This window comes from Anaerocolumna sp. MB42-C2 (genome assembly GCF_030913705.1).
Taxonomy (GTDB): domain Bacteria; phylum Bacillota; class Clostridia; order Lachnospirales; family Lachnospiraceae; genus Anaerocolumna.
The window spans coordinates 5,213,258-5,270,928 of record NZ_CP133190.1; the positions used below are offsets into that span (position 1 = coordinate 5,213,258).

43 protein-coding genes (2 of these 43 running past the window's edge) are annotated in these 57,671 nt (G+C 38.4%); 35 read left to right on the forward strand and 8 right to left on the reverse strand.

Features of this window, described 5'->3' with window-relative positions:
* The 6 genes from RBU59_RS23065 to RBU59_RS23085 form a co-directional block, all read left to right on the forward strand.
* Positions 1-547 carry the 3' portion of a carbohydrate ABC transporter permease gene (locus RBU59_RS23065; protein WP_308144819.1) on the forward strand. The gene continues 338 nt to the left of window position 1, outside the view, so the window shows 547 of its 885 coding nt (coding positions 339-885); its start codon lies off the left edge, out of view; it ends in the stop codon at positions 545-547.
* 75 nt (positions 548-622) lie between these two features.
* Positions 623-2,374, forward strand: coding sequence for an extracellular solute-binding protein (locus RBU59_RS23070; protein WP_308144820.1), 1,752 nt, complete (start codon positions 623-625; stop codon positions 2,372-2,374).
* Positions 2,375-2,475: 101 nt separating this feature from the next.
* A complete protein-coding gene (locus RBU59_RS23075; RefSeq protein WP_308144821.1) occupies positions 2,476-4,371 on the forward strand; it encodes a hypothetical protein in 1,896 nt (631 codons plus the stop codon).
* Between the two features lie 45 nt (positions 4,372-4,416).
* The gene (locus tag RBU59_RS28890) at positions 4,417-4,563 is read left to right on the forward strand and encodes a glutaminase domain-containing protein (RefSeq protein ID WP_442871695.1); all 147 of its coding nucleotides are present in this window, start codon (positions 4,417-4,419) and stop codon (positions 4,561-4,563) included.
* Positions 4,564-4,715: 152 nt separating this feature from the next.
* Complete coding sequence (locus tag RBU59_RS23080; protein WP_308144822.1) at positions 4,716-6,398, forward strand: glycoside hydrolase family 13 protein; 1,683 nt, start codon at positions 4,716-4,718, stop codon at positions 6,396-6,398.
* A gap of 313 nt (positions 6,399-6,711) precedes the next feature.
* Positions 6,712-7,728 carry an AraC family transcriptional regulator gene (locus RBU59_RS23085; protein ID WP_308144823.1) on the forward strand — a complete coding sequence of 339 codons (1,017 nt, stop codon included), beginning with the start codon at positions 6,712-6,714 and terminating at the stop codon, positions 7,726-7,728.
* Here RBU59_RS23085 and RBU59_RS23090 read toward each other — a convergent pair whose 3' ends face one another.
* Together RBU59_RS23090 and RBU59_RS23095 are read right to left on the reverse strand one after the other, a co-directional pair.
* Positions 7,729-8,607, reverse strand: a complete 879-nt coding sequence (locus RBU59_RS23090; RefSeq protein WP_308144824.1) for a LysR family transcriptional regulator — start codon at positions 8,605-8,607, stop codon at positions 7,729-7,731.
* Positions 8,608-8,612: 5 nt separating this feature from the next.
* Positions 8,613-9,368: a 2-oxo acid dehydrogenase subunit E2 gene (locus RBU59_RS23095; RefSeq protein WP_308144825.1), complete on the reverse strand. Its 756-nt coding sequence runs from the start codon at positions 9,366-9,368 to the stop codon at positions 8,613-8,615.
* A 372-nt stretch (positions 9,369-9,740) separates the two neighbouring features.
* Between RBU59_RS23095 and RBU59_RS23100 the strand changes: the two genes are divergently transcribed.
* The 7 genes from RBU59_RS23100 (at position 9,741) to RBU59_RS23130 (ending at position 18,413) form a co-directional block, all read left to right on the forward strand.
* Entirely contained in the window at positions 9,741-10,046 is a 306-nt protein-coding gene (locus RBU59_RS23100; RefSeq protein ID WP_308144826.1) for a PadR family transcriptional regulator, read from the forward strand.
* A gap of 10 nt (positions 10,047-10,056) precedes the next feature.
* Positions 10,057-11,853 carry a DUF4097 family beta strand repeat-containing protein gene (locus tag RBU59_RS23105; protein ID WP_308144827.1) on the forward strand — a complete coding sequence of 599 codons (1,797 nt, stop codon included), beginning with the start codon at positions 10,057-10,059 and terminating at the stop codon, positions 11,851-11,853.
* A 449-nt stretch (positions 11,854-12,302) separates the two neighbouring features.
* Positions 12,303-13,292 (forward strand): DUF4349 domain-containing protein, encoded by a 990-nt coding sequence (locus RBU59_RS23110; RefSeq protein ID WP_308144828.1) that lies wholly within the window; start codon positions 12,303-12,305, stop codon positions 13,290-13,292.
* A 159-nt stretch (positions 13,293-13,451) separates the two neighbouring features.
* Complete coding sequence (gene ku / locus RBU59_RS23115; protein ID WP_308144829.1) at positions 13,452-14,225, forward strand: non-homologous end joining protein Ku; 774 nt, start codon at positions 13,452-13,454, stop codon at positions 14,223-14,225.
* A 2-nt stretch (positions 14,226-14,227) separates the two neighbouring features.
* Positions 14,228-16,669 (forward strand): DNA ligase D, encoded by a 2,442-nt coding sequence (gene ligD / locus RBU59_RS23120; protein ID WP_308144830.1) that lies wholly within the window; start codon positions 14,228-14,230, stop codon positions 16,667-16,669.
* A 315-nt stretch (positions 16,670-16,984) separates the two neighbouring features.
* On the forward strand, positions 16,985-17,206 hold the full coding sequence (locus tag RBU59_RS23125) for a YdbC family protein (RefSeq protein WP_308144831.1): 222 nt from the start codon (positions 16,985-16,987) through the stop codon (positions 17,204-17,206).
* 25 nt (positions 17,207-17,231) lie between these two features.
* The gene (locus tag RBU59_RS23130; protein ID WP_308144832.1) at positions 17,232-18,413 is read left to right on the forward strand and encodes a GNAT family N-acetyltransferase; all 1,182 of its coding nucleotides are present in this window, start codon (positions 17,232-17,234) and stop codon (positions 18,411-18,413) included.
* A gap of 102 nt (positions 18,414-18,515) precedes the next feature.
* On the opposite strand, the gene RBU59_RS28705 is transcribed toward RBU59_RS23130, so the two are convergent.
* The 3 genes from RBU59_RS28705 to RBU59_RS23145 all read right to left on the reverse strand — a co-directional run bounded on the left by RBU59_RS28705 (position 18,516) and on the right by RBU59_RS23145 (position 21,249).
* Entirely contained in the window at positions 18,516-18,701 is a 186-nt protein-coding gene (locus RBU59_RS28705; protein WP_308148630.1) for a small, acid-soluble spore protein, alpha/beta type, read from the reverse strand.
* Positions 18,689-20,986, reverse strand: a complete 2,298-nt coding sequence (locus RBU59_RS23140) for an AraC family transcriptional regulator (protein ID WP_308144833.1) — start codon at positions 20,984-20,986, stop codon at positions 18,689-18,691. Before RBU59_RS23140 ends, RBU59_RS28705 begins: the two co-directional genes overlap by 13 nt.
* Positions 20,987-21,120: 134 nt before the next feature.
* Positions 21,121-21,249, reverse strand: coding sequence for a hypothetical protein (locus tag RBU59_RS23145; protein WP_308144834.1), 129 nt, complete (start codon positions 21,247-21,249; stop codon positions 21,121-21,123).
* Positions 21,250-21,296: 47 nt separating this feature from the next.
* On the opposite strand from RBU59_RS23145, the gene RBU59_RS23150 reads away from it, so the two are divergent.
* The 3 genes from RBU59_RS23150 to RBU59_RS23160 are packed head-to-tail and all read left to right on the forward strand — an operon-like array spanning position 21,297 to position 24,904.
* Positions 21,297-22,958 (forward strand): extracellular solute-binding protein, encoded by a 1,662-nt coding sequence (locus RBU59_RS23150; RefSeq protein ID WP_308144835.1) that lies wholly within the window; start codon positions 21,297-21,299, stop codon positions 22,956-22,958.
* Between the two features lie 60 nt (positions 22,959-23,018).
* Positions 23,019-23,960 (forward strand): ABC transporter permease, encoded by a 942-nt coding sequence (locus tag RBU59_RS23155; RefSeq protein ID WP_308144836.1) that lies wholly within the window; start codon positions 23,019-23,021, stop codon positions 23,958-23,960.
* 14 nt (positions 23,961-23,974) lie between these two features.
* Positions 23,975-24,904 (forward strand): carbohydrate ABC transporter permease, encoded by a 930-nt coding sequence (locus RBU59_RS23160; RefSeq protein WP_308144837.1) that lies wholly within the window; start codon positions 23,975-23,977, stop codon positions 24,902-24,904.
* A gap of 110 nt (positions 24,905-25,014) precedes the next feature.
* Here RBU59_RS23160 and RBU59_RS23165 read toward each other — a convergent pair whose 3' ends face one another.
* Positions 25,015-25,731 carry a MerR family transcriptional regulator gene (locus RBU59_RS23165; RefSeq protein WP_308144838.1) on the reverse strand — a complete coding sequence of 239 codons (717 nt, stop codon included), beginning with the start codon at positions 25,729-25,731 and terminating at the stop codon, positions 25,015-25,017.
* Between the two features lie 203 nt (positions 25,732-25,934).
* Between RBU59_RS23165 and RBU59_RS23170 the strand changes: the two genes are divergently transcribed.
* The 5 genes from RBU59_RS23170 (at position 25,935) to RBU59_RS23190 (ending at position 34,316) form a co-directional block, all read left to right on the forward strand.
* Positions 25,935-28,418, forward strand: a complete 2,484-nt coding sequence (locus RBU59_RS23170; protein WP_308144839.1) for an excinuclease ABC subunit UvrA — start codon at positions 25,935-25,937, stop codon at positions 28,416-28,418.
* Positions 28,419-28,608: 190 nt separating this feature from the next.
* Entirely contained in the window at positions 28,609-29,913 is a 1,305-nt protein-coding gene (locus tag RBU59_RS23175) for an Ig-like domain-containing protein (RefSeq protein ID WP_308144840.1), read from the forward strand.
* Positions 29,914-30,434: 521 nt separating this feature from the next.
* Positions 30,435-31,577 carry an aldo/keto reductase gene (locus RBU59_RS23180; RefSeq protein WP_308144841.1) on the forward strand — a complete coding sequence of 381 codons (1,143 nt, stop codon included), beginning with the start codon at positions 30,435-30,437 and terminating at the stop codon, positions 31,575-31,577.
* A 183-nt stretch (positions 31,578-31,760) separates the two neighbouring features.
* Positions 31,761-33,011, forward strand: coding sequence for an MFS transporter (locus tag RBU59_RS23185; RefSeq protein ID WP_308144842.1), 1,251 nt, complete (start codon positions 31,761-31,763; stop codon positions 33,009-33,011).
* A gap of 9 nt (positions 33,012-33,020) precedes the next feature.
* Positions 33,021-34,316 carry an alkaline phosphatase family protein gene (locus RBU59_RS23190; protein ID WP_308144843.1) on the forward strand — a complete coding sequence of 432 codons (1,296 nt, stop codon included), beginning with the start codon at positions 33,021-33,023 and terminating at the stop codon, positions 34,314-34,316.
* A gap of 127 nt (positions 34,317-34,443) precedes the next feature.
* On the opposite strand, the gene RBU59_RS23195 is transcribed toward RBU59_RS23190, so the two are convergent.
* Positions 34,444-35,952: a response regulator transcription factor gene (locus RBU59_RS23195; RefSeq protein WP_308144844.1), complete on the reverse strand. Its 1,509-nt coding sequence runs from the start codon at positions 35,950-35,952 to the stop codon at positions 34,444-34,446.
* Positions 35,927-37,648, reverse strand: a complete 1,722-nt coding sequence (locus RBU59_RS23200) for a sensor histidine kinase (RefSeq protein WP_308144845.1) — start codon at positions 37,646-37,648, stop codon at positions 35,927-35,929. Before RBU59_RS23200 ends, RBU59_RS23195 begins: the two co-directional genes overlap by 26 nt.
* Before the next feature lie 317 nt (positions 37,649-37,965).
* Here RBU59_RS23200 and RBU59_RS23205 point away from each other — a divergent pair, with 317 nt between their 5' ends.
* The 14 genes from RBU59_RS23205 to RBU59_RS23270 all read left to right on the forward strand — a co-directional run.
* Positions 37,966-39,348 (forward strand): extracellular solute-binding protein, encoded by a 1,383-nt coding sequence (locus RBU59_RS23205; RefSeq protein WP_308144846.1) that lies wholly within the window; start codon positions 37,966-37,968, stop codon positions 39,346-39,348.
* A 64-nt stretch (positions 39,349-39,412) separates the two neighbouring features.
* Positions 39,413-40,297: a carbohydrate ABC transporter permease gene (locus RBU59_RS23210; protein ID WP_308144847.1), complete on the forward strand. Its 885-nt coding sequence runs from the start codon at positions 39,413-39,415 to the stop codon at positions 40,295-40,297.
* Positions 40,297-41,130 (forward strand): carbohydrate ABC transporter permease, encoded by an 834-nt coding sequence (locus RBU59_RS23215; protein WP_308144848.1) that lies wholly within the window; start codon positions 40,297-40,299, stop codon positions 41,128-41,130. The genes RBU59_RS23210 and RBU59_RS23215 overlap by 1 nt, the downstream gene beginning before the upstream one ends.
* Positions 41,131-41,238: 108 nt before the next feature.
* Positions 41,239-43,755 carry a glycosyl hydrolase 2 galactose-binding domain-containing protein gene (locus tag RBU59_RS23220; protein ID WP_308144849.1) on the forward strand — a complete coding sequence of 839 codons (2,517 nt, stop codon included), beginning with the start codon at positions 41,239-41,241 and terminating at the stop codon, positions 43,753-43,755.
* A gap of 28 nt (positions 43,756-43,783) precedes the next feature.
* Positions 43,784-44,332 carry a D-lyxose/D-mannose family sugar isomerase gene (locus RBU59_RS23225; protein WP_308144850.1) on the forward strand — a complete coding sequence of 183 codons (549 nt, stop codon included), beginning with the start codon at positions 43,784-43,786 and terminating at the stop codon, positions 44,330-44,332.
* 289 nt (positions 44,333-44,621) lie between these two features.
* Complete coding sequence (locus tag RBU59_RS23230) at positions 44,622-45,710, forward strand: sugar ABC transporter substrate-binding protein (protein WP_308144851.1); 1,089 nt, start codon at positions 44,622-44,624, stop codon at positions 45,708-45,710.
* Between the two features lie 223 nt (positions 45,711-45,933).
* Positions 45,934-47,427: a sugar ABC transporter ATP-binding protein gene (locus RBU59_RS23235; RefSeq protein ID WP_308144852.1), complete on the forward strand. Its 1,494-nt coding sequence runs from the start codon at positions 45,934-45,936 to the stop codon at positions 47,425-47,427.
* 128 nt (positions 47,428-47,555) lie between these two features.
* The gene (locus RBU59_RS23240; RefSeq protein WP_308144853.1) at positions 47,556-48,503 is read left to right on the forward strand and encodes an ABC transporter permease; all 948 of its coding nucleotides are present in this window, start codon (positions 47,556-47,558) and stop codon (positions 48,501-48,503) included.
* 162 nt (positions 48,504-48,665) lie between these two features.
* Positions 48,666-49,442 (forward strand): SDR family oxidoreductase, encoded by a 777-nt coding sequence (locus tag RBU59_RS23245; protein WP_308144854.1) that lies wholly within the window; start codon positions 48,666-48,668, stop codon positions 49,440-49,442.
* A 145-nt stretch (positions 49,443-49,587) separates the two neighbouring features.
* Positions 49,588-51,264, forward strand: coding sequence for a ribulokinase (locus RBU59_RS23250; RefSeq protein ID WP_308144855.1), 1,677 nt, complete (start codon positions 49,588-49,590; stop codon positions 51,262-51,264).
* A 296-nt stretch (positions 51,265-51,560) separates the two neighbouring features.
* A complete protein-coding gene (locus RBU59_RS23255) occupies positions 51,561-52,664 on the forward strand; it encodes a sugar ABC transporter substrate-binding protein (protein WP_308144856.1) in 1,104 nt (367 codons plus the stop codon).
* Positions 52,665-52,769: 105 nt separating this feature from the next.
* Positions 52,770-54,491: a sensor histidine kinase gene (locus RBU59_RS23260; RefSeq protein ID WP_308144857.1), complete on the forward strand. Its 1,722-nt coding sequence runs from the start codon at positions 52,770-52,772 to the stop codon at positions 54,489-54,491.
* A gap of 1 nt (position 54,492) precedes the next feature.
* On the forward strand, positions 54,493-56,169 hold the full coding sequence (locus RBU59_RS23265) for a sensor histidine kinase (RefSeq protein ID WP_308144858.1): 1,677 nt from the start codon (positions 54,493-54,495) through the stop codon (positions 56,167-56,169).
* A gap of 3 nt (positions 56,170-56,172) precedes the next feature.
* A protein-coding gene (locus RBU59_RS23270) for a response regulator transcription factor (protein WP_308144859.1) crosses the window boundary here: on the forward strand, positions 56,173-57,671 show its 5' portion. Its footprint extends 154 nt past the window's final position; 1,499 of the gene's 1,653 nt are visible here — the first part of the coding sequence; the start codon lies at positions 56,173-56,175; its stop codon lies off the right edge, out of view.

A 57,671-nucleotide genomic window follows, 5' to 3' on the forward strand; every position in this document is an offset into this window, starting at 1 on the left:
TGGATTGGTTACTTTATATTTTCCTACCAGCGTGGTGTACTCTTATCTGTTGTACAGCGAAATTGGGTTATTAAATAAGTTTTTAGTTTATATTTTACCTAATATATTCCAGTTCTATTATATTGTATTGTTTGTCTCGTTTATCAGTGAGCTGCCTGAAGCTTTGACGGAGTCGGCTAAAATCGATGGTGCGAATGAATTTGTAGTTCTATTTCGAATCGTTATGCCGTTATCAATGCCTATTATTGCCACATTAGCATTGTTTGCTGGGGTATGGCATTGGAATGACTGGTTCCATCCGGCATTCTTTATCACAAATGAAAAACTAATGACACTGCCCGCCGTACTGATGCGTACAATGTCCTTGACCCAGGCTCAGCAGGAATTACAGAAAGTCATTTCCGTATCGAGTTCGGCTACGGTCACCACTCCCGAATCAATCCGATATGCAATGCTTGTGATTGCGGTAGCACCCATAACTATTGTTTATCCATATATCCAGAAATATTTTGTGAAAGGAATGATGATCGGTTCTGTAAAAGGCTGAGTATAAAAGGGGAAGTTACGGAGGGGATAGTTCTTAAGGGTTTATCCCTTAAAATAAAAAAATTGGAGGATTACTATGAAAAAAAGAAAGTTAAGAATTTCAGCATTGCTTTTAACAGTGGTACTGACCATGAGTATGCTGGCAGGCTGTAAATCAAATTCCGAAACGAAAGTAAGTAATACTACGGATGAAACCGTATCCGCTGAAAGCACATCGGATAACGGAACAACAGATAACGGAGCATCCAAAACAACAGAGCAATCAAATGTTCAGCAGGATATTGACTGGGAGAAGATAGGCTGGCAGGCAGATCCGGCAGATCTCGAATGGAAGAAAGATACTTCACCTATTAAATTATCCTACTATGTAAACTTTTCATGGTTTGGTCTTAATTGGGATGATGAAACAGCACGCAGGGTAACGGAGAAGACCGGTGTTGATTTAGAGCTGACCAAACCGGTTTCGGATGACGGACAGAAACTAAACATGATGATTGCAGGGGATCAGTTACCGGATATTATGACAATTGACAGGAATGACCCGGCGCTGCAAAAGATGATTGACGCAGGACTGGTTTGGTCACTGGATGATTTGATTGATCAATATGCACCCAAAATGAGGGATGTTCTTCCAAAAGAAATTTTACAGAACTATCGTTCTAAGGACGGTAAAACATACCGCTTCACCACCTGGGTACAAGGCGAAGCATGGCAAAAGGCAGCGAGAGAATATGATCAGATGGTTGGTACCAATCAGCCTGTAATGTCAGTACGGAAAGATTACTACGAAGAAATCGGATCTCCGGAGATAAAAACACAGAAAGATTTTATTTCTGCACTGGAGAAAATGCATGCGAACCACCCGGATAAGATCGCTTTTTATCCTGCGGATAATGCAGTTTCTGCAAGCACATTAGCGCTTAATGCATCTATGGGGAACTTAGGAGTTCAGTTTGGTATGAGTAACAATATGACTGATCAGGGCGGTCAAATCCGTTGGCAGGCACGCAGTCAGGAATTCCAGAACACTATTGGATTCTTACATGAATTGCAGACAAAAGGTTTATTAAACCAGGACCCGTTTATTGATTCAAAAGATGTAAATAATGCTAAGATTACAAGAGGCGATGTTATTTCCTATACCTGGGTTATTTCCGACGGCGAAAAAGTACCGGGAGACAATCCGGATACCCAGTATACCATTGTAGGACCGTTGGATACTTACAAGCAGATTCGAACAGGTGCAGGCTGGCTTGCCACTGTAATCAGCAAAAAATGCGCAAACCCTGATCGTGCTATCCGTTTTCTGGAATATATGAGTTCAGTTGAGGGACATCAGGATGTATCCTGGGGAGTTCAGGGAGATACTTACAGCGGTGATGTTGTGAAAGGACCCCAATGGCATCTTGTAGACGGCAAACCCACTATGCTTCCTGATTATGTAAAAGATAAAAATGCAGATTGGAGCGGTGTAGCTGCTAAAAACGGTCTGGGGGAATATTGGATTGCCTGTAACGAAATGTTATGGAATCTGCCCTGGTGGGATACCAGTAATGAAAAAATGGCAAATTTCAACAAGGTCTATGGACCGAAAGTAGTATATGTACCGGAACTTGATTTCCAATCTCCTGATCCGGCCAGTGATGAGGGAATTATATTGCAAAAAGCTCATGAATTACTTCAATTGGAAGTACCGGCTATGGTATTTGCAGAGGACTGGAAAGCAGAGTATACTAAGTTCATTGCTCAGATAGATGAACTTGGTATGGATAGAGTAGAATCATTCTATAATACACAATACCAGGAAAAGCTGAAAAGCATGAAATAAAAACATTGGCCGGGAATGCAGGGATTACTCCTTTCCATTCCCGACCTGTATTTTATACTTGAGTGTTTTATGGGGAAAATTAACTGTCATGGAGGAAAGGAATGGATCAAAATAACAAAAAATCAGGAAGTTTACCTTTTGTAATCAAAGAAGGTAAATTCTATTTAGAAGAAAAGAAGGAGAAAGAAGAATATTCATTGCTATGTCAAGATCAGGAGGTCTGCCTTAGCTTTGATTTTTCCCGTGTGGTTGGTATCCGGAAAAAGGAATCGGAATTGTATCATCTATGTCTCTCAAAAAAAACATCAAAGATAAGCTATAATGGAAATTTGTGGATTTTACCTGAAAATGATTCTTTGGGAAAAACAGTGTGCATCAGCGGACAAGGAGAAAAAATTGCATATACGGTTCAATCAGGGGCAGAGGTAATACTTGAGCCCGGGAACTATACACTCACCTGTTACAGCGGATGGCCGGCCTGCGACATTTTTGGAAAACGATTGTCTCTGCAGTTTGAAGACGGTGAACTATTTGAAAAAGCCTACGCCCGGTTTTACTGGGATACCCTGCTGCCGTCTGTGATTGAACAAACAGATGCAACAGATTACCCAATCAGGGAAGGTTATGTTCTTAGTACACTGCAGCCCGGTGAGTACGCAGGGACTTATCCTGACGTGGATCATGAATTTCAATGTAAAGGGCGGATTGCAGTACATGGCAGTTGCGAATTGGCCGTTGTGGAGAGGATGATGAATCTGCAGTTTCGTATGATGAGAGAAGATCCGGTGGGACTCTGGCGAAATCCATGTGCCGTTCAGCCTAAGGGGGAACGGGAATATCATGTACGCAGAGATAGCATGGACCGTTCAGAAAATGCCGAAATGTTCCTGATTACAGGAAATGTTGAGATTCTGGATACCGCATGGATGTATTACGCAGCTACTAAAAATAACACCTGGCTAAAAGCTCATATAGGAGATCTGGAGGGAGCGGCTTCCCTGATACAGCATTTGACGGACCGTAACGGAAAACTGTGGTCGGACGTGTTTTATGAGGATCAGGTAATAAAGGACGGCATGGAATGTATGTCAGCAGCTATGGCAGCCCATGGCCTGGAACGGTTAGCACAACTGGAACAGCATTTGGGACGTACCGAAGCCAAGGACAGATTCCGTAATCTGGCTTCTAAAATAGCACAGACTCTTATTAAACCGGTACCCCATGGCTTTTGGGATGAGAAACACAGCCGTTTTGTGGATTGGATTGACCGAAACGGAAAAGTACATGATCACATCCATCTGCTGGCTAATTGTCTACCGGTATTATTCGGATATACAGACCAGGTCCAAACCGAAGCCATAAAAACCCTTATAGAAAATAATTTTGAGGAATTCCAACGCTTCCCTACCTTTTTATCCCCTTTCATTGCCGATTATACTCCGGATGAAATCGGCAGCGGAGGGCCTTACGATCTATGTGCCGCCGGACGGTACTGGTGCTGGGATGCAGCTTACTGGGCATTTCTTGGCAGGGGCGATGTACTAAAGAATCAACTTAAGCAGGTCGCCGCACAGGCGGAGACAGACGGATACCGTATGGGAGAGCGTTATGATATGAACCATGTTTATTATAAGGATGATAAAAATTGGCATGGAGCTGCTTATTATTATGAATATCCAAACGTATTCATCTGGGTGCTGACAAAGGAATTCCTGGGATTGTCACAGGGATTAGATGTGGACATTGAGTTATGCCCCACACTTGACAGCTTTGGAACTGTTATTGCGGAAAACTACGAACTTGAATACGAATACAAAGCAAATGAATTTACGGTGAAAAATACTGCTGCTTGCAGTCGGACAATACGTCTTAAGCTCCAATTCTTGTATCCTGATAAAAAATTGTATATTAAGGATACGCTGCTTTCTCAAGAGAACAGCTATACGCTGGATGCCGGAGAAAGTCTTAAAGTAGTTGTGGAAAAGAGGGGCTTATAGAGCAGGGTAATGAGATCGGAAGAAAAGGAATAGTCAGGGTATCCGTTGTGGAGAGCTTATCATGAATCGGAATCGAGAGTTCCTATGACGGACTGGTATGATACTGTTACTGCCAAGCAGATCGGATTTCAGCACCGCAGTGTACAAGGAGGGTTATTCATTAAGCTTTTACTGGAAAAACATTTCCGGTAATGCAGCATACAGTCTGTGATTTTACAAAATACTGCCGGTAATAAAAATACAGCAAATAATTACATACACTTTGGCAAGTAAACATATTTGAACAAGCTGCAAAATATGATATAATTACTTTACAAAATATGGAACTTAGGAGGGTGTATATTATGTTACCGGGAATAAAAAGAAAATGGTGGAAAGAAGCAGTTGTATATCAGATATATCCCAGAAGTTTTATGGATTCTAATGGGGATGGAATCGGGGATTTAAGAGGTATTATATCAAAATTAGACTATGTACACAGTATTGGTGTCGATGTTATATGGTTATGTCCTGTCTACAAATCCCCTAACTGTGATAATGGATATGACATATCCGATTACCGTAACATTATGGATGAATTCGGCGATATCAACGATATGAAAGAATTAATAGCTGGGGCTCATAAAAAGGGGATAAAACTGATTATGGATCTTGTAGCCAACCATACATCGGATGAACATGAATGGTTTATAGAATCCAGAAAGTCAAAAGATAATCCGTTCAGAGATTATTACATTTGGAAACCGGCTAAGGACGGTAAAGAACCAAATAACTGGATGGCTTTCTTCGGAGGTAAAGCGTGGAAATATGATGAAACAACCGGAGAATACTACCTGCACTTATTTGCAGATAAGCAGCCGGATTTAAACTGGGAAAATGAAAAAGTAAGGAAAAGCATATACGACCTTATGAACTGGTGGTTTGAAATAGGGATTGACGGTTTCAGAATGGACGTTATTAATATGATATCGAAAATGCCAGGTATGCCCAATGCGGATAATTTCTTAGAACAGTTATCCTATGTGATTAATGGTCCGCGTTTTCATGAATATATGCAGGAGATGAACCGGGAAGTGCTTAGCAGGTATGACTGCATGACAGTTGGCGAATGCTTAGGAACTACCGGGGATGAAGTAATAAAAACCGTTGGCGAAGACCGTAATGAGCTGAATATGATTTTCCGAATGGAACATGTGTGTCTGGATATGGATCTGATGGCGGGAAATATGAAGAAAATAGATTGGAAATTGTCCGATTTTAAAAAGATATTTCTTGAAAAAGATCAATTGCTGGATGGTATAGGCTGGAACTCCCAGTTTTTAATGAACCATGACCAGCCAAGAGCCTTGTCACGTTTTGCTGACGATAAGGAATACAGAGTAGAATCAGCTAAGATGTTAGCTACTTTCTTACTGACGCTTAGAGGAACTCCCTATATTTATCAGGGAGAGGAAATCGGTATGACTAATGTGGCTTTTGATTCGATAGATGATTACAGGGATATCAGTACATTTAATACCTACAATTCCGAATTAAGCAATGGGGTTACTTCCGAAGAAATGCTTGAGAGAATTCACAGTTTCAGCAGAGACAATTCCAGGACACCTATGCAATGGGATGAATCTGAGAACGCAGGGTTCACGAAAGGTACACCGTGGATTAAAGTGAATCAGAATTATAAAGAAATCAATGTAGCCCAGGCGGAGAGTGATAAAGGGTCTATCTATCATTATTACCGTGATATGATAAAACTACGCAAGGATAATTTAGTTCTGGTATATGGCGGTTTCGAATTGCTTGCTGAGGAAGATGAGAGGGTTTTTGCTTATTTAAGAGGTGACGGAGAGGAAAAATTCCTTGTTGTCCTCAATTTTTCTAAGGATGAAACCAGATTCTTATGGACAGGTGGGGAATCATATAAGTTCCAGCAATTAGTGATTTCTAATTATGCCGACCGTAGTTTGGATACGATTTGTGATATTAATTTGCGGCCATATGAAGCAAAGGTATATAAATTATTTAATTAATAAATTAAACAGCGGAATTTAGATTAATAATTTCTTTTGTCGGACTTGATGCCCGCTAAGAGTTATTAAGTCTATTAATAATGAAACGGAGAAAATGTGATAGCATTTCTCCGTTTCATTTTTTAACCACTTCTAATACAGGGGCAGACTGTTAGAGTTTAGCCCTAAGGATGAACTGTAATAATGACGATTTTCAGGATTTAAAAAAAGTGTATTTTGTTATATTATTAGATTACAACAGGTTACTATGAATGGATATTAATATAAGAATTCTGTTAATAAGTATTAGGTATTTTTAAGGGGGAAGAGTAATATGTGGTATGAGAATATACAATATAACAAATCTATGCCGGTAAAAGTTTTACTTGTGGGGACGGAACACAGTGGGGAACACTGGCATTCTGCTATTGAGATTATTTTAGTATTAAAGGGTGTAATAAATATAACCGTAGAGGGTGAAAGCCAGCTAATCGGAACCGGGGAGATGTTATTGATCAATAGTAATTGCTGCCATTGCTCAGATGGGGTGAACGGGGAAAATCTGCATATTGTATTCCAGATCAATCCGGATTTCTTTATTGGTTATTATGAAGATTTCAGTCATTATATTAGATTTTCACCGGACGTACAGACGGAAGCAAATAAAAATGTTTATGAAGCCATTAGAAGCTGTGCTGCAAGGATAGTATTGGAATATAAAGATAAAAAAGATGCTTATGAAATTGCGGTCATAGGATTATTAAATGAAATGCTTGCTTTAATTATTCGTTATTACCCGCATTATGTACGTTATGACCACCGTAATCTTTTAAAAGATGAGAATATGAGAAGGCTGGACCGCATCATGTCTTACGTTGATAAAAATTTTACGAAAGAGTTAAAAATAACAGAACTTGCTTCCAAAGAACATTTAAGTGTAACCTATTTTTCACACTTTATTAAAAATTATATCGGGATGTCATTGCGTGAATATATTATAACTAAAAGGATTGACAGGGCAAAATATCTGATATTATCAAGCAATAAGAGTATCTCCCAGATAAGCGGGGAATGCGGATTCAGTGATTATCAGTCCTTTAGTAAATTGTTTAAAAAGCGTGTGGAATGTGTTCCCTCTGACTATCGAGAGATTTATATGTCCGGTAATCTTGGTTCGGAGGAACTTAGTAATGTAACCTATAAATATAGCTGGGATTTAGCCGGACATACGCTTCAGGATTTGAATACTAATTTAGGTTATGTATTTGGCAGGTGGGATGTACCTATTGATTGGGATGTTTTAACAGCAGAAGTTGAGCCTTACCTTGTTATAAAGCCACTAAACTTGTGATTATAATTGATAGTTCTGGATAATATAGTTGCGGAATTGTTTTGCTTTTTCAGATAAGTACCTGTTTTTCTGCCAGGAGAGGCCAATTTGAATATGAGTGTCTGGTTCCTCGATTTTTATCATTCGAAGATTATGCTTTCTGATATGCGGCCGGTTTACAATATAGAACGGCAATAAAGCGATACCCTTTTCCAATTCAATCATTTCCTGTATCAGTATGTCATCTATTTCAAATAACACCTTTGGTACAAATCCTGCCGTTTCACAAATAGAATCAGCAACTTTCCTGAAGTTGTAATTAGGCGGCAAAGAGATAAAATAATCGTCAGCGGCTTCCGAAAGTTTAATTGATTCTCTTTGAGCAAATCGGTGGTTTTGCGGAACAATAAGAACGATTTCATCCTCCTTAAGAATTTTGCATTGCAAGTTTTCACCCTGAATAGCCGGAAGTGTAATGCAGAAATCGATTACACCGGAAACCAGCTCTTTCTCGACCGATTCCAATAAACCGCATTTCTGCTTTATCATTACTTCCGGATGTAATTTAATGTAGTTCTTTAAAATGCCTGAGAGTAATGGGGTGCCAGTTGTTGAAAGTGATATATGCCTGGACTGTTCCCCTGCTATATCGGCAACCTCGTTTATAGCATTATCCAGTTCGCTGAATATAGCATTAACTCTGCGTAAAAATATTGTTCCTGCCTCATTTAGCAGTACATTTCTTCCTTTTCTGTCAAACAAATTAACTTTTAATTCATCTTCCAATCTTGCAATCGTAATACTTAGTGATGGCTGTGAAATGTTAAGCAAATCGGCAGCCTGAGAAAAATTTTGTGTTCTAGCGGCTGTCTGGAAATACTTTAGCTGCAGTAATTCCATATATGTCACCACCCCTCTTTAAGAATTAAATCAGGCATTTCTAATAGTGTTCTTACGTTGTGTAAAAATTTCCCGGCATAAGCTCCATCTACTGGTCTGTGGTCAAAGGTTAAGGTTAATGGTATAAAGGAATGGTCTCGCTCATTATCTATAGCTCCAATACAAAGTGCGGCAACCAATGGTTGTGAAATGGTTAAAGTGCCACTGTTTACATGGAAAGAACCGAAATTTGAAATTGGAAAAATTCCATAATGTTCTCGTAAAAAGCGTATCTTTCCTTCTGACCCACAGAAATACATAATTTTACGGAATAAAGACATCTCGTTTAGCTGAAGGAGGAATTTCATATAAGTGCCGTTGCCCGAATTGATATGAGTAAGTTCTTTATAAAATTCTCTGGATATTTCATCAATCGTTTTGGATTCGGGTCTGTGTATCGTTATGTACTCCACATGGGATTCAACATCGACAGGTATGTTTAAAATTAGTTCCTTGTTTTCAATTATCTCGTTACCGTTAAAAAAGCTGTAAAGAATAGGATATTGCACTAGAGTATCAGCCACCGCTTTTGTAATTATATGAGTAATAGTGATGTGAGGGTTATTATTGTCTCTGTTATTTAAATGCTCTTTTAATTTAAGTATTTGACTTGCATCCACATTTACGGTCATAGTTACTGCAGGAACCATATTTTTCCTGCTAAATTTCCTGATTTGAAATTTACGGAACATAAGATCTCTTTGCGACATTGTTATTTGCATTTTAACATCTCCTTTTCTTTATATTAGTCTTAGTTTAGATAGATATCAATCTATAATTATAAATATATATATAGCTTTAAATCTATTAATCCTCTGACTGTTTTATTGGCGGATTTAATAAATATAGGTAAATTGATACTATTCAGCTTAATTTATAAGGTAAGCATTAGGAATACTTTAGAACAATTGATAATATATTAATAAAAAAAGTATTAATTTATAAATACTATATTGCAATGTATAATAGTTAGTGATATTATATATTTAAAACTAAGACATAATAAGATATTAATAATAGTTTTATCTAGTAAAGGCAGATTTAACATCGCAAAAAGAAAAGCACTTGTGAAACAAGTGGAAAGGAGTCGATATATGAATGCGCAATATAAAAAAGGTGTATTAGAATTATGTGTGCTGTCAAAATTAGTTGAAGCAGACCGATATGGATATGAATTAACAGAAGCAATATCAAAACAAATGGTGATTTCAACTGGGACCTTGTATCTTATTTTAAAACGCCTAAAAGATGAAACATACGTAGAAACATATTTAGTAGAATCCGGAGGAGGTCCAGCCAGGAAATATTATCATCTGACGGACAAAGGAAGAACCTATCAGGCAGCCCAGAAGAAGGAGTGGCTGGAATTTATAGAAGTCGTACAAGGAATTATTGAATAGGAGGATGGATATGAATAAAACGGAATATTTAAATATATTAAAAAAGGCTTTAAAAGATGTAGATGAAAGTGTAATGGATGAAATAGTATCAGATTATGAAGAACATTTTCAAGCCGGTATGGAAAACGGTAAAAGCGAAGAACAAATCTGCGAAGATCTGGGAGCAATCGATGATTTAGTTGAGGAAATTAAAGAAGCCTACAATACAGATAAGAAGGAGAATAATAAAGAGGAAAATAAAGAGGAAAAGAAATCATTTCATGATCAGGCAAATACAAAAAGTAATACCTTTAAAGAATGGTATTCTAACATTCATAACAGTATTGATAGTGAAAAGATTGGTGATGCAATCAATAATGCCCTGGATACAGCAGGAGATGCAATCAGCAAAATTGATGTAAATGAGATCAGCCGTACATTAAAGAGTACTTTAGATCAGGCAACTTCCTCCATAAATAATTTTGCAGATAGCTATTTTAAGAATCAGGGCAGCGGGTCTTATGAATCCAATAAGTGGAATGCAGAGGGTTATACGGATAATGTAACAAAAAGTTATGAGACATCTGAGGATACAGAAGAAGCATGTGAGGATAAAGTTAGTTTTGCTAAGGAATCGGAAGATCAATCCTTTAACCATGTTCAAACAGATGTAGAAAATGAAAATAATGAAGCAGAATCTACAAGCAATGGAACAGAAGAGGAAAGCAGTGGGAAGAACATGGAAGAACCAAAACCCGAAGCTGATGAGAATGAGGAAGTTAAAAAAGCAGACAAAGGATTAAATCTGATTGTCGATGGTATCTGTGCTGATATCAATGTACAGAAATCATCCAATGGCAAAGTAAATATCAGTTATGTAAACAATGGTAATGAGAGACAGCGGCAGATGTATGAGTTCTATAGTTTCAAGGAGGGAAATACAGTTTACGCAGGAATCCGCAGGGTTGGGAAAGCAGTATTTTTGTTTAACCCAAAACTCAATTCCATCAATATTAATATTGAGCTGCCGGAGCATATGAGTAATATTGACTTTAAAACAGCAAGTGGCAGCATTAAGATCGCAGAGATAAATTCGGATCGAATGTCAGCTGCTGCAGCAAGCGGTGATGTTTATATTGATCGTGCATATACAACCGATCTTAAAATTAAAGTTTCCAGCGGAGATATCAGACTGGATGACATAAACAGTATTCAATTAAGCGCTGGTACTATGAGCGGAGATATTACAGCAAAGAACATAGAAGCCAAGTTCCTTTCCATGAAGAGTTCCAGCGGTGATATTAAGGCCGGAAATATAATGGGTGATGTAATCGATACCAGTTCTTTCAGCGGGAACCTGGATATCAGTGAGATTAAAGCTGGGGAATGTAAATTCAGAAGTACAAGCGGAAATATAGGTATTAAAGAATTTACAATGAACAACGCAGATATCAGTAATATAAGCGGTAATATAAAGCTTAATCAAATAATCGGTGATGGACTGAGAGCCAGCAGTACGAGTGGTAATGTAAATGCTGAAGTTAATGTGAAGAGATGCCACGCAAGTTCCAAGAGCGGAAATGTTGAAGTTAATTGCAATGGAGATATTATATTAGAGTCCGGCAGTACAAGCGGAAATGTTAATATCATTTTGAAAAACTATAACCATGGATATTGTATCAAATCCAGAACCACCTCCGGAGCATTATATATTAATTATGACAATATGCATCAGAGAAATCTAAAAACAGGAACTTACTCCTATGGAAATCAGGGAAGTGAACTGACTCTAAGTTCAGTTAGCGGTGATATCCATGTAGCTGATTAACGAGCTCTTGTCTTATTATAAGTGCCAAAGATTCATCTGGTTCTGTCGTTCTTTATAGAGCTGAAATTGTTACTGTTCACAGGCCAATAAACGCGACGTGTTTTTTGTGAATGTATTGTCACAGAAAACCGGAGAATTGCAGCACCAAAACGCTGTCTTCGCGTTTTGTGTGCATCGCGAAGCATGTTATTGTTCGCGGAACTGCTGCTTTTTGCAGGGGAGTGAACAGTAACATGGAATTCCTTACTTTCCGTGGTGAGAGTAAGGAATTTTTTGTTTTGTTAATTGGTTATAGTTCAGCCTATGGCTGAATTGCAACCTAAATTTCTCTAAATTTTTACTTTTATTTGTTATAATTGGAAAAGTATATTATAATAATAGTGTGAGTTTAACATAGAGGTAAAACTGGGTTTAAAGAACTGGAGCTAATAGGAGAGGATGGTAAGCATATGGGAAAAAATTATAAAGCAATAATTTTTTTAATACTATTTACATTATTATTAACGGCCTGTTCAAAAGGCAGCACTTCTGGAAATCAATTAAACGGTGGAAGCAGCGGTTCGGATACTTCCAGTGGAACTAAGGCTGATATGAAGTATAGCTCTTCAACTGGAATTGCATCAGATACAGGTACTGAGCAATTAGCGGATGAGACTGCAGGGAAAGAATCTGTAAGTACTAACCGTAAATTAATCCGGCGCATTATTATGGAGCTTGAGACTATGGAATTTAATCCGACCATGGATTTTATAACGAAAGAAGTTAATAAATCAGGAGGATATATAGAAAAATCAGAAATTCAGGGAGATAGCTATGAGGGAAGCACAAACAGGTATGCTAATCTGGTTATCCGCATACCTAGTACAGAAGTGGATTCTTTTATAACCAAGGTCGATAAAAATGCCAATGTTATTAATAAACAGGAATCCATGGAAGATATTACCCTTAATTATGTAGATACAAAAAGCCATGTAAAGGCACTACAAATTGAGCAAGAGAGACTTCTGGCCTTATTGGAGAAATCAGGGAAACTTGAGGATATCATATCCTTGGAAGACCGTTTAAGTGATGTAAGGTATGAACTGGAGAAATATGCATCTACTCTGCGTACCTATGACAATCTGGTGGAATATTCCACGATTACATTAACAGTGGATGAAGTTGTGCGGATTACACCGGTTGAAGGAAAAAGTGCCTGGAACAGAATGGGTACCGGTTTAAAAGACAGCCTATATAACATTCGCCAGGGTTTTGTTAATTTTATTGTCTGGTTAGTGGTAAATGGTCCTTATCTTATATTATGGGGAATTATTCTGGTTATCTTTGTACTGATTGGGATTAAAATAAATAAAAAATACAAAAAGACGTTACAAAAGCCTATTCCCACGGCAGTGGTGTTACAAGACAGTGCTCAGGAAAAGGAATCGGATAAATCATAAGGAATCACATCTTAAAAATAATTTATAAGAAAAAACAAGGACATCAGATCTGCAGAACTGATGTCCTTGTTTATGACTTAATAGAGCATTTTGAGATAAAAAGGATTACCGAATACTTATTCTAGAATTGGAAACAATAATTCCGGAGGTGTTTCTAAAATGATATCGCGTAAATCGGTTATAACTTTCGGTATGGTTGCGATTCCCATCGCAATGTTTACAGCTACACAAGACAATGATATCCACTTCAATCAGCTTCACAAGGAGGATAATAGCCGTATCCGGTACAAAAAAACCTGTGCCCACTGTGGTAAAGAGATTAAGACGGAGGACATAGTGAAAGGGTACGAGTATGATGATGATAAGTATGTTGTTATTACAGACAGTGAGATTGAAAAAATTAAAACAGAAAAAGAAAAATCCATACAGATTCTGCATTTTGCACAATTAAACCAGATCTCTCCCGTTTACTACGACAAAACCTATCAGGCGGCACCTGAGGCAGGTGGTGAAAAGGCATTCGAACTTCTTCGTGCGGCTCTGATGGCCGAACAGAAGATAGCCATAGGGAAAACGGTTTTGGGAACTAGCGATACGCTTATGGCAATCATCCCAAGAGAGGACGGTATCTTGATATCCACTATGTTTTATGCTGATGAAATCAAAGAACTTCAAAAACAATATTCGAAACCAGAAGTCGCAGAGCAGGAACTTAATATGGCAAAGATGCTGATTAATTCTATGGATACGCCATTTGATCCATCAAAATATAAAGATGAGTACCAGATTAAGCTCCGTGCTTTAATAGAAACCAAAATATCAGGGAAAGAGGTTGTTGCCGCAGAGTCCGAGAATGAAGGGAAAGTCATCGATCTAATGGAAGCCCTTAAAGCCAGTGTTGAGAAAGCCAAAAAAGAGAAAGAACCGGCGTGATTATGACTTTAAAACTTAATGAATATAACCAGAAAAGGAATTTTGACAGAACCTTGGAGCCGGAGGGTATAACAGATCTTGCCGGGGAAGGTCTCAGGTTTGTTGTCCAGCATCATATGGCCCGCAAAGAACATTATGATTTACGTTTAGAATGGGACGGAGTTTTACTCAGCTGGGCAGTACCCAAGGGCCCTTCCTATGATACCCGTGATAAGCGGTTAGCCGTACACGTAGAGGAGCATCCCCTGGATTACAGGAACTTTGAGGGGACAATTCCAAAAGGCGAATATGGCGGCGGTATAGTTATGATTTGGGATGAAGGCTATTGGGAACCTTATGGGAATGTGGAGGAAGGACTTCGGGACGGAGTGCTTAAGTTTATCTTAAAAGGAACAAGACTCAAGGGAAAATGGGCCCTTGTGCAAATGAAAGCAAAAGAGGGAGAGAAAAAGGATAACTGGCTTTTTTTAAAAGAAAAAGATGAATATGTCAAAACTTCCGAAGGAATTGCTGAGTTTATAACCAGTATAAGAACCGGGCGGACTATGAAAGAAATTGAAGAAGGGAAAGAGGAAAAGATTACAAGAAACCCCTTTAACAAATTAGAGGTACAGCTGGCTCAATTAGTTAAAACAGTTCCCGAAGGAGAAGAGTGGCTTTATGAGATGAAATATGACGGTTACAGGATACTTAGCTTTATTGAGGGCAATAACGTGCAGTTAATAACCAGAAACGGCAATAATTATACAAAGCGGTTTAAAGATGTCGCCTATTCTCTTGTGAATTTCGCCGGCGGAAGATCGATGATTTTAGACGGTGAAATGACTATCACTGATGTAGAAGGTAAGACGGATTTTCAGGCACTTCAAAGCTATATGAAAAATCCTAAGGGTAAAAAGCTGACATATATCGTTTTTGATCTCCTTGCACTGGACGGAGAGGATCTTAGAGAAAAACGGCTGATTGACAGAAAAGAAACACTAAAGGTTTTAATGATAAATGCCCCAAAGAACCTTTACTACAGCCGGCATGTCAGGGGATTAGGAAAGGAAAGTTTCACTGCCGCCTGTAAGGCGGGAATGGAGGGGATAGTTGGTAAAAAAGCAGATTCCACCTATAGCGGAACCAGAAACGGAGACTGGATTAAATTAAAATGTGATAAAAGACAGGAATTTGTCATAGGAGGATATACACGGACCGATAAAAAGGTAAGAGGAGTAAGTGCGATTCTCCTGGGTGTTTATGATAACGGGGATTTAGTTTATGCCGGACGTGCCGGAACCGGTTTAAATGAACGTAACATGAAAGAACTTGAGAACCAATTTGAGAATATAAAGAGGGCAGAGTCTCCATTTAAACAGATACCTAAGCATAAGTCCAACGAAGAGATTACCTGGCTTGAACCCAGACTGGTGGCAGAAATTAAATTTGCAGAGTGGACCGGTGAGAATCTATTAAGACAGGCAAGCTTTAAAGGCTTGCGGGCAGATAAGGATCCTCTGGAAATAAGAATGGAAAAAGCGGAGGAGGATGTACACCCCCCATTATCCGGCAGAATAACGGAGCAGCCTATGGAAGCGGATGGAAACAGTATTATAATTAAAGGAATAAAAATTACCAACCCGGATAAGGTGATATTTGAAGACCCTGTTATTACAAAAGCAGATGTAATCCGATATTATGAGGAAGTGTCGGAACGTATGCTGCCATATGTGAGTCACAGGGTCTTAAGTATTGTACGCTGTCCGGGAGGAATATCGAAGACATGTTTTTTTAAGAAACATCCTGGTCCGGGCAGCAAAGGAATTGTTACAATCCCTGTTTCCGGAAGCAACCTGGAAACAGAAGATTATTTTTATATTGAGGATGCATCCGGGCTTATCTCGGAAGCACAAATGGGTACTATAGAATTTCATACCTGGGGAAGCCGCGTAGAGAAACTTGATAAACCGGATATGATGGTATTTGATCTGGATCCGGATGAAGGAATGGATTTGAGCATAGTTAGGCAGGGTGTACGGGATATGAAAAGTATTCTTGCAGAACTTTCGCTGGACTCCTATCTTAAGACCAGCGGCGGCAAAGGTTACCATGTTGTTGTACCTATAAAACCTGCTGCTACGTGGGATGTGGTTCACGATTTCACTAGATCCGTTGCCGTAGTTATGGAAAAGAAGTGGCCTGACCGTTATACAAGTAATGTAAGAAAAGCCAAGCGTACCAATAAGATATTCATTGACTGGATTCGAAACGGAAGAGGTGCAACAAGTATTGCTCCATATTCCATCAGGGCCAGAAAAGGGGCAAGGATATCCATGCCCATCGAATGGGATGAACTGGATACGGTGGCACCCGACGGCATCAATATGGCAGAAGCACTGCAAAGAATCCTCGGTAAAGACCCCTGGGCAGATTTTTATCAGAACAATCAGCAGCTTAAATGAACAGAAAGCGTATTTTATATTACAGTTATAATTGCAGCGCCAAAACGCTGACTATGTGTTTTATGGTTTCGGGAGGTCTGTTATTGTTCACGAAACGGCTGCTTTTTGCAGGGGAATGAATAGTAATTTTTTTTGAATAATTTGAGAAAAACGGAAAATATTTCTTTGTCAATAGGTTTTAATTTGATATAATAAACATGAACAGGATCGGATGAGTTATCACAACAATTAGGTTAGCAGTTGCAGTAGCTTTTCTAATATAAGAATTATAGTTATTTAGTGGTAAAAATCAAATTAGATTTGGAGGAGAAGATAATGCCGGATATTAAATACGACATCATGAAAGAAATCGGAATATTATCCGAAAATTCAAAAGGATGGAGAAAAGAACTGAATTTAATAAGTTGGAATGGCGGTGAGCCAAAATATGATCTGCGAGACTGGGCTCCGGCTCATGAAAAAATGGGTAAGGGTACAACTATGAACCAAGACGAAGTTACAAAACTGAGGGAGATTCTAAATACAATAGAGCTGTAATTCAAAAGAAAGGCTAAGGTTAGCTATGGAATACGAAATCGTACATTTATCGAGGGATAAATGGAAAGGGACTATTATACCTATAAAGTATACGACTGATAAGTATTATGATGTTTTAGTAAATAAAACAGATAAGGGGTTTACAGTTGAGATAGAAAAAAAAGATTTTACTGAGCCGGTAAGCCATACACCGGAAGAATATGATTACCCGGATAAATTATATGAAGATCATTGGGAGCATGCGTATGCCTGGGGAGTATTCGTTCAAAAGGAATTAGTTGCCGCGATGGAAACGGATCAGGAATTATGGTCTAATCGACTTAGAATTACAGAACTTTGGGTATCAGAGAAATACCAGAAAAGGGGAATTGGCAAGGCGCTAATTGAAACAGCAAAGGAACAGGTCCGAAGAGAACGCCGCCGTGCTATTATACTGGAAACGCAATCTTGTAATGTGAATGCAATTGATTTTTATCAGCATGAAGGCTTCGGCCTGATCGGTATGGATACCTGCTGCTACAAGAATAATGATTTGATAAGAAAAGAAGTCAGATTAGAATTTGGGTGGTTTCCGAAAGAAAAGGTAAAATTAAAACGTGAAGAGATTGAGATTAGAATGGAAACAGAGGATGATTGGTACAGTGTGGAATTGATGACCCAGCACGCTTTTTGGAACAAACATCACCTTGGATGTGACGAGCATTACCTTGTACATAAATTACGGCAGGATGAAGACTATCTTCCGGAGCTGAGCAGAATAGCAGTAGTGAATGGGGAAGTAATCGGAGCTATTATGTATTCAAAAGCAAGAGTCGTTGATGGGACGGATACACATGATATGATAACCTTTGGACCTCTTTGCGTAGAGCCGAAATGGCAGGGTTGTGGTGTTGGCGAGCTGTTATTAAAGGAAACAATGAGCTTAGCAGCAAGTAAAGGGTATAAAGGGATCATAATTTTTGGAGAACCGGAATATTACCCAAGAATAGGATTTAAAACATGTGATAATTTTAATATTACAACCGCTGACGGTAAAAACTTTGATGCATTTATGGGTATTGAATTGATCAAAGGCAGCATGAAAAATATAAAAGGAAAATTTTATGAAGCAGAAGTTTTCGATCATTTACCCAGGGAAGAAGTAGAAGAATTTAATAAAAGATTTCCAAAGCTAAAAAAATTAAGATTCCCTGGACAATGGGACTGATTTCAAACCCTGACCGGCTGGATTCATACGAAATGTAATAAGGATAGTATCCTTTGGCAGATGTCAAGATGATCTTGAATTTTACAACAGCCCCTTTATTCATTAAGGCTTCATTTCATCTTGCATTTGCTTCTTTTGAGCTTCTATCATTTTTTTGATCATATAACCGTATTGATAGGAAGTCATCTCACTGGTAACATCGTTTTTAATCGGAATGCCGTTTTCATTTGCAATTTCGTACTTTAATTTCTCAGATTTAGGCCTGAGGGAATTTTTTACGTGCGGGATTTATTTTTGTATTGACCGGGAGTAATTCCTTCTGTTTTCTGGAAAGCACGGCGGAAAGTCCGGACATTTGTATAACCCACCATTAAGGCCAGGTCTTCCAGATTGATATCCTGTGCTTCCAGAATTATTTTTGCTTTCTGGATTCTCACTGTGTTAATGTAATCCAATAAACCCTCTTCGTTTTCCTCTCTAAATAGTCTGGACATATATTTTGGATTAAGATTTACGGATTCCGCAATGGAAGCGATACTTAAATTATAGTCCAAATAGTTCGCATTTACGTGATTTTTGATGCTGTTTGATAAACTCTGAATTCTTTCATCATACTTCTCCTGCGGTATTCCGCAGATTGCCTTAATTATATTTAAGAAAGCTTTTTTTAGTGACTGGGTATTGGTACAAAGGGTGATATTATCCAACAGGATACATAAATTTTTCCTGCTGATATTAGCTGCAGGAGTATGTAAGGGTGCTTGTATGATGGCATCAACTAAGTGGTAAATGTAATATTTATGGATGGAGAAGTCAGTATCTGCTTCTTTCATAAACTCATCAAATATCATATCCGTCAGCTGGGAAGCTTTGCGGTAATTTCCTAAAAATATGGTATCGCAGAGAAGTTTTTCATAATTCACCTTAATTCTGTCCATATGATGAAACGGCTCTGTTATATCTTTAACCAGCACGATTCCATCTTCATGAATCACAGAATTATACTCGTGGGCATTTAAAATGTCCTCATAACAGGAATTGATATACTTAAAATCATTGCAGATTTCTCCAATGGTAATATAAAAGGATAAGTCCAGTTTTTCCTTTAAAAAAGAATACATTTGCTTTAATTTATCAGGGCAAAAACTTTCCCAGTGACGGGAATACTCTCCATCCAGAACAAACAAAAATAGAACTAATTCCCCATCTGTTAACTGATAATACGGATATTTGTTTTCTGTCAATTCTATAAAGATATTATTCAGGACAAAAAGGATGAAATTATTGTAAACCATAACATCATTATCAAAGTATTGTATATCCTCATTTGTATAACTGCGGTAAAAAGAAACAATAGCAAATTGCTTATCTTCAAAATCCAATTGTAAATATTCCATGGAGTCTTCATCGGTTAAATGGCTATTCATGTCTTTTAGTCTGGTTAGCAGATAGATTTCCCTTGACCGTTCCAATTGCCTGGATAGGCTGTTTTTCATGAACGAGTTTTCTTTATATAAATCTATATAAGCGTCGCGGATCAGTTCAAACTCATTTTTAGAATCAGTTTTTTCCTGGAAGGAGATTAAGTCAACAACATTTCTTACAGGTTTATAGTTTCGTTTTAGAAGACAATAAATTGAAATTCCACCCAGAAACAGGGCAATGATAATGCTGCTTAAACTTATAACACGGATATAGTCAGCTTTCATCCAAAAGTCTCGGGTGGGTGTAAGAACAGCATAATACCAGTTTACTTTATTGGATTTCACATAAGAAAGAATGAATTCTTTCTTGCCGTTACGTATGGTTTTTATTCCTTTGTTGCCGGTTAAGGTAAGGGATTCCGGCAGAAGAATATTCTCTGGCTTTATTGGCGTACCATTATCATCTAAAATCAAAAATTCCCCGGTCGATACATCAGAAATCTCCTTCATTTTACTATAGGGTATGGATACAAACACATTGGCTACAACATTGGAGTGAGCCAAAAGAGGAACTGATCTGGCAAATACGATGGAATCTTTCCCGAAATTTCGATAGCTCATATAAGGAGAAAAAAAGTAAGTACTCCGATATGGAGTGCTAAGCTTCTCAATCCATTCCTTTTGAGGGATTGGAACCCCTTTTAGTGCCAGATTGTCATAGATATAGGATATACGATTGGCAGTCGCGGAATGAATCAGGTAGCTCTTATCCGGCATATAAACTGTTACATCAATATTCGGATTGGCCTGATAATGCACGGATAAGCGGTCAACACAAAATCGCAGCTCATAATTGAATGCTACTTTTTGAGTGTTCTGTAATTGGAACAGTTTTTCGAAATGATCGTTAAAGATGATAGAAGTACTGGAACTGTCCAATGTATTTAATATTCTATCGATGTTGTATTGAATATTATTCAGTAACTTTTCGTTAGAACGGTTGATTTGATCCACAACAGCGGAATTTGTGTAGATATATTGAAACAACGAAGTAAAAAGGGGAATTAATAAAATCAAAATATAAGAGATAAGCCATGTAGTGGTAACGCTTGTGCTGACTTTATACTTTTTTTTGCAATTTTTAAACATGGCATACCTCCAAAACATGGTTACAATAATATGTGCGGTAAAATATCAGATGTTTTAATAATACCATATTTTATAAAAAATATCAGTGATTTTTAGGACAATAGTACAAAAACTACAGGACAAAAAAGCAAAAATTATAAAAAAGTACCTGTTTTGTCCGTCAATGTGCCATTTATGTACTGTGCAATGAAAAAAGAATCTGATACTGTAATAACAGACTTTTGCAGAAAAGTATCCGGATATTGTTTTACATGAGTCTCCATATTGACCTTCATCAGATGGAAAAAATATTAGTAGAGAGGTATTTTAAATGAAAAAAAAAAGAAACTGGAACAGATTAATGGCACTCTTCTTAACACTGACCATGATAGTTCTTTCCTTGGCAGCCTGTAGGGGGAAAGAACAGGCGGCAGAAACAAACAGTAATTCCAGAAAAAGTTCCAAGACGGAAAACAACACAGGGAAGAACGAAGATAAGAGCAGGGCAATCACCTATCCGCTTAAGACAGAGGAGACATTAAGTATTGCTATTTACTATGAGAGTCCGTGGGCAGCAACTTATGATAATTTTGCGGATACACCATATGCCAAGGCACTCCAGGAACGAACAGGAGTAAGGATTGAATATCAAACCATGGCAGATGACAGTGCTATGAATCTGCTCTTCGCATCCGGTGAATTACCCGATATCATACAATTTAATGCCAGTTCCTATTCCGGTGGTTCACAAAAGGCAATACAGGACGGAATTATCTACCCGCTTAATGATATAATTGAAGCAAATGCACCGGATATGTTAGCTGTACTTAAGAGCGATGATGATTATTTAAAAAGCAGTATGACAGCGAATGGAGATTATATTGGGTTTCCCTTTATCCGAGGGGACAAAATTCTGCGCACCTCCATCGGTCTGATTATTCGTGATGACTGGTGCAGGGAATTGGGAATTAAAACCCCTGAAACAGTTGATGACTTCTATGAGATGCTAAAGCTATTCAAGGAAAAGAAAGGAGCAAGCGTTCCCTTATCCACGACCATGGATCGATTTAATCAGTTAGTGAATTTAGGGTTGATTACTTCCGGTTTTGGTCTGCCAAAGGCAGGAGCTTATCAGAAAGATGGTAAAGTTTATTTTGGTTTCGCGCAACCGGAATATAAGCAGGTTCTGGAATATCTAAATAAACTTTATACAGAAGGCCTGTTAGACCAGAATTTTTCAACCCTGGACGCTGATACAGCAAATGCTAACATTATGAATGGGCAATCGGGAGTTACTGTAGGTGCTTTAAGCGGTGGACTTGGAAATTATTTGCGTACTATGGAGGGCAAAGGGGAATACAGCCTGGCAGGTATTCGTTCTCTAGTGGCAAACAAAGGTGATAAACCAATGTGCGGGCATGTAGATAACGCGGTTATGGGTATTTTCGGAATAATTACTCCAAACTGTAAGAAGAAGGAACTGGCGGCACAATTTTTGAATTATTCTTATACGGAAGAGGGTAAATTATTTCAGAATTTTGGTATAGAGGGGGAGAGCTATACCATGGTTGATAATAAACCGGTGTATACCGAGTTGATAACACATAACCCTAATGGTCTTACCATGCAGCAGGCGTTAGCAGCTTATACCCGTTCCTGGAATGTCGGATGGTTCGTTCAAGACCCAGAATACATAAGGCAGTATGCTGCCCTGCCGCAACAGCAGGCAGCCCTAAAGAGTTGGACTGATAACGATGCCTCCAGTTATATTATTCCTCCGGTAACAATCAATAGTGATGATGCTTCCGAGTATACTGCAATGCTTAGTGATATTAATACTTATAAAGATGAGATGACAGTTAAATATGTTATGGGAGTGGAACCCTTGTCCAGCTTTGATTCAGAATATATAAAGACCCTTAAGAGCATGGGGATTGAAAGAGTGGCAGAGATACAGCAGAATGCCATGGAAGAATATTACTCCAGAAAATAAATTGTAATATATTTATGAGGGGAAAGAAGAGACATCTTTCCCCTGGAAAGGATGGGCTTTTTGAAACTTAAAAATGACAAAAATAGCTTTTTTATAAGAGCTCGAAAGGACATAAGTAAAAATTACGGAGCTTATCTGCTGATACTTCCTGTCATTATTTTTTATATTATATTTTCCTACAAACCAATGTATGGGGCATTGATTGCTTTTAAGAATTATTCCCCTGGAAAGGGAATCATAGGGAGCAGTTTTGCAGCTGATTTTGGATTTAAACATTTTATTGATTTTTTTAACTCCTATTATTTTAGCCGTATCTTAAAGAATACGGTAGTAATCAGTTTGACTTCCCTGATTTTCTCTTTTCCGGCACCAATTATCCTGGCTTTGCTGTTAAATGAAGTTAAGAATAAATCGTTTAAGAAAGCAGTTCAGACAATTTCCTATATGCCCCACTTTATTTCGTTGGTGGTAGTCTGCAGCTTAATTAAATTATTTACCTCTGACACGGGAATTGTAACTTATATTGCCGCCCTGTTTGGATATGATTCCGGTTCCATGCTTTCACAACCGAATTTATTTGTGCCTGTTTATGTAATTTCTGGAATCTGGCAGCATCTCGGATGGGATTCTATTATTTACCTGGCGGCTTTATCCGGTATAGATCAGTCCCTGTATGAAGCAGCTAAAATCGACGGGGCTAACCGATTTAAGCAAATGCTGCATATCACCCTGCCCGGTATCTCAAGCACTATCATTATACTTTTTATTTTGGCAATCGGCGGAATTATGAATGTCGGTTACGAAAAGATTATCTTATTATATAACCCAGGCATCTATGATACGGCAGATGTCATATCCAGCTTTGTTTACCGCAAAGGGTTACTGGAAAGCAACTGGAGCTATAGTGCAGCGGTTGGTTTATTCAATTCGGTAATTAACTTTATCCTGGTAGTGGTATTTAATAAATTAAGCCGCAAAGTCAGTGAGGTCAGCTTATGGTAAGAGGAGACAAGGGCATGAAACAGCATCAATCTGTGGTATATATCAAATCGAGTGAATTACGGCAGAAAAAAAGTCTGACCGGTTCCCGAATCTTTCAATTTTTTAACTACATATTTTTAATATTTATAGTTATCATTACGTTATATCCCATGTATTTTGTTATTGTAGCTTCCGTCAGTGATCCGGATGAACTTCAAAGACATACCGGTCTGCTGCTCGCACCACTGGGAAATGTAACTATGTCCGCCTATAAGCTGGTCTTTCAAAATGCCATGATAGGCAGAGGATATCTGAATACGATTTTTATACTGGTTGTCGGCGTTTCTATCAATTTGATTATGACAATCGCAGGAGCTTACTTTCTGTCCTTAAAAAATATTATGTTTAAGAAAAATATTATGGTTTTTATTATTTTTACTATGTACTTCAGCGGAGGAATGATACCGAATTACCTTAATATCAGGGATCTGCATCTACTGGATTCCATCTGGTCCCTGATTATCCCCGGAGCAATAAGTACAACCAATATGATTATTATGAGAACATCCTTTGTATCGGTTCCGGACAGCCTGCTGGAAGCAGCTAAAATAGATGGTGCAAATCATTTGCAGATTCTGTCTAAAATCATGCTTCCCTTAGTCAAAGCAACCCTTGCCGTAATGGTACTTTATTATGGTGTGGGTCACTGGAATTCCTGGTTTTCGGCATCCATTTATCTGCGCACACCATCCAAATTCCCCCTGCAGTTGGTGCTTCGTAATATTCTCCTTGCCAATCAGTCTGCTACCATGACAGGAGGAGTCGGTATGGATGAGATGGCCAACCTGGCTGAATTGATAAAATATGCACTGATTATTGTTTCTACGGTGCCTATTCTAATTATTTATCCTTTTCTTCAAAAGTTCTTTACCAAGGGAGTTATGATTGGCGCTTTAAAGGAATAAGTGCAAGTCAAGTAATTGGCGGAAGATTTATTTGGAGACCTAAAGCAGAATATGCAATTCAGACGATATTTGAGCAAAGGCACAAGAAATATAAAGTACAGTTAAAAGCATCAAACTTCATACTGGTTTTGTTCAACCTGATTGCATAGATTGAACAGGGCACTGATACTTCGAATTTGTGCCCTGTTCAATGCTGTTATATGACTTTCAATACCGGCGACAATAGTAGATATCTTATCTTTATCATCAAAGTTTAAAGCGTTTATTTCTTTACGGATTTGTTCCACGGCGTATTTTTCACCACGTGCCCGCATAGAAAGCTTGAGTGCCTGTATCATCAGAATTTCATCTATATGTGACGGTGTAAATGTCCGGTAATTATTTCCGGTGCATCTACCTGCAGATATAAGGCCTATTTTGTCCCAATAACGTATTGTGGAGGGATTAATACCCGTAGCTTTACTCACGGCATCAATAGAATACTCTTTTAACCCGGTAATACTCTTTTTATGCAGAAAACGTTGTTTTATTTGTTCACAAACGTATTTATCCCTCTGAAGTGCGGCTTGAGCCTTATTCGCCATCCATAAGGCCTTATCCGTCTGTTTTGCCATAACAGATTTCAGGAATTTAGCAATCTCCGACAGGGTAAATCCATACATCATTTCCCGAATACAAAGAAAGTATGCAATATGTTCGTCAGTGTAAATTCTGTAACCATTTGATGAACGTTTAACATCGGGAATCATACCAAAATCCTCATAGTGTCTAAGTGTCGTTGTACTTATCTTTAATTTTCTCGCTATATCAATGGGCCGTTTTGCCATAACAATTCATAACTCCTTTTTCATACATTCTAATACTACCCTAAAGTTTTTGCAATAAATAAAACAAATAATTCAGAAAAACCTCGTTTATTGCATTAATGTTGTATACTATAGTTAAGAATACTTGAAAGGGGCAATTATAATGAAATACCAACTGAGTAAAGTAGAGTATAGGAGACTTATTGAAAAAAAGGAGGATTTTTATGTCTAATATTATAATTAGCGGTGCAAAAGAAGGTAATCTTAAGAATATTTCATTAGAAATACCTCGTAATAAACTTGTGGTATTTACGGGACTCTCAGGCTCCGGGAAATCTACTCTGGCTATGAATGTTATTTTTAACGAATGTCAAAGACAGTATTTGGAAGCGATAGGACTTCAGGGGATTCATAAACCTAAAATCGATTCTATACACAACGTTTCCCCCGCAATTTTAATTTCACAAATAGAATCACATAAAAATCCAAGGTCGACGGTAGGAACACTGACCGATATTTATACTGACTTGCGAATGATCTATGAAAAGCTGGGTGTACGGGTTTGTCCCCACTGTCAGGAAATCATATCAGCCGCAGATTGTAAAGAAGAACTTGAAAAAGTGGATGGAGATTATACGGTATATATGTATTGTTGCAAATGTAATTACAGAATGGTAAAACTGACCAGAACACATTTCTCATATAATACCAGAGAAGGTGCTTGTAAGACTTGTGATGGAATGGGAAAAGTTCTTAAAATCAATAAAGAGAAAGCAGTGCATGAGACTTTATCACCGGAAGAGGGTGCTGTGGATTTTTGGGAGCAGAAATATAAGGAATATCAGATTTCTATTTTATATAATGCTTTTAGGTTTTATAACATTCCAGTAGAAGAAAATACTCCAATTGCAGAATATAGTGAGATTCAAAAAACTATCCTCTATCATGGTGTGGATAATGAAGAGGTAAAGAGAGCATTCCCTGATAGGAAACCTCCAAAGGCAGTTGCAGCAGGCAGGTTTGAGGGAGTTTTGCCGGCATTATGGCGGAGGATGTCCGATAAGGGCGGTGATTCAAAACAATTAAATGAATATTTTGATCTCGATACTTGTCCGGATTGTATGGGAGAGCGGTTAGCGGAATTAAGCCGTGCAGTAACGGTTATTGGTACACGGCTGCCGGAATTGTCTGTACTTTCCCTGAAAGAATTATATGAATGGATACAAAAACTCGAAAGTTCACTGAGTGGTGCCGGACGTGACCTTGTTGAAGCGTATCTGCTGGATTTGAAAACAAAGATTCAAAGAATTGTAAACCTGGGACTTGAATATCTTTCCCTTGACCGACAGACCATTACCCTGTCCGGCGGTGAAATGCAAAGAGTAAAAATGGCGGCTGCTTTGGATTCTGACTTAACCGGAATTATTTACATTATGGATGAGCCAACTATTGGTCTTCATCCAAAAGATACCGAGGGAATGATAGCGATATTGAAAAAACTTCGTGATAAGGGCAATACGGTTATTGTAATTGAACATGACCCCGATATTATGGCTGAAGCAGATTATATTGTGGATATCGGCCCCGGTTCCGGAAAACATGGCGGTGAAATTATCGGAACCGGAACTTTAGCTGAAATCAATAAACAAGAAACGTCAGTAACCGGGGCTTATTTAAAGAAAAGGCATGAGGAACCAAAAATGTTTAGAAAAGGAACGGGTGAGGTAATCAAAATCAAAAATGCCAATCTATATAACCTGAAAAAAATTGACGTTACTTTCCCCGTTGGCTGCCTCATTTCTGTCACAGGTGTCTCAGGTTCTGGAAAATCTACACTGATATTTGAAGTTCTTGCAGCAGTTAGAGACAAAAACCCCGCTGATTGTAATGTTGTGAAAGAGACACAGCAATTTGACCGGATTGTCACCATAGAACAGGCTGCAATCACCAGAATGAAACGCTCCAATGTTGCCACCTATTCTGATGTGTACTCAGAAATCCGTAAAATTTTCGGCGGGTTAAAGGAAGCAAAAGAGAAAGGGCTATCTGCCAAACATTTTTCTTTTAATACCCCGGGAGGCCGATGTGAAAATTGCGAGGGATTAGGTTATATCACCAGTAATATGTTGTTTTTTACTGATATAGAAGTAACTTGTCCGGTTTGCGGCGGAAAGCAATTTGACAACGAAGTTTTATATGTAAAGTATCAGGGATATACGATAAAGGACATTCTGCAAATGTCTGTCGAGGACGCTAGCTCTGTTTTTAACAAACATCCTAAAATTGAACGGATTCTGGGGTTGCTAAAAGATGTAGGATTAGGTTATTTAGAACTTGGACAGTCTTTGACAACGCTATCCGGAGGAGAGGGACAGCGTTTAAAACTAGCAAAAGAACTGATCAGCAATAATGGTAAGTCCAGTTTATATTTAATGGACGAGCCGACTACCGGATTGCACCCCATTGATGTTGAGAATTTTCTGACTCTTTTGAACCGAATGGTTGATTCCGGTAATACGGTGATTGTCGTTGAGCATAACCAGCAGGTAATAAAGGCTTCTGACTGGATTATTGACCTTGGACCGGAGGGAGGTCTAAATGGAGGTAATGTAGTATTTACAGGAACACCAATAGAAATGCTTAAGTCGGGAGAAACTGTTACGGCTGAATTCTTACGAAAATCATTAAGTTCATTAACGGAATTGTGAGAAACAGAATTCACACAATGAGGAGGTTAATTTGTCGAAAAGAATCATAAAACCCTGTAACAATTTGAATTAAAAGGTAAAAAATAGTAAAAATGTTTTGACATATAGCAAAAAAGATAGTAAAATTGTTATGTGATTTACTATAATTTACACTTATTTGATAAAATTTACTAAAGAGGGAGCAAAACGAATGAAAGAACCTAAGTTTAGAATTACACGCTTACTAATATTAATGGGGTTATGTTGTACACTGCTGGCAGGAAGTATATTGACAACAAGTCCGGTAGCAGAGGCCGCTACAAAAAAAGCAGCTGTAAGTTCATCTCAAATGACAATACCAATCGGTAAATTAGACGACAAAGTTTATTGGAACACCTCTTCCTGGGAATTAAGCAATGCACAGAAACTTACTGTAAAAAATGCAGTAAAGGGAGCAACGTATCAGTTTACATCCAGCAATTCCAAAGTTGTTACCATCAGTAAAACCGGCGGTTACTTAACAGGTGTTAAGGCCGGAAGTGCAACAATTACCTGTACACAGACTTATAAAGGTAAAAAAACTACTGTTGGTAAATGTAAAGTTACTGTTAAAAGTGCTGCTTTAACGGTAAGTGATTACGGCAATGAATTCCCGGTGGGAAGTAATGGATTTGACCTTTATGATTATTACGCTTCATATGATTCCTTGTTTAGCGTAACATATCGTAATCCCAAAGCATCTTATGTTTTGACTTCCGACAATGATAATTTTTCTATAAAAGAAGTAAAAAATGATGCTTCAATAGCAAAAAAAGTTACGGATAATGCAGAGTATCAATCGATCCTTAAGGATTTTATCGGCAGCCGTTATTTTTACGGATATGAGTTCACAGCGAAAAAAGCAGGCACTTATACTGTAACTGTAAAAGAGACCTATAATAAGAAAACAAGAACTCTGGGAAGTTTTAAAGTAGTAATCAAAGACACCGGTATTTCCTTAGCACAACAAGAGTTACTCTTAGGTAATAGCATGAATGTAATGAACTTACTTAATTACGCGAAAGAAAATACACAGTATTACTTTGAAATAAAAGATTATGATAAAACGAATCCTGAGAATAATGTATTAGGTTTAAGCCAGGACGGAAACGATTTATATTTATTTGCTAATAAAGTCGGCACTGCAGAAGTTACAGTCAAAGAAGGTTCAGAACAGGGAGCTGTAATAGGAACTATTACTTTTAAAGTTACAGAGGCTCCCTGCCAAAGCATTACACCGGAATCAAAGGAATATACAACCTATGTAGGCGGTGATTTCTATATTTATTATGAGTTAGAGCCATGGGAAACGACAGATCAAGTTACCATTGAATCTGATAACCCTGATGTTTTAAAGGTTGAATATAATCAGGAAATGAAAAGTTACGTATACACACCACTAAAAGCCGGAGAAGCGAACGTTACGATCAAGTGCGGAAGCCAATCAGCAACATGCAAGGTTGTAGTGGAGGAGTAATTGGCATTCTGTTTATAAAATGAAACTATTAATTTAAACAGCTATCTTAGACTTAAGGTCTGGGATAGCTGTTTTTGTATGAGAAGATATCCACCAAGCAGATACTTTTCACTACCCCTGCAAAAAACAGCAGTTCGCGAACAATAACAAGCTTCGCAATGCACACATAACGCGAAGACAACGTTTTGGCGCTGTAATTCTCCAGTTTTTGGTGACAATTCACTCACAAAAAACACGTCGCGTTTATTGCATGTGAACAGTAACACCAAGCACTGTACAAAAAGATTTAATAAATTAATATATTGATAGGTACAGAAAATATTGATATAATATAGATAAATATCCAAATATTCACATATGTTTGTGATAACAATTTAATGAGATAAAGATTTGGGTGTAAGAGTCTGCTGAGGGCATAATTTTGTAAGAATAGATATATTCCCACAGAACATGGAGTTAGACTTTTAACACCCTAATTCTATATTACCTATAATAGTAGTTATGAAGAAAGGGGAAGATGTATGAGGTACAGGCAGTTGGGAAAAACGGGGCTTAATGTCAGTGAAATCGGACTTGGAGCAGAATGGTTAGAACGTCATAATGCTGCAGACGTAAAAGCAGTGATTGAGCGCAGTGAGGCAAATGGGATTAACATCCTGGATTGTTGGATGTCAGAGCCAAAGGTACGCACCAATATAGGAGAGGCAATTGCCGGACATCGGGAAAAATGGATTATACAGGGACATATTGGTTCAACCTGGCAGAATGGACAGTATGTACGTACACGTGAACTGGAAAAAGTAAAAGAGGCTTTCGGGGATTTGTTAAGCCGTCTTAAGACAGATTATATTGACCTTGGTATGATTCATTTTGTTGATGAAGTGGCAGAGTTTAATAAAATCATAAACGGAGATTTTATACAATATGTTAAAAGTTTAAAACAGGATGGAACCATTCGTCATATCGGGTTAAGTACCCACAATCCGGATGTCGCAAAACTGGCTGCATTAAGCGGTCAGATTGAAATGCTCTTATTCAGCCTTAATCCTGCATTCGATATGCTTCCTGCAAGTGAGGATATTAATGATCTTTTTCAGGAACACTATATGGAGAATCTGAAAGGAATTGCACCGGAACGGGAAGAACTTTATCAGATCTGTGAGCGTGAAAATGTGGGAATCACTGTAATGAAAGGTTATGCCGGCGGAAGATTATTCAGTGCTGAAAATTCCCCTTTCGGAGTTGCGTTAACACCGATTCAATGTCTTCACTATGCATTGACACGTCCCGCAGTGGCAGCTGTTATGGCAGGGTGTGGTACACCGGAAGAAGTAGATGCTGCTGTCGCATATGAAACTGCCTCAGAAGAGGAAAAGGATTACGCCTCTGTACTTGCTAATGCCCCTTATCATGCATATGCCGGTCAATGCACTTATTGCGGTCATTGTGCACCGTGCCCGTCATACATAGATATAGCGATGGTTAATAAGCTGTATGATCTAGCCGTAATGCAGGAAGAAATCCCGGCTACTGTAAGGGCTCACTATATCGGTCTCTCGGCAAATGCATCCCATTGCATCAGCTGCAGAGCCTGTGAGAAACGCTGTCCATTTGGAGTACCAATATCAGAACGTATGGTGAAAGCCGCCGGATTATTTGCCTGAATATGTTGATATATTTAATTTTCTTTTACATTGTTTTTACCTGGTATCCTCAATAATATGATATAATAACAATATAAATTATAGTTTAAGGTTAAAAATACTCATAGATTAGACTATGTTTTAGCTATTTAAAACATAGTATGAGCTTTTGATCCTCAAATTATCATATAGGAGCATACACCCATGAAGTTAAGCAGAGAAGAAAGATCTTGGATATTAGTTGATTGCGGCAATTCGGCATATTCTATGGCCGTTACCACAGCGTTGCTGCCGATTATATTTGGTATGTTTGATAATGTAAAAAGCAGTATGGATCTCGGTTATTTTAATTCAATAGCAAGTATTTTGGTAGCAATTCTAAGCCCTATTTTGGGTGCAATTGCTGATTATAAGGACAAGAAGAAACGCTTTTTTATATTCTTTACTGCATTAGGTGTATTTACAACGGCTGCTCTTGCAGCGGTATCTCCGTCCAGCGGACAATGGCAGCTATTGGTCCTTTTCTTTGTTTTGTCAGCAATTGGGTTTGCAGGGTCTAATATTTTCTACGATGCATTTTTAGTGGATATAACCAGTGATGAGAGGATGGATAAGGTTTCATCAAGCGGTTTTGCTTTCGGATATATATCCAGTGTCATTCCTTTTGGTATAAGTCTTGCTTTGATATACCTGATGGGAATGGACAAAGCAATCGGATATCAGATTGGATTTATTATTACAGCTCTTTGGTGGGGACTTCTTACTATACCTATGATAAGGAACGTGAAACAGAGACATTATATTGAACCGGAACCCCGTCCTGTTATTAACAGCTTTAAGCGGCTGGCTGATACTTTTAAGAATATCAGACAGCATAAAATTGTATTTATTTTTCTGGGAGCATATTTTTTCTATATTGATGGGGTGGATACGATCATTAAAATGGTGGTACCCTATGCCACTTCCGTTTTAGGCGGTGAAACCCTCGGTACCTTTACTTTGCTTGGAATCTTACTGATTATTCAGATAATTGCGTTTCCCTGTGCGATTCTCTATGGTAATCTTGCAAAAAGGTATACAACCAGAAGTATGATTATTGTAGGCATTGTTACTTATATTATTTCTTGTATAGCTGCTTATTTTATATCCTCCGTGTGGCATATCTTCATCCTGGGTGCTATGATTGGTTCGGCCCAGGGAGGAATTCAGGCCCTCAGCAGATCGTATTATGCTAAGATCGTTCCTAAGGAAAAAGCCAATGAGTTTTTTGGATTTTATAATATCTTCGGTAAATTTTCAGCCATTGTAGGACCTACGGTAATGTCTTTGACCGCAACAATTTCCGGCAATGCCAGATTAAGTATTTTAGGAATTATTCCTTTGTTTATTATTGGATTTCTAATTTTTATTATTCTGCCAAAGGAGCAGAGGTCAAGTACTGAGAGTTTGGGGTGAGAAAGGAATATGGAGACAGGAAAAGCTAAATATCTGATGGTTATCTCTTATGATGCATTTTCGGAAGATAACTGGGAAAAGGCAAGCAAACTGCCAAATCTTTTAAAATTAATCAAAAATGGTGCTTACACCACAAAATTAAAAAGCGTCTATCCTACCTTAACTTATGTGGTACACACTACTATGGTAACAGGTGTATATCCGGATAAACATGGAATATACCATAATAATCCCATCCAACCTTTTGTAAGAGAACAAGAACAGAACTGGTTTTGGTTTAAAAAGGATATTAAAGTGCCGGCGATTTATGATGTATTACAGAAGTATCATATGAAATCAGCCGGAATTCTTTGGCCGGTAACGGGCAAAGCTGCTATTTCTTATAATATTCCGGAGATAAGAGCCATCAAACAGGAAAACCAGGCACTGAAAATATTAAGAAACGGCAGTCCGCTATATAGTATAAGAATGGAGAAGAAATTCGGCCGTTTAAGAAAAGGGATAAAGCAGCCCAATCTGGATAACTTTACGACTATGTGTGCAATGGATACTATAAAAAGAGAAAAACCAAATCTGCTGCTGGTACATCTGATTGATTTGGATGATACAAAACATGAATACGGTACGGACAGTCCCGAAATCGAGAAAGTACTGATCAGGATGGACAAAAGGCTGGGGGACATCTTAAAGGCAGCAGAGGAAGCTGGAATTAAGAAGGATACGGTTTTTCTGATAGTGGGTGATCATGGTCAGATTAATGTGAGATATAAGATAAAGCTTAATTATTTACTAAAAGAGAATGGACTTATCTATGAAGAGAACGGGCAGATGAAATGGAGAGCTTATATCCAGAATGCGGGCGGTGCGGCTTATCTGTTTCTAAAAGATAAGGATATTGAGGCGGAACAGCTTGCACTTAAGGTTCTTAAAGATGCTATAACGGATGAAAGTTACGGAATAGAGAGGTTGTATACCGGTAAGGAACTGGCTGCCTTTCATGTGGAGCCCTCAATTAAATACATGCTGGAAGCTAAGGCAGGTTTTTGCTTTGATGACAGTCTTAAGGGTCCGGTTATCACTGATCTTAAAGCAGAAGGGGTAAAGTATGCAACGCATGGGTTTTCTCCGGATAAGCCAGGCTATAAATGTAACCTGGTTATATCAGGAGATTGTATAAAAAATGAATTTCAGTTAGGAGAAATTCAGATGGTCGACCTTGCGCCTACCATGGCAAATATCCTGGGGATCCATTTTGCTGACTGTGACGGCAGGTCATTAAATGAGATTTTTCAACCAAAGGGGTGATTGCTCTAATCCTATTATGAGTTCATATTGTCATGATTTGAAATAGGATAGTATATTTGGCTGTACCATATGACAGGTATGAACAGTATATTAGGTATTTTAGAATAGCATTTCCTGTCAGATTTACTTAATGGGAATGAAAAATGCGGTATTCTTTGGCACTGCAGCCTGAGATTTTATTAAAATAAGAAGAAAAGTATTTATAATTTTTATACCCGACTTTCTCCGCAATTTCATAATATTTTAAGTTGGTCTGGCAGATTAATTGCTGTGCTTTTGAAATTCTGAGCTTATGGACATATTCTTTAAAGGAACAGCCTGTTTCCCCTTTAAAGATGCGGCTTAAATAACCTGCCGAAAGATAAACGACTTTTGCAACATCCTCCAGGTATAAATCTTCGGTATAATGCCCGTTGATATACTGGAGGGCAGCATTGATCTGGGTGTTGGTAAAGGAAGCATCAGAGGAGGGAATTGCAAGGCTTGCAATCAAATCTATAATTTCTCCCGGAGTCTCAAGTTCATCTATTAATTCATTTATCTTGAGTATGTCTATATCTTCATCCGAAATTGCACTAATTAATACAACCAGACGGCGTATGGAATCAATAAATAACTGACGGGATACCTTTCTTTTGGCCATATAGGAGTAGTATTCAGCCAGGGCAGTATTGATGGAGGATATGTTCTGGGTTATAATATGGGCAATCAGACCGCTTTCCAGGGAATAAGTATTAACAGCAGATTCGGTAACAAACTTATCAGCCGGTGACAGCAGAGTATATAAGGTTTCCGAATTCCAGAAACAATGATCGAGAGCCTGTACCATAATCTGATAGATTACCGGAAAATCTTCATAGGAGGAAATCTGGTTCATTACTACAATACAATTTCCGAAAGTTAAGGGCAGGATTCCGGGCAGTAATTCATCCATTTCCTTTTTGGCTATGGGATGGATCTGAGTCTTTAATATAATAATAGCCAGTTGGTCCTGAATAAAAAATGCAAAAGGCTGATAATCCTGAAAGCTGTGTATAAAACTGCCGATCGCCAGTTTTTCATTGTCATAGTTGCATTTTATGAGTACCAGGGAAAAGGAATCTCCCGTGATATCGAGTTCAATTTTTTCAGCTTTATTTAAAAAGTCTGATAAAGATATTTGCTTCAATATATATCTGGATAACAAAGTAGCCTTAATGAGATGGCGGTTTTCATCGTAAATGTTTTTTAATTGTTCTATTTTTTCGTGCTGCTTTTGTTCTACTTCAATTTCTTTTTTTACATTTAAAACGGTTTCCAGAATCTTTTGGCTGTCCGCACTTTTTAACAAAAAGGCACTTACTTTTACATCAATAGCACCGGTTAAATTTTCTGTATTTCCATAGGCGGTTAAGATAATAACCTTTATTTCGGGCATGAGTGTGCCAAGTTCGCTTGCCAGTTTAAGACCGTTCATAACAGGCATCTGGATATCGGCTAATACAATATCCGGTTTCAGGCGGACGGCTATCTTGAGCGCTTCTTCTCCATTGGAAGCTTCCGCAATGATTTCCATGCCGTAATCTTCCCAGGGAATGGTGTAGCGCATACCCTGGCGGATATAATCCTCATCATCCACAATTAGTATTTTTATCATAATGAATGGCCTCCTTTGGCTGAACGATTTTGAAAACACTGAATTCTGCTTCTCTATAACAGGTTAATGAATAGTTATCTCCGTATTTTAATTTAATTCGCTCATTAATATTTCTGAGTGCAAAACCTTTCATACTTTTATCCGCAGCATTTAAAATATTACCGATTTCTTCTTCATTGATGGGTTCTCCATCATTTGACACTTCGTAATAAATAGTATCCTCCTGTTCGTAAATGCTTATTTTGACGGTACCCTTAAGACAATTGGAAAGACCGTGAACCAATGCATTTTCCACAAGCGGCTGCAACAGGAAACTAAGTACATATTCATGTGTGATTTCCTCCGCACATTGCTGTTCGAAAGTCACCTTTTTGCCGTACCGGATCTTTTGAATATTGATATAACAGGACAGATGTTCTAATTCCTGTGACAGCAGTATTTTATCATTGGTCTTAGGTGCCAGTGTCAGGCGCATCATACGTGACATATTCGATACCATGATGCTGACATTTTCGTTATCCCCCATTCGGGACATCCAATAAATGGTGTCCAGGGTGTTATATAGAAAATGGGGGTTGATCTGATTCTGCAGAATATCCAGTTGGGACTGTTTTAACTTAAGTTCCCCCATATAAACTTCAGTGTATAAGAAATTCAGGCGTTCAGCCATGTTATTAAAATGTTCGGCCATAACGGAAATTTCATCCGAACCTTTAACGGGATAACGTACGGTAAAATCTTCATTCGAAATGGATTTCATATAATAACCAAACCGTTCCAGGGGAGTCGTAATAATTTTGGAAAAGGCTATGGAAAGCAGCAGGGAAAAGATTAATACGATAATAAAAATGATTGCCATATTTAAATAAAAGCTATGTTTCACCGCAGACAGTACTTCCGGTTTTGTTATACTGTAGATAATGAATTCGGTTCTGCCCAATGGATATGCGGAGACAATGTGGCCGCCAATAATCGTACTGCCTTTTTTAGAGGTCGCAAGTTTTGTTAACTGGTGATAGGTAAGGGCAGTCCTTTGATTTTCCAAATAATTATTATTGTCCGACCGGATGATGTAACGGTTGTCTTTGGTAATGATAAAATAGGAGGTCTGATTGTCCTGTTGGTTTTGCAGGATACTGGACTGTATCTTATTACAGCTTATGGAAAGTTTTACATATCCTACATGCTGTGAGATGTTACTGGGGTTTTTTAAGAGGCGGGTTAAATACAGGTATCCGTTTTTTAAACCGCTTTTGGAATAATCCCAATAGGGTGAACCATTCAGTCTCCCGGCTTCTTTCATATCCGATGACGTCAGTTTGGTATTTATGTTCGTTCTGAGAGAATCCTGTTCCATGTTGGTAATACTTACCCCGTGTATTCCTGTGGAATAACCGTATGGCATGGAAAGGAGGATATCTCCGGCATTTTTTTTAATCTTTTTATAATTGGAGGATTGTATAGAAGCTGTTAAAAATGCTTTAAAGTTCTGTTCCATCAACGGATAGATGGACAGATCAAGCGCACTGCCTAATATAACATCGATATTTTTGCCAACCTCTCTGATATTTGCAGCATAGATCGTTGTCATATCTTCCTGTGTACTCTTAATAAAGATATTGCTTACGATCATATATATGATTAAGATAGGAAGTGTAACCAGGCAAATAAAAAACAGGATAATTTTTTTCTGCATCGATAGTTTCATAAGTATTGAATTACCGCTCCTTATTGTGAGATGGCTGACTTATGTGTAGATTTATTTATAGATTTATGTTTAAATTTTATCATCTGCAAATGGGGGTGTCAATGAATTAGAACCGGAAAGAAAAATATGACATTATCTTGGGATATAGGTAAAGAATATGGGATATTTTAATGGTGAAAACAGCCGGAAAAACAGCAGTAAAACTAATAAGTCATTTTATGAGGATAAGAATAGCAGGTTTCGTGGTTTTTTCTTTTATCCTTACAGGTTAAAATAAGTTATCAAATCAAACGGAGGTATTGGATATGAAAAAAAACATACGTATTTTAGCTTTACTTATGGCAATGATTTTTGCATTAACGGCATGCAGCAGTGCAAAGACAGACACACCAAAACAAGAGGGGGCCGGTGGGGAAACTGCCAGCGGGGAAACTGCTGGAGGAGAAACAAACAGCGGAGAAGCTGGTGAAGATATTGAATTAACCGTATCTCATTATTATCTGGAAGAAGAACGAAGCAGCAATGCAGTAGGTGACAGCTTTTTAAGCATGGCTGAAAAATGGCAGCAGGAAAATCCGGATATTACACTGAATCAGCAATCCATGTCTCAGTCGGACTATTCCACCAAAATCCAGGCGCAGGCTGCAGTGAATGAAGTACCGGACATTTTTATGGTTAAGGGTTCCTGGGTAGACAACTTTGTTGATAATGGCATCATGGCACCGATTAACGATTATTTAGATAAGTATGAACATAAAGATGCTTTTCGCGAAGGGGTATTTGATGCCGCAACACGGGATGGAAATATTTACGGTTTACCGAACCAGTTATCCATTACATCAGTTGTCTATTACAATGACAAGTTATGGAAATCAATCGGATATGATACTTTTCCGGATAATTGGGATGATATATTTAAAGCTGCCGAGAAATTTAATGAAAAGGGAATTGCTGCAATCTCATTAGGTAATTCGGAGAGGTGGCCGGCAGAATCCTGTATCCTTTCCACACTGGGAGACCGTTATACCGGTATGGATTGGACAAACAGTATTATAGCCCATGACGGAAAGGCTAAATTCACGGATCCAACGTTTATTTCAGCACTTACAAAGCTGCAGGAGATGGCGGTTAAACAGGTATTTAATCCGGATTTCAATACAATCACTGAGACCCAGTCTGTTGAATATTATTCTCAGGAAAAAGCGGCGTCTGTCGTTTCAGGGCATTGGACCGTATCGGCTATTGAATCTTTTGCTTCAGAGGATATATTAAACAATACAAAAGTAGCAATCTTACCGGCAGTTGACGGCGGCAAGGCAGACAGTATATCCGGCGGCTGCGGATGGTATTTTGCGGTAAATAAAAATCTTACCGGTAAAAAATTAGATGCGGCAATGGATTTTATCTTTGCAACCACCGGTTATGATATGTGCGAATACGCAGCAAATGAGCACGGTATTATCGGTGCGGCAATCATTGATAATCCGGATCAGTCTAAAATATCCCAGTTATCCAAAGATTTCATAAAACTGGTAGACGGGGTAAGTTTTACACCGGTATATGATCTGAGAATGAACGGATCGGTAATTGAAGTAATGAATACGGGAATACAGGAGCTTTTGAATAATTCTAAGACTCCGGAGGATCTGGCGGCTGAAATCCAGACGGAACAGGACCTGTTGAAATAATAAATAATGATTAATCTGGCATCCAATTGGGTGCCAGATAATTTTAAAAGGAGAAAATGGCGGTATGAAAGTAAAAAAGCCTATGATATTTTTATATCTTCTTCCGGGTATTTTATGGTATAGCTTTATCATTCTGATACCAATCTGTCTGGCTTTCTATTATGGGCTGTTTAACTGGTCCGGCGGAACCAAAATGATATATCAGGGATTTAAGAATTTTGCGGATGTCCTTACGGACGATGTGTTTTTTCAATCCTTAAAAAATAATATTTACCTGACGGTAGTCTGCTTAATCGGCCAGATCGGTATTGCTTTTATTTTAGCGGTTCTGCTTAACGGAAGATATGTCCGTTTCAAAGGTTTCCATAGAACCATGACTTATTTTCCGGCAGTTTTATCGGCGGTAGTAATCGGTTTTATCTGGAACCTGATTTATGATTACCATTATGGACTGCTAAATACCTTGTTAAGGATGACCGGGTTTGGGGATAGGGCACAGGCCTGGCTGAACAATGATAAATTGGTGTTAATGCTTGTGGCTGTTCCTTTGGTATGGCAGTACGTGGGCTATTATCTGATCATCATTATGTCGGCACTTTCGTCCGTTGACCCGCAGATATTTGAGGTAGCTGAGATTGATGGGGCCAGCGGTTTTCAGAGAGTTATTTATATTACCCTGCCATTAGTAAAGAATACCCTGATTGTTTGTGTAACCTTATGTATTGCGGGGAATATGAAAATATTTGACCATATTTATGCAATGACCGGAGGAGGACCAGGTACGGCAAGCAGTGTAATGGCTATGTATGCTTATAAAACTTCTTTCCTGTCCTATAAAATGGGATATGGAAGTGCCATGTCAATTGTAATATTGATTGTCAGTTTTATTCTGGTAGCCGGCAGCCAGGGCATATTACTTCGTTTTACAAAGAATAAGGAGGTGGAGTAATGAGAGATACGGGCAGAAAACTCTTAAGGGTGATTCCCAATGCCGTACTTATGCTGTTTTCCATTACCTGCATATTTCCTGCAATCTGGCTGTTTTATTCATCCCTTAAAGATAAATCCGAATTTTATGAAAGTCCTCTTGCTTTGCCGAAGAGTCTTGATTTTTCCCATTATATTTCCATTTTTACCAACAGTAACATCCTGACCTGGATGGGAAATACGGTTCGCAACAGTGTATTATCCTTATTTCTCATTCTGTTGATTGGATTTGTTACCGGATATTTTCTATCCCGTTATAAATTCCGTGGCAGAAAAGTGATCTACAATTATTTCTTATTGGGAATGCTGGTCCCGGTACATGCTCTTATCGTGCCCATGTATGTGCTTTTTACCAAAGCAGGATTAACCGATAACTGGTTTACTTTAGTCCTGCCCTATACGGCTCTTGGCTTACCGATAGCCGTATTTCTGGTTGAGAGTTATGTAAAGTCCATTCCTTCCGAAGTGGAAGAAGCGGCGGCAATTGACGGAAGTTCCTTACATAGAACTCTTTTTTCAATTATATTACCTATATGCAAACCAATTTTAGTTACGGTCGGTATCATACAATTTTTTTATGCATGGAATGAATTTACTTTTGCTTTGATTTTAACAGATTCGGAAAAGTGGATGCCGATTCCGGTAGGAATTACCCTGTTTAAAGGGCAGTTTACGACGGATTATCCGAAGATGATGACGGCAATGATCATTGCGATATTTCCAGCCATGGTTATCTATTTTATATTTTCCAAGCAGATAATCAAGGGAATGGTTGCCGGGGCAGTAAAAGGTTGAAAGAAATATGCTATCTACAAGTTTTGAGTCAACAAAACTAAAGTATGTTCAGCATACTTGGCACAAAACTTAAGATACGTAAAAATTTAATGCAGGATGGAGAAAAATATGAGAACAATCAATCTAAATAAAAAATGGGAGATGTTGGAAACTCCCTTGAAATGGAACCGGAATTATTACAATCAGGTAAGGGCTATGAAAGAAGGATGGTATCAATGTGATTTGCCGGTGGATGTCAGAATGCCCTTGCTTAAGGAGGGTAAAATCAAAGAACCGTTGTTATCTGATTATTGCAGGGAAACAGAATGGATCGAAGACCGTTCCTGGTGGTTTGTAAAAAGGTTTGACAGCAGCGAGGTCGACTCTTTGGATGATATCATTGAACTGGTATTGGAGGGACTGGATTGCAGGAGCGATATTTTTATTAACGGACGCTACTTAAAAACCCACCGGAATGTACATTATCCCTTTATATATGATATAAAAGAATATATCATTCCAGGTGAAAATGTGATAACAGTTCGGCTTACGAGCGGATTGGAGGAAATCAGCAAAGAGGATATGGCAGAACTCGATCATGCGGTATGTATTGAGGAGCGGAACGGCGGCAAATACCGTGGGGATGAAAGAAGAGCTTTTGTAAGACGTCCCCAGTATACAGTCGGATGGGATTGGGGTCCTAAAGTAATTACCATAGGAATTACAGGGAACGTTTTTCTTAGAAGTTATAGAAAAGTAGTAATAAGAGAAGTAAAAGCGGAAACCTTATCCATTGGTAAAACAGCAGAACTTCATGTTTGTGTCAATGTGGAAAATTTAAGCTTTATCAGTACCAGAGGCTGTGATGTGGAAGTGACCTTATGGGAGGGGGATACCCTTTGCGCCAGTGAAAAAATAGAAAATACTTTAGTAACTTCCGGTTACAATTTTATTGATTGTTACCTTTCGGTAGAGAATCCGAAGCTCTGGTGGCCGAACGGTTATGGAGCTCAGCCTTTATACAGGGTGGTGGTAAAAGTCCTCTGTGAAGGAAATACGACGGAATATCCTGCTTTTTCTTACGGGATTCGTACCATAAAAATGGATACCAGTGTAATACAAGGTGAGGACCGTAATTTTACCTTATTGGTGAATGATAAGCCGATATATTGCAAAGGCGGCAACTGGATTCCCAATGATTTTATCTATGCCCGTGTTCCTGATGAAAAATATCACGTTCTGACGGATGAGGCTATTGAAGCTAATTTTAATATGCTCCGTGTCTGGGGCGGCGGCTTGTATGAGAGGGATATTTTTTATGAATTGTGCGATAAAAAAGGAATTTTATTATGGCATGATTTTATGTTTGCCTGCTCTACTTATCCGGATCATCACCAGTGGTTCCGTGATGAAATGTATAAGGAATTGGACTTCCAGACCAAAAGGCTGCGGAATCACTGCTGTATCGGATTATTCTGCGGTACCAATGAAGTTCATTGGATTTTCAATTCCATTGATAATCCAAGATGGAACATTGAATTCAAATATGAATTCCAGTATGGCCTTTCCATTCCTAACCATATGGTTAAGGAGATTTTACATAAAAACTGCGAAAAGATACCTTATTGGAACAGCTCACCTTACGGAGGTGCTCTTCCCAATGCAGATACGGTTGGAGATGTGCACAGGTGGCATAATGCACTGATGAGCCCCAAGATGGAGGAACGGATTGAGGTAAAGGATTATGATACCATAGAATCCAAGTTTGTCAGTGAATACGGTTTTATCGGACCTTGCTGTAAGAAAACTACTTTGGAATATATGGAAGATGCAGGGGTTGACAGAAGAACGGATACTTGGCGTATGCATTGTAATGTATTTGAAAGGGGAACGGTTTATGCCGGTATTGAAAAAAATTACGTAGATCATGCCGATCAGCTGTCATTAGAGGATTACATCTTATACGGTGGTATGGTACACGGGCTGATGTACGGTTATTCCCTGGAAGCTATGCGGTTTAAGGAACATTGTTCCGGCAGTTTATTCTGGATGTATAATGATGCCTGGGGAGAAGTGGGCTGGACAATCATAGATTACTACCTAAGACGTAAAATACCCTTTTATGCGGTAAAGCGTGCATTAGCTCATCAGAAATTTACCCTGCGGTTAGTGGATGATAATGTAGTACTCCAGGGAATCAATGATCTGCCTGAGGAGCTTAAGGTGAAAGCATGGTTTGGATACGTTTCTTTTGACGGAAAAATAAAAGATATGAAAGAAATGCAGTTGACGGTAGCGGCAGGACAGAGAATTTATCTGCATCAGGAACCATTGCCGGCATATGATTATACGAAGGGAACGATTATGCTTTATGTAGATGATGAGACAATCGATAATGTTTCCCTGAGAATGGAAGACAACCGGAAATTACACTATGATAAATCTGCTGTTCTGGTCGTATCGGAAAAGGAAGACGGAGAGGATAAGACGGTAACGGTAACCGCAGAGGGGTATGTCCATGGTGTATATGTGAAAGGTGACTTTGACTGTTCCGATGCTTATTTTGATTTACTTCCGGGAGAGGTAAAAACCTTTACCGTAAAGAAAGCAAAAGGATATGAATTGATTATTGAGGCGGTCAGGTAGTAAAATCAGGTAAAAGAAGGAGGTTATCATGAAAAAAGAAGTTTATGAACAGGTAAGAGCGCAGGTATTGGGCTACTATGAGAAAGCTCATATTGTATTAACGGAAGAAGAAAAAAATAAAATTGAAATCGCAGATTTTGGTTTAAATGATTTGGAGTACATTGGTTTAAACTTAGTCACATTTGTAAATACGGACCGTTGTTGTGCAAAAGAGATGGTGCTTTTGCCGGGACAAACCTGTCCGGAGCATAGCCACGGACCGGTTCCGGAATTAAAATATGAAGGAAAAGAGGAAACCTTCCGATGCCGTTACGGTACGGTATATTTATATGTGGAAGGAGCCAAAACACAGGAACCAAAAGGGCATATACCGAAAGGTTACGAGGCTGTATACACGGCAGGACATGAAATCGTGCTGAACGCGGGAGAACAGTATACCTTATATCCGGGGACAAAGCATTGGTTCCAGGCGGGGCCTTATGGTGCCGTTATTTCAGAATTCAGTACAAGAAGCCTGGATGAATATGATGTATTTACCGATCCTGATATTAAACGGATTCCAACAATCGAAGATTAGTATTTAAAACGTCTTTTAATTTCAAAAGAAAATAAAAGGCGTTTTTTTTATACTAAAGTTTTGAGAGCTTCCCCATTTATACTTAAATCTTATGATTAGGATAAAACCATAAGATACTAAGATACTTAGAAATCTATTGGGATATTAATATGTATGAAATTCCTGTAATCTATTAACTGTAGACAATACATAAGCGACTGACAGCAGGATGAGAAATTACCAACTGACTATGAAATAGACAGCTTAAAGCTGTTTATCATAAAAAAACTATATAATAGGAGGAAAGTAAATGAAAAAGAAAATCATCAGTGTATTACTAATTGGGGCAATGTTAGTAGCAGGATTGGCAGGCTGCAGCACAAAAACTGATACGGCAACAAATAAGACCGTAACAGAAAACAAGGCGTCAACTGAAACACCGGCAGAAACAAAAACAGAGGAGACCGGTAAAACAGAGGATACCGGTAAAACAGAGGATACCGGCAAAGCAACTAATTTTAAAGTCGGCATTACCATCCAATCACTTGAAAACAGTTATTGGGCAGGGGTTTTCGGTGAAGTGGAAAAACTCTTAAAAGAAAAAGGATGGGAATATACAATCCTTGCATGTAACGATAATTCAGCTACACAGATTCAGCAAATTGAAAACTTTATAACAAACAAAGTTGATCTTATTATGGTTCATCCATCCGATCCGAATGCCATCGAAGATTATTTAAAACAGGCAAGAGATGCAGGAATTAAAGTTATGAGCTGGGATGATGCAATGACAAATACGGATCTTAACTGGATACTGGATAACACCAAATTAGGGTATGCAATTGGCCAAGAGGCAGCAAACTTTATTAATGACCATTATTCAACGGATAAAGTGGCAGAAGTAGCAATCATGAATTATCCTCAGACACCAATTCTTCTTGAAAGAGAAACAGGTATCTTAAATGCTTTGGAAGAAATCGCAAAAGGAAAGTACAAGATTGTTGCACAACAGCCGGCACTTGATGCTCAGACAGCATTAACCAACATGGAAACTATTCTTCAGGCAAGCCCTGATACAAAAATTGTCTGCTCCATCGGTGCAGGCGGAGATATCGGAGCAAATGAAGCATTTATGACCAAAACAGAAGGAAAAATTCCGGAAGATATGGGTATTTTCTCTGCAGATGCAACGGAACAACAGTTAGAAGCAATCGTTAAAGGAGAAGCAACAAGAGCCTCCGTAGGATTTGAAGGATCTAATAAGAAAACGGCAGCAGCAGTAGTTGATTTATATGAAAAATTGCTGAACGGTGAAAAATTTGATGAGCAGAACTTGGTAAGACCACTTACAGTTATCGATAGCTCTAATGCAGCAGATTTCTTAGCAGATTATAAATAATTTTAAGCAGCAGGACTGATTGCGAATGGGGAGGCTTAAGGAATAAAGCACATATTAACGGAGAAGGTAAGTTGAAAAGAAAATCATTTTTCAACCGGCAAAAAGCACGGAGGGTGCTTTTCGCTCAGTATTTGTATGCTGCTAAAGCGGCAGATGGAGGTTAATATGGTTTATATCCCGGCGGCATCCCCATTCAATTAAATAAGAATGCGTGGTGTAAATAATGAATAATGAATATATTTTAGAATTGCAAAATATCAGAAAAGAATATCCCGGTGTAGTTGCGCTAAAAGATGTCTCCTTACAGGTAAAAAAAGGTGAGATTCTTGCATTGATTGGGGAAAATGGCGCCGGAAAATCCACGTTGATCAAAACTTGTTCAGGTGCCGTTATCCCAACCTCCGGTAAAATAATTATTGAGGGTAAAGAATTTACCCATATGTCACCCCAGCTTGCTGCAGAAAACGGAATAGCGATTATATATCAGGAATTTAATAATGTAAAAGGACTTTCCGCTGCTGAAAATCTGTTCCTGGGTAATCCCATCCGCAAAGGCATCATTGTTGATAAAAAGGCGATGGAGAAAGAGGCTGAGAAAGCATTTGCACAATTAAATATTAAAATCAATCCAAAGACTTTGATTGGTGATCTTACTGTAGGTTACCAGCAGATGGTTGAGATTGCCAAAGCTATTTTACAGGACGCGAAAGTGTTGATTATGGATGAACCTTCTGCACCGCTTACCAATGCTGAAGTAGAAAGTATGTTTAAGGTATGTGAATTATTAAAATCAAAGGGTGTATCCATAATCTACATATCCCATAGACTGGAAGAAATATACAGGCTGTCTGACCGGATTGTAGTATTACGTGATGGTGAATATATAAAAACACTGATAACAAAAGATTCTCATGTTGATGAATTGATTCATCTCATGGTAGGACGTGATCTGAATGAGACCTATCCTCCGAGGGAGACAGACAAAAGAAAAGAAGAAGTTATTCTGGATTTACAAAATGTAAGCGGTAACGGAGATAAGAATATTAATTTACAGATAAGAAAAGGTGAAATTCTTGGGCTGGGAGGTTTAGTAGGTGCCGGCCGTACAGAGCTTGTACAAATGATTTTCGGTGCAGTGAAAAAGACGGAGGGAAAGATTATATTTAAAGGAAAAGAAATCAATCCAAAGTCTCCCAGGGAGGCAATTGACCTTGGCATCGCTCTTGTACCGGAAGACCGTAAACGTCATGGCGCTTTATTAGGTGTATCCATAAAAAACAATATAAATATGCCAATATACAAGAAAATATCCAAAATGTCGGTAATTAATCATAAAGCTGAGTTAGATAATGCTAAAAAATATGAACACGAATTATTAATTAAAACACCAACACTAAATCAATTAGTTAAAAATTTAAGTGGTGGCAATCAGCAGAAAGTGATTATCGGAAAATGGCTTGCCGCAAACTCGGAATTAATTATTTTTGATGAACCAACTCGAGGAATTGACGTAGGTGCCAAATCTGAAATCTATAAGCTGATGAACGAAGTAATAGCAAATGGAAAAACCATATTATTAATTTCATCAGAAATGGAAGAATTAATGGGAATGTCGGATCGAATCATAGTTTTGGCGGAAGGACGAGTTACCGGTGAATTAAGCAAAGAAGAATTTGATCAGCAAACGATAATGAAAATGGCATCTGCCGTTAAGTAGATTGAGGTTGAAAGAAAATTTGAATACAGAAAGGATGCCACGATAGGCTTCTTTCAACCTGTGAAACTCGTTTCACATTATATTGTGGCAGTATCGCAAGCCTGCTTGCGGTATGCAAGGGTGTAAATATGAAAAGCACAATTCTTAATATAGTGAAGGAAAAGGCAATCTGGATCGTATTTTTTATCCTGTTTATTGCATTTTCACTTTCCAACCATAGATTTATTTCATCAAGTAATTTATTTACCATCGCTCGCCAGGTATCCATGTTAGGGATTGCTTCCATCGGTATGACATTTGTTATATTAATTGCCGGAATTGATCTTTCCATCGGTTCCATCATTACACTGGTTAATATCGTAGCCGCCTACTTAATGGTAAAGATGGGTTTTGGAATGGTAACTGCCGTTATCCTGGCACTGATCATGTCAGCATTAGTCGGTGTACTAAACGGTTTTCTTATCTCATCCATCGGAATACCCGCAATTATTGCAACGTTTGCTACCCAGATCGTATTTGAGGGTGCATCTTACCTCATCTGCGGGGGAACACCGGTTTATGGATTTGACGAAAGATTTAAAGTAATAGGACAGGGTTATATTGGGCCGGTACCGGTACCTGTCATTATCATGATTGTTTGTTTTGCGATTGGATCATTTATTTTAAACAAAAGCTATTTCGGCCGTTATTTTTACGCAGTCGGCGGCAATGAAGAAGCTTCTAAGCTTTCCGGTATCCGGGTAGGTCATACGAAATATTTGGTTTATGCATTATCCGGTTTATTTGCCGGTTTAGCCGGTATTGTAATGTTATCCCGTACAAATTCTGCACAGCCTACCGCAGGTATGGGATATGAATTTGATGTCATTACCTGTGTTGTGTTAGGAGGCGTCTCCATATCCGGTGGTTTTGGCAAGATGTCTAATGTAGTTGCCGGCGTTTTAATTATCGGTATCTTAACCAATGGTATGGTTCTTCTGAACGTAAGTACTTATATGCAGATGATCGTAAAAGGTATCGTCCTTGTATTGGCCGTAGGATTTGACAGTTTACAGAAGAAACGGGCACTTACCTGATAAGATATTTAAAGGACATAATATAGAATTTGCGTTTGAGACTCGAGGTATTATATTATAATAGATCAAATTATAAGAATACACATGGGAAATTATGTAACAAAATGTTATGCTATAACAATTAGGTAATTATAAAACGAAAAGTAAAAGGAGAACAAACTTATGGGAATAATGGAAAGAATGCGTTTAGATGGTAAAGTAGCATTTGTAACAGGCGGAGCAAGAGGAATCGGCAAAGCAATTGCAACAGCGATTGCAGAAGCAGGAAGTCATGTGGCAATTGTCGATGTAGACATTGATGAAGCGGTTAAAACAGCAAAAGAGATTGCACGTTCAACAGGAGTAAAAACAATTGCAATTAAAACAGATGTAACGAACCAGGCCGATGTGGATCACATGATAGAGGTTATAATGAAGGAGTATGGCAAATTGGATGTAGCATTCTGTAATGCCGGTATCTGTATGAATATTCCTGCGGATGAGATGACTCTTGAGCAATTTAAAAAGGTAATAGATATCAACTTGACCGGTGTATTTTTAACATCACAGGCTGCGGCTAAAGTAATGTTAAAGCAAGGCAAAGGATCTATTATTAATACTGCGTCCATGTCAGGTCATATTGTTAATGTACCTCAGCCTCAATGTTCCTACAATGCTTCAAAAGCAGGTGTTATACAGTTGACTAAATCCATGGCAATAGAATTTGCTAAACGAGGAGTCAGAGTCAACAGCATCAGTCCCGGATACATCGGAACAGAGCTTACGCTCAACTCCCCTAATCTAAGACCTTTAATTGAAAAATGGAACGATATGGCACCTCTTGGCAGAATGGGCCGCCCGGATGAACTTCAGGCAATCGCAGTTTATTTGGCAGGTGACACCAGCGACTTTACAACCGGATCTGACTTTATTATTGACGGAGCTTTTACCTGTTTCTAAAAATGATACGTATTTGCTATTGCGAAACTATTTACTTTCTCGAATATACCGCACAATTAATACGTATTTCATAGCTTCAGTGGCCGTTAGGGCTGATCTTGTTTCGCAATACCTTAAGATACAGATATTATAAAGGAGGATCTTGATGAAAAAATATACTATCGGTATCGATTATGGTACCTTATCCGGGCGGGTTGTATTGGTGGATGTTGAAAACGGAGAAGAAATTTGCTTTTCCGTATCAGAATATAAGCACGGAGTCATAGACGAATATTTACCGGGGGCTGCAAAACGTCTGGCTCCCGAGACGGCATTACAACATCCGGAGGATTATCTGAATGTGTTAAGAACAGCAGTACCTGAAGTTCTTAAGATGGGTAATGTCACCAAAGAGCAGGTAATCGGAATCGGTGTTGATTTTACTTCCTGCACCGTACTTCCGGTGGACAAAAACGGAACACCGTTATGCTTTTTGGACGAATATAAAAACAGGCCCCATGCCTATGTCAAACTATGGAAACATCATGCTGCCCAAGGACAGGCTGACCGGTTTAATGAAGTTGCCAATGAAAGAAAAGAAAAATTTATGGGCAGGTATGGTGACAGAATGTCTTCCGAGTGGGTGGTACCAAAAGCAATGCAAATACTTAAGGAAGATGAAGAAATCTATCAGGTTATGGACCGTTTCATAGAAGCAGGAGACTGGATTGTATGGATGCTGACCGGAGCAGAAAAGCGCAGCTTATGCCAGGCGGGATATAAAGCGGTATGGTCTAAGAAAGACGGATATCCCGATCAGGATTTCTTTAGAGCACTGGATCCCAGAATGGCAAACTTCGTGGAGGAAAAATTAAGTAAGGAGATCTATGCAACAACAGACTGTGCAGGGTATCTAGATAAAAATGGAGCGGAATTAACCGGTCTTTTAGAAGGAACACCTGTGGCAGTAGCCAATATCGATGCCCATGTTGCCTTACCTGCCGTTAGAATTACGGAACCCGGTAAAATGCTCATGATAATGGGTACCAGTACCTGTCATATTATGATGAGTAAGGAAGAGCATTTTATTCCAGGAGTCGGTGGTGTAGTAGAAGATGGCGTGGTTCCCGGTTATTACGCTTATGAAGCGGGTCAGGCCTGTGTCGGTGACCACTTTGACTGGTTTGTTAAAAACTGTGTGCCGGGTGATTACGAGAAAGAAGCTGCAGATAGAGGCATTGGTATACATGAGCTTCTTGTGGAAAAGGTAAAAGACCAGATTCCCGGAGAAAGCGGACTTATTGCATTAGACTGGTGGAACGGAAACCGCAGCATTTTAACAGATGCGGATTTAAGCGGAATGCTGTTAGGAGCAACCTTGCATACCAAACCGGAAGAAATTTACCGTGCATTGATTGAAGCAACCGCTTTTGGTACAAGAATTATTATAGAAGCTTTTGAAGAAGGCAGCGTACCTATTGATGAGCTATATGCTGCCGGAGGAATCGCACAGAAAAATGAGATGATGATGCAGATTTATGCGGATGTGACCAATAAGGAGATCCGTATCTCCTCCTCAAAACAGGCACCTGCACTTGGAGCTGCATTGTTTGGAGCTGTGGCAGCCGGTGCAAAAAGAGGTGGGTATGATACCATAGAGGCAGCATCCCAACATATGTCCAGACTGCAGGATAAGGTTTACACACCGGATGCCGATCGTGTAAAAAGATATGACAGGTTATTTCAGGAATATAAGATTTTGCATGATTATTTCGGCAAAGGTGAAAATGATGTAATGAAACGGCTTAAACTGATTAAAAGTGATGTTATGAGAGTAATGTGAGGAAAGATAACGTCTCATATAGGGGCTGTTTAAGAGATAAAAAGTTAAAGTAGATATACTTAGAAGTTTAATACTCCTTTGGGATGCTCCATTCAGATTGGGCATCCCAATTTTAAAAGTAATACCTGTAAATGTTTATGATTTACAAAAGATATGATATAATGGACATACTATAATTTCAAAGGTAATTCTCCCCTCGAACCAGGTGTAAGTATGGTATTATATGGGTTCAAGGCTATTACTGCAGTTGGAGAGTGCGTACGTAAAATAGAAAGCCGTTAGTGGAAGGGGATAAAATGCAGCGCAGTAAGATACTGATATGTGTACTATTATGTTTAACCTTTATTTCATCCTGTACCGGGCTGAATACCGGCAGTAAGGTTCTTCACAAGGATACTGCTGTCAGTGAAAAACCTATTGTAATAGCATTTGCCCATAAGAGTCTTAATTCCTATTTTTATACTATTATGAATGAAGCGGTTAAGAAAGCGGTTGAAGAAAGAGGCTGGGTTTTTGAAAGCTCTGTTGCCGATTATGATCCCTTGAGACAAAACCAACAGATTATAAATTTTATTAAACAGTCCCCGAATGCGATTATTACTACTGCAATTGACAGTATATCCATAGAAGAAGTGATACACAGGGGTAACGATGCCGGCATACCCATGTGTACCATAGATACCAATGCGGTTGGAGGAAAATTGGCGATTGATGTCAGCTTTGATAATTTTAAAGCCGGACAAATGGCTGCAAGGTCCATTGTTGAACAACTGATCAAAAAGTACGGAGAGGCCAAAGGAACTGTTTTTAATGCGTATGGTGAATTAAGCAGTAATGCCTGGCGGCTGCGCAAAGAGGGCTTTGAGTCCGTAATTGATCAGTATCCCGGTATAACCTACCTGCCAAGAGCAACGGAGGGAAGACCGGAACTCGTTAAGGAAGAACTGTTAAAAGCTTTTAAAGCAGGAGTTCAGATAGATGCGGTTCATGCTTCCAGTGAGCATCCGGGAAGAGGGCTGGTGGAAGCACTGGAAGAATCCAACCACTTTGTCCCCTTTTGGGAGGAGGGGCATATTATTCTTGTAACAATTGATGCAGAACCCTATTTTGTGGATCTCATTAATAAAGGCTATGCCGATTGTGCAGTTGCGCAGGATGTGATAGCTTACGGCAATATAACGGTAGATCTGCTGGCAAATTATGTATTGGCCGGTAAGCCGATTCCGGAGGGCAAATATTACAGTAAAGACACTTATTGGCAGGTCTGTGATATCAGTATTACAGATAATCAGGCTAAAGTAACGATTCCACCGTATATCATTAATGCGGATAACAGCAATGATAAGAAGCATTGGGCATACATTGCGGAAAAATTATGGGGTTTTCAATACAGTAAATAATAGAACAAAATAAAGAATAAAATAATGAGAAAAATAGAAATCATAAATAGTTTCTCGGGAATGAGGCAGTACAGCCGGCAGCAAGCTGTCTGCAATAGGAGTAGAATGATTAACGGATATCTAGCAAAGATAAAAGAATTAAGTCTGAATAAACTCTACAAGTATAGTATATACAGGCGCCTGATCTGGTGTTTTATATGCGTGTTTGTTTTCCCCATACTTTTAATTGGCGGTTACAATGCTGTGTATTCTTTTTCTAATAATGAGTCTGATGCAAAGGCATTCCTGAAAGAGTCTTCCGCTCAGATTGCCAATAATATATCTTATTATATGTTTTCTCATATGAATTTATTGGAAGAGGTTGCAACAAATCCTGAGATTATTAATGATCTTATGATATACAAACATGTGGACTGGAACAAAAAAAGTGATATTGAAAATCATATTAGGTTGGTTCTCGGCAGTACTTTTGGGGCAAGCGGTGCGATCAATGCCTGTGAGATGATATCTATTAACAATTCTTATTTCTATTACCCATCACCGGTGACAAACGGTAATTTTGCTACCAGTAAGTTATTGTCCGAAGAGGCAAGGCGGGTGCTTATGACGGTAAGTTCCAAGGAAGTTCCCAGCGACCGTAACAGTTACGTTATTTTAACGAGAGGGATATTCAGCAGTGATGATATCTGCGTGGGAAATATTGTTGCAGCTTTGGATTTGTCGTATTTCAACAAGGTTTGTTATGAAAATGTCACGAATCTTTTAAACGAAGTAATGATTATTGATGAGAACAATATTATTATCAGTGCCTCCAATGAAGAACAGGTAGGGTCAACTTTTAACGGAGATAAAATGCTCTCCATATCCATTTCCAAGTCTATTTCCAATACAAATCTGACCGTAGTGAACCACATAGCTCTGCAAACACTGCTAAAGTCAGCTTTTACCCAGTTTGCAATTACGTTATTTACTGCAGTTTTGCTTGCTGTATTGGCTCTGGTTTTTGCTATATTATTTGCTAAGAGTATAACCGGCCCCATTAACCGTTTAATGGAAGAAATGCAAAAAACAAAAGTAGAGAAATTCGTTGAAGATGATGGGGATGATGAATATCATACCGTTATAGAGGGCTTTAATAAAATGAGCGGTAATCTTGTGGAAGCCATTAAACGGCAGTATACCATAAAATTACAGGAAACAAAATTAAGGGAACTGAGAAAAGAAGCTGAGCTTTCTGCACTCCAGCAGCAGATAAACCCTCATTTTCTATATAATACACTGGAATCCATCTATTGGAACTGCCAGTTGGAAGGGGACGAGGAAATCAGTGAAATTGTCAATGCACTTGGTAATTATTTAAGAGTAATCATTGTAAAAGGAAGGGAGTATGTCACGATTGAAAATGAGGTTGATAGTGTTAATAATTATATATTTTTACAAAATAAGCGCTTTGGTAACCGAATTCTTAATAGCTGGGACGTATCTTTGTCCCTGCGGTATACGAAAATCATTAAACTGGCTATACATCCGATTGTTGAAGATGTTATTTCTACCAATTTGGATGACATCGAAAGCCAGATTAATATAAATATATCCATTACAGCAGAGGCTGATACAATCAGAGTGGTTATGACCGGAGAGGCGGTGGAATATTTCTTAAGTTTATCAGATAATACTGACCTGGACCAAAGAGGCATCAACAGTGTGGATGAAAGGCTGACACTTTATTACGGAGATGCTTTCGGTGTTGTTCTTGATAAAAAGAGCAGACAGATCAGAGTAGCAATGCCGGTATATAAAGACAACGGAAGCGAAGGTAAAAAGTGATATGGATCGATTTGTTAAAGTCTTAAGGAAAATTTCTATACGCAGGCGCCTGGCTTATGCCTTTCTTATTCTTTGTGTTGTTCCGATTTCTGTCATGATAATTATCAGTGCGATAGTGGAATTCCTGTATTCTAACGGCAATCTGAAAAGCAATTATGAAAACTTTGCTTATGAATCAAATATCAGGGTTAATGACATGTTTGAACAGTTGGAGCTGAAATTTAAATACCTGAAGGAGAATAATGATATCTTAACTGACTTGTATTTGTATACAACGTCACCGAAATATCAGACGGAGGGGGTAACCGACCGGATCGAGAATACCATAGCAAGTATTATGTCTACCCAAGGTGAGATAGACTATACCTCCATTTTTTTCGAGGATGGCACGTCATTCTTATATAAAAAAAATCCGATTGATATGGATAAAATCAGAAGCCGGTTAAAAGAAGGACTGGAATGGTATTATCTTAATTATGACAGAAAAAATGTATTGTGCCGTACTGAAGATGTTGAAATCGATTATACAAGCGGGCTTAAAGCAAGATATGTTGTGATGATTAATCCCACGGAGATTGAATCGATATTAAACAATGCCGTAGGATCATCCAAACAAAAGATAGCAATTACTGACAGAAAAGGCAAAATCGTTGTAGGTTCACAGTTTGGAAAATCAGATTTGGTATATGAGGTAATAGCACCGATTTCGGATACCGGGCTTTATGTAGTAAATACTTTTACCGGTAAGAAATATGATCTGCATGGGCTGATTACAACAATTCTACTCTTTTTGCTGGTACTGATAACGTCCGGTGCCGTCATTTATTTGGTAAATGAAAGTATTAAGATCCCTTTGAATCGGCTGCTTGGCCGAATAGAGCAGATTAATGAAGAAGATGTGTTTGTTTTGAAAGAGGAAGGAATTAATACGGAATCCAAGGACGAGCATGAGATTTTAAATGACGTATTTACCTCCATGCTTAATCGGTTAAATGAAGTGTTGGAAGAGACTTATATCACAAAGATTAATGAAACGGAACTCAGAACAAGAATAAAGGAGCTTGAATTAGTGGCTTTGCAGCAGAGAATCAATCCCCATTTCTTATATAATTTACTGGACAATGTATTCTGGATGGCACAAATGAAAAACTATGAGGAAATTGGCGAAATGGTATCAGCTCTCGGGGAGTTTTTTAAGACCAGTGTATCAGAAAAAGGTGCATTCGTTACCATCAATACTGAGATTGAAAATGTGAAAAGTTATGTGTGCCTTCAAAAAATCATGCATAAGGATCAGTTTATCGAGGAGTGGGACATAGATCCTAGAATTAAACATTATAAAACGGTTAAGCTTGTTCTTCAGCCTATTATTGAAAATTGTATCGTTCACGGTTTTGAAGGAATGGAGAGAGGCGGTATTATTCGCATTACCGGAAAAAAGGAAGCAGATACCATTGTTTTTGAGATCGAGGATAACGGCAAAGGTATGGAAAATGATGTTTGTGAAAAAATAAGGAAAAAGATGAACAGCACTATTCTGGGAATTGGGGATAGTATCGGTATGAGAAATGTGAATCAGAGGATAAAGATATACTTTGGCGAACCTTATGGTATAAATATTAAATCCCAAATAAACGAAGGTACTACAGTGAGTCTGTGTATCCCGATTAAGGAGTAATCTATGTATAGATTGATGGTCGTAGAAGATGAAGATATGATACGTAAAGGTATAGTAAACAGCATTCCCTGGCAGTCTTTAGGATTCATAGTCGTCGCAGAAAGTCCAAACGGGAAAGATGCCTTGGAGCAACTTAAGAAAAATTCGGTGGAAGTTTTGCTGACAGATATCAAGATGCCTATTATGGGGGGAACGGAACTGTCAAAAAAAGCAAGAGAGTTATATCCGGATATTGAGATTATTATTTTAAGCGGATTCGCAGATTTCGAATATGCACGTCAGGCAATCGGTTTCAGGGCTTTTGATTATCTGCTAAAACCCACCAATAAGAAAAAGCTTCTGGATGCTTTTACTGCATTAAAGGAAAATATGGATCAAAAGAGGGAGTTAAAGGAAGAAATATTTTACAGCAACCTGTATATCAGTGCTGGTTATGAAACTATGAGAAATGAATTTCTCCAGTCCCTGTTAGAGGGTGATACCAGTCTCTTTAATGGGTTCGATGAGAAAACAACTTCTTTGGAATTGGATTTTACAGGACATTATTTTACAGCAGCCACGATAAAGCTTGATAGAAACAGTATTTTTAAAGAATTGGAATCGTCCTGGGCGACAGACAAACGGCTGCTTACTTTCTCCTATAGAAATATTTTAAAAGAGGAATTAAGTAATGTAGATAATGCTTATTATATTGTAAAAGATTATGACACCATTGATTTTGTATTCTGTTTTTCTTCACCGGAGAAACAAAATGCACAGATGATTCCATGCCTGGAAAGTATCAGTGAGAATATTCAAAACTGCCTCTTTAAGCATGTTACAGTGCCGTATACCATAGGAATCGGATTAAGTTATCCCTCCATTCATCATATTGCAAAATCATATAGTCAGGCAAAACGGTCGATTCAGAATAATTTTTATTTTGGAGACAAAAAAGTACAGGTCTACCAGGATAATAATGATTCAAAGTATGAGCAGAATTTCATTCGGTTTTATCCGGAAGAGATGGAGCATGTTGCTGTTTCAATCAGCAACGGAAATTATTTCGATACGAAAAAGTATCTGACCTCAATTTTCCGGGTGCTTATGGAGCAGAATCTGCTTCCGGAAATTGTTAAAAACTACTGTATTGCCCTGAAATTGATGGTTCAATCCAAGATTACAAACAGTTATGAAGTGATGGAGAAAATCATTGGTGAGGAGTATAATGATTTCGTGAAAGAAGCCTTAAATGTCAAAGAACTTGAAACCTATATCGTAAGTGTTATGGTGTCACTTGCGAAAGAGATTGATGAAACGATTGATCCCCTTGAAATCAAAGAGCAGCATAAGGTAATTGATAAAGCGAAGGCATATATTGCTGCGCACTTAAGTGAAAAAATCACCTTAAAGATGATCAGTGAATATGTTTATTTGTCGGAAACCTATTTCAGCTTTCTGTTTAAGAAAATTATGGGAATCACATATATTGATTATATCCAGAACCTTCGTATGCAGGAAGC

Coding starts and splice junctions, on each gene's coding strand:
- RBU59_RS23075 (WP_308144821.1), top strand. CDS start 2,476: ATGGATCAAAATAACAAAAAATCAGGAAGTTTACCTTTTGTAATCAAA.
- RBU59_RS23110 (WP_308144828.1), top strand. CDS start 12,303: ATGGGAAAAAATTATAAAGCAATAATTTTTTTAATACTATTTACATTA.
- RBU59_RS23170 (WP_308144839.1), top strand. CDS start 25,935: ATGTCTAATATTATAATTAGCGGTGCAAAAGAAGGTAATCTTAAGAAT.
- RBU59_RS23235 (WP_308144852.1), top strand. CDS start 45,934: ATGAATAATGAATATATTTTAGAATTGCAAAATATCAGAAAAGAATAT.
- RBU59_RS23255 (WP_308144856.1), top strand. CDS start 51,561: ATGCAGCGCAGTAAGATACTGATATGTGTACTATTATGTTTAACCTTT.
- RBU59_RS23215 (WP_308144848.1), top strand. CDS start 40,297: ATGAGAGATACGGGCAGAAAACTCTTAAGGGTGATTCCCAATGCCGTA.
- RBU59_RS23240 (WP_308144853.1), top strand. CDS start 47,556: ATGAAAAGCACAATTCTTAATATAGTGAAGGAAAAGGCAATCTGGATC.
- RBU59_RS23260 (WP_308144857.1), top strand. CDS start 52,770: ATGATTAACGGATATCTAGCAAAGATAAAAGAATTAAGTCTGAATAAA.
- RBU59_RS23180 (WP_308144841.1), top strand. CDS start 30,435: ATGAGGTACAGGCAGTTGGGAAAAACGGGGCTTAATGTCAGTGAAATC.
- RBU59_RS23250 (WP_308144855.1), top strand. CDS start 49,588: ATGAAAAAATATACTATCGGTATCGATTATGGTACCTTATCCGGGCGG.
- RBU59_RS23085 (WP_308144823.1), top strand. CDS start 6,712: ATGTGGTATGAGAATATACAATATAACAAATCTATGCCGGTAAAAGTT.
- RBU59_RS23265 (WP_308144858.1), top strand. CDS start 54,493: ATGGATCGATTTGTTAAAGTCTTAAGGAAAATTTCTATACGCAGGCGC.
- RBU59_RS23095 (WP_308144825.1), bottom strand. CDS start 9,368: ATGCAAATAACAATGTCGCAAAGAGATCTTATGTTCCGTAAATTTCAA.
- RBU59_RS23220 (WP_308144849.1), top strand. CDS start 41,239: ATGAGAACAATCAATCTAAATAAAAAATGGGAGATGTTGGAAACTCCC.
- RBU59_RS23190 (WP_308144843.1), top strand. CDS start 33,021: ATGGAGACAGGAAAAGCTAAATATCTGATGGTTATCTCTTATGATGCA.
- RBU59_RS23140 (WP_308144833.1), bottom strand. CDS start 20,986: ATGTTTAAAAATTGCAAAAAAAAGTATAAAGTCAGCACAAGCGTTACC.
- RBU59_RS23195 (WP_308144844.1), bottom strand. CDS start 35,952: ATGATAAAAATACTAATTGTGGATGATGAGGATTATATCCGCCAGGGT.
- RBU59_RS23150 (WP_308144835.1), top strand. CDS start 21,297: ATGAAAAAAAAAAGAAACTGGAACAGATTAATGGCACTCTTCTTAACA.
- RBU59_RS23105 (WP_308144827.1), top strand. CDS start 10,057: ATGAATAAAACGGAATATTTAAATATATTAAAAAAGGCTTTAAAAGAT.
- ku (WP_308144829.1), top strand. CDS start 13,452: ATGATATCGCGTAAATCGGTTATAACTTTCGGTATGGTTGCGATTCCC.
- RBU59_RS23245 (WP_308144854.1), top strand. CDS start 48,666: ATGGGAATAATGGAAAGAATGCGTTTAGATGGTAAAGTAGCATTTGTA.
- RBU59_RS23080 (WP_308144822.1), top strand. CDS start 4,716: ATGTTACCGGGAATAAAAAGAAAATGGTGGAAAGAAGCAGTTGTATAT.
- RBU59_RS23175 (WP_308144840.1), top strand. CDS start 28,609: ATGAAAGAACCTAAGTTTAGAATTACACGCTTACTAATATTAATGGGG.
- RBU59_RS23125 (WP_308144831.1), top strand. CDS start 16,985: ATGCCGGATATTAAATACGACATCATGAAAGAAATCGGAATATTATCC.
- ligD (WP_308144830.1), top strand. CDS start 14,228: ATGACTTTAAAACTTAATGAATATAACCAGAAAAGGAATTTTGACAGA.
- RBU59_RS23230 (WP_308144851.1), top strand. CDS start 44,622: ATGAAAAAGAAAATCATCAGTGTATTACTAATTGGGGCAATGTTAGTA.
- RBU59_RS23225 (WP_308144850.1), top strand. CDS start 43,784: ATGAAAAAAGAAGTTTATGAACAGGTAAGAGCGCAGGTATTGGGCTAC.
- RBU59_RS23205 (WP_308144846.1), top strand. CDS start 37,966: ATGAAAAAAAACATACGTATTTTAGCTTTACTTATGGCAATGATTTTT.
- RBU59_RS23160 (WP_308144837.1), top strand. CDS start 23,975: ATGAAACAGCATCAATCTGTGGTATATATCAAATCGAGTGAATTACGG.
- RBU59_RS23210 (WP_308144847.1), top strand. CDS start 39,413: ATGAAAGTAAAAAAGCCTATGATATTTTTATATCTTCTTCCGGGTATT.
- RBU59_RS23185 (WP_308144842.1), top strand. CDS start 31,761: ATGAAGTTAAGCAGAGAAGAAAGATCTTGGATATTAGTTGATTGCGGC.
- RBU59_RS23130 (WP_308144832.1), top strand. CDS start 17,232: ATGGAATACGAAATCGTACATTTATCGAGGGATAAATGGAAAGGGACT.
- RBU59_RS23165 (WP_308144838.1), bottom strand. CDS start 25,731: ATGGCAAAACGGCCCATTGATATAGCGAGAAAATTAAAGATAAGTACA.
- RBU59_RS23200 (WP_308144845.1), bottom strand. CDS start 37,648: ATGCAGAAAAAAATTATCCTGTTTTTTATTTGCCTGGTTACACTTCCT.
- RBU59_RS23145 (WP_308144834.1), bottom strand. CDS start 21,249: ATGGAGACTCATGTAAAACAATATCCGGATACTTTTCTGCAAAAGTCT.
- RBU59_RS23070 (WP_308144820.1), top strand. CDS start 623: ATGAAAAAAAGAAAGTTAAGAATTTCAGCATTGCTTTTAACAGTGGTA.
- RBU59_RS23100 (WP_308144826.1), top strand. CDS start 9,741: ATGAATGCGCAATATAAAAAAGGTGTATTAGAATTATGTGTGCTGTCA.
- RBU59_RS23090 (WP_308144824.1), bottom strand. CDS start 8,607: ATGGAATTACTGCAGCTAAAGTATTTCCAGACAGCCGCTAGAACACAA.